General features: G+C 72.3%; 49 protein-coding genes and 1 tRNA gene (2 of these 50 cut by a window edge). 19 read left to right on the top strand and 31 right to left on the bottom strand.

The window, feature by feature from the left end; genetic code table 11:
* From F4562_RS23150 to F4562_RS23115, 8 genes are all read right to left on the bottom strand, one after another.
* A protein-coding gene (locus tag F4562_RS23150; RefSeq protein ID WP_221206789.1) for a M14 family metallopeptidase crosses the window boundary here: on the bottom strand, positions 1-816 show its 5' portion. It extends 2,163 nt beyond the left edge of the window; 816 of the gene's 2,979 nt are visible here — the first part of the coding sequence; the start codon lies at positions 814-816; its stop codon lies beyond the left edge, outside the window.
* Between the two features lie 378 nt (positions 817-1,194).
* Positions 1,195-2,400 carry a hypothetical protein gene (locus F4562_RS23145; protein ID WP_184541179.1) on the bottom strand — a complete coding sequence of 402 codons (1,206 nt, stop codon included), beginning with the start codon at positions 2,398-2,400 and terminating at the stop codon, positions 1,195-1,197.
* A gap of 142 nt (positions 2,401-2,542) precedes the next feature.
* Entirely contained in the window at positions 2,543-3,775 is a 1,233-nt protein-coding gene (locus tag F4562_RS23140) for a hypothetical protein (protein ID WP_184541180.1), read from the bottom strand.
* 49 nt (positions 3,776-3,824) lie between these two features.
* Positions 3,825-5,072, bottom strand: a complete 1,248-nt coding sequence (locus F4562_RS23135; RefSeq protein WP_184541181.1) for a glucarate dehydratase family protein — start codon at positions 5,070-5,072, stop codon at positions 3,825-3,827.
* Positions 5,069-5,974, bottom strand: a complete 906-nt coding sequence (locus F4562_RS23130) for a 5-dehydro-4-deoxyglucarate dehydratase (RefSeq protein ID WP_184541182.1) — start codon at positions 5,972-5,974, stop codon at positions 5,069-5,071. The genes F4562_RS23135 and F4562_RS23130 overlap by 4 nt, the downstream gene beginning before the upstream one ends.
* A gap of 71 nt (positions 5,975-6,045) precedes the next feature.
* A complete protein-coding gene (locus F4562_RS23125; protein WP_184541183.1) occupies positions 6,046-7,341 on the bottom strand; it encodes an ABC transporter substrate-binding protein in 1,296 nt (431 codons plus the stop codon).
* 55 nt (positions 7,342-7,396) lie between these two features.
* A complete protein-coding gene (locus F4562_RS23120; protein WP_184541184.1) occupies positions 7,397-8,221 on the bottom strand; it encodes a carbohydrate ABC transporter permease in 825 nt (274 codons plus the stop codon).
* Positions 8,221-9,189, bottom strand: coding sequence for a carbohydrate ABC transporter permease (locus tag F4562_RS23115; protein ID WP_221206790.1), 969 nt, complete (start codon positions 9,187-9,189; stop codon positions 8,221-8,223). The genes F4562_RS23120 and F4562_RS23115 overlap by 1 nt, the downstream gene beginning before the upstream one ends.
* 253 nt (positions 9,190-9,442) lie before the next feature.
* Here F4562_RS23115 and F4562_RS23110 point away from each other — a divergent pair, with 253 nt between their 5' ends.
* Positions 9,443-10,249: an NAD-dependent epimerase/dehydratase family protein gene (locus tag F4562_RS23110; protein WP_184541186.1), complete on the top strand. Its 807-nt coding sequence runs from the start codon at positions 9,443-9,445 to the stop codon at positions 10,247-10,249.
* A gap of 280 nt (positions 10,250-10,529) precedes the next feature.
* A complete protein-coding gene (locus tag F4562_RS23105; RefSeq protein WP_246473521.1) occupies positions 10,530-11,351 on the top strand; it encodes an IclR family transcriptional regulator in 822 nt (273 codons plus the stop codon).
* Positions 11,352-11,411: 60 nt separating this feature from the next.
* Here the strand turns inward: F4562_RS23105 and F4562_RS23100 are convergent, their stop codons facing one another.
* Positions 11,412-12,122: a GntR family transcriptional regulator gene (locus tag F4562_RS23100; protein ID WP_184541187.1), complete on the bottom strand. Its 711-nt coding sequence runs from the start codon at positions 12,120-12,122 to the stop codon at positions 11,412-11,414.
* Between the two features lie 128 nt (positions 12,123-12,250).
* On the opposite strand from F4562_RS23100, the gene F4562_RS23095 reads away from it, so the two are divergent.
* Genes F4562_RS23095 through F4562_RS23080 form a run of 4 tightly spaced genes read left to right on the top strand, consistent with a single transcriptional unit; the run spans position 12,251 to position 18,006 of the window.
* On the top strand, positions 12,251-13,051 hold the full coding sequence (locus F4562_RS23095) for an N-acyl homoserine lactonase family protein (protein ID WP_184541188.1): 801 nt from the start codon (positions 12,251-12,253) through the stop codon (positions 13,049-13,051).
* Between the two features lie 32 nt (positions 13,052-13,083).
* Entirely contained in the window at positions 13,084-14,373 is a 1,290-nt protein-coding gene (locus F4562_RS23090) for a hydroxyacid-oxoacid transhydrogenase (protein ID WP_184541189.1), read from the top strand.
* 4 nt (positions 14,374-14,377) lie between these two features.
* Positions 14,378-14,860: an FmdB family zinc ribbon protein gene (locus F4562_RS23085; RefSeq protein ID WP_184541190.1), complete on the top strand. Its 483-nt coding sequence runs from the start codon at positions 14,378-14,380 to the stop codon at positions 14,858-14,860.
* Entirely contained in the window at positions 14,857-18,006 is a 3,150-nt protein-coding gene (locus tag F4562_RS23080) for an FAD-binding and (Fe-S)-binding domain-containing protein (protein WP_184541295.1), read from the top strand. Before F4562_RS23085 ends, F4562_RS23080 begins: the two co-directional genes overlap by 4 nt.
* An 11-nt stretch (positions 18,007-18,017) precedes the next feature.
* Here F4562_RS23080 and F4562_RS23075 read toward each other — a convergent pair whose 3' ends face one another.
* The 4 genes from F4562_RS23075 to F4562_RS23060 all read right to left on the bottom strand — a co-directional run bounded on the left by F4562_RS23075 (position 18,018) and on the right by F4562_RS23060 (position 21,606).
* Positions 18,018-18,833, bottom strand: coding sequence for a class II fructose-bisphosphate aldolase (locus F4562_RS23075; RefSeq protein WP_184541191.1), 816 nt, complete (start codon positions 18,831-18,833; stop codon positions 18,018-18,020).
* On the bottom strand, positions 18,821-19,702 hold the full coding sequence (locus F4562_RS23070; RefSeq protein WP_184541192.1) for a 1-phosphofructokinase family hexose kinase: 882 nt from the start codon (positions 19,700-19,702) through the stop codon (positions 18,821-18,823). The genes F4562_RS23075 and F4562_RS23070 overlap by 13 nt, the downstream gene beginning before the upstream one ends.
* 40 nt (positions 19,703-19,742) lie before the next feature.
* The gene (locus tag F4562_RS23065; protein ID WP_184541193.1) at positions 19,743-20,627 is read right to left on the bottom strand and encodes an SIS domain-containing protein; all 885 of its coding nucleotides are present in this window, start codon (positions 20,625-20,627) and stop codon (positions 19,743-19,745) included.
* 220 nt (positions 20,628-20,847) lie between these two features.
* Positions 20,848-21,606 (bottom strand): DeoR/GlpR family DNA-binding transcription regulator, encoded by a 759-nt coding sequence (locus F4562_RS23060; protein ID WP_184541194.1) that lies wholly within the window; start codon positions 21,604-21,606, stop codon positions 20,848-20,850.
* Between the two features lie 632 nt (positions 21,607-22,238).
* On the opposite strand from F4562_RS23060, the gene F4562_RS23055 reads away from it, so the two are divergent.
* From F4562_RS23055 to F4562_RS23030, 6 genes are all read left to right on the top strand, one after another.
* The gene (locus tag F4562_RS23055; RefSeq protein WP_184541195.1) at positions 22,239-23,567 is read left to right on the top strand and encodes an ABC transporter substrate-binding protein; all 1,329 of its coding nucleotides are present in this window, start codon (positions 22,239-22,241) and stop codon (positions 23,565-23,567) included.
* 16 nt (positions 23,568-23,583) lie between these two features.
* Entirely contained in the window at positions 23,584-24,597 is a 1,014-nt protein-coding gene (locus F4562_RS23050; protein WP_184541196.1) for a carbohydrate ABC transporter permease, read from the top strand.
* The gene (locus F4562_RS23045; protein WP_184541197.1) at positions 24,594-25,475 is read left to right on the top strand and encodes a carbohydrate ABC transporter permease; all 882 of its coding nucleotides are present in this window, start codon (positions 24,594-24,596) and stop codon (positions 25,473-25,475) included. The genes F4562_RS23050 and F4562_RS23045 overlap by 4 nt, the downstream gene beginning before the upstream one ends.
* 38 nt (positions 25,476-25,513) lie before the next feature.
* On the top strand, positions 25,514-26,554 hold the full coding sequence (locus F4562_RS23040) for a carbohydrate kinase family protein (RefSeq protein ID WP_184541198.1): 1,041 nt from the start codon (positions 25,514-25,516) through the stop codon (positions 26,552-26,554).
* Positions 26,551-27,861 carry an alpha-glucosidase/alpha-galactosidase gene (locus tag F4562_RS23035; protein ID WP_184541199.1) on the top strand — a complete coding sequence of 437 codons (1,311 nt, stop codon included), beginning with the start codon at positions 26,551-26,553 and terminating at the stop codon, positions 27,859-27,861. The genes F4562_RS23040 and F4562_RS23035 overlap by 4 nt, the downstream gene beginning before the upstream one ends.
* Before the next feature lie 235 nt (positions 27,862-28,096).
* Complete coding sequence (locus F4562_RS23030) at positions 28,097-28,789, top strand: formylglycine-generating enzyme family protein (RefSeq protein ID WP_246473520.1); 693 nt, start codon at positions 28,097-28,099, stop codon at positions 28,787-28,789.
* 350 nt (positions 28,790-29,139) lie between these two features.
* Here F4562_RS23030 and F4562_RS23025 read toward each other — a convergent pair.
* The 4 genes from F4562_RS23025 to F4562_RS23010 all read right to left on the bottom strand — a co-directional run bounded on the left by F4562_RS23025 (position 29,140) and on the right by F4562_RS23010 (position 31,969).
* A tRNA-Lys gene (locus F4562_RS23025) sits at positions 29,140-29,213 on the bottom strand.
* A gap of 726 nt (positions 29,214-29,939) precedes the next feature.
* On the bottom strand, positions 29,940-30,338 hold the full coding sequence (locus F4562_RS23020; RefSeq protein ID WP_184541200.1) for an OsmC family protein: 399 nt from the start codon (positions 30,336-30,338) through the stop codon (positions 29,940-29,942).
* 70 nt (positions 30,339-30,408) lie between these two features.
* On the bottom strand, positions 30,409-30,684 hold the full coding sequence (locus F4562_RS23015) for a hypothetical protein (RefSeq protein ID WP_246473519.1): 276 nt from the start codon (positions 30,682-30,684) through the stop codon (positions 30,409-30,411).
* Between the two features lie 70 nt (positions 30,685-30,754).
* Positions 30,755-31,969 (bottom strand): NADP-dependent oxidoreductase, encoded by a 1,215-nt coding sequence (locus F4562_RS23010; protein ID WP_246473518.1) that lies wholly within the window; start codon positions 31,967-31,969, stop codon positions 30,755-30,757.
* Between the two features lie 251 nt (positions 31,970-32,220).
* Here F4562_RS23010 and F4562_RS23005 point away from each other — a divergent pair, with 251 nt between their 5' ends.
* Both F4562_RS23005 and F4562_RS23000 read left to right on the top strand, forming a co-directional pair.
* On the top strand, positions 32,221-32,589 hold the full coding sequence (locus F4562_RS23005; protein ID WP_184541202.1) for a phage holin family protein: 369 nt from the start codon (positions 32,221-32,223) through the stop codon (positions 32,587-32,589).
* An 8-nt stretch (positions 32,590-32,597) separates the two neighbouring features.
* Positions 32,598-33,992: an aromatic amino acid lyase gene (locus tag F4562_RS23000; protein ID WP_311733967.1), complete on the top strand. Its 1,395-nt coding sequence runs from the start codon at positions 32,598-32,600 to the stop codon at positions 33,990-33,992.
* A 73-nt stretch (positions 33,993-34,065) separates the two neighbouring features.
* On the opposite strand, the gene F4562_RS22995 is transcribed toward F4562_RS23000, so the two are convergent.
* Positions 34,066-35,055, bottom strand: coding sequence for a LacI family DNA-binding transcriptional regulator (locus F4562_RS22995; RefSeq protein WP_184541203.1), 990 nt, complete (start codon positions 35,053-35,055; stop codon positions 34,066-34,068).
* A 190-nt stretch (positions 35,056-35,245) separates the two neighbouring features.
* Between F4562_RS22995 and F4562_RS22990 the strand changes: the two genes are divergently transcribed.
* On the top strand, positions 35,246-36,160 hold the full coding sequence (locus F4562_RS22990) for an amidohydrolase family protein (RefSeq protein WP_184541204.1): 915 nt from the start codon (positions 35,246-35,248) through the stop codon (positions 36,158-36,160).
* Between the two features lie 145 nt (positions 36,161-36,305).
* Positions 36,306-36,833: a cysteine dioxygenase gene (locus F4562_RS22985; RefSeq protein ID WP_184541205.1), complete on the top strand. Its 528-nt coding sequence runs from the start codon at positions 36,306-36,308 to the stop codon at positions 36,831-36,833.
* 183 nt (positions 36,834-37,016) lie between these two features.
* On the opposite strand, the gene F4562_RS22980 is transcribed toward F4562_RS22985, so the two are convergent.
* Positions 37,017-38,048: a glycerophosphodiester phosphodiesterase gene (locus tag F4562_RS22980; RefSeq protein ID WP_184541206.1), complete on the bottom strand. Its 1,032-nt coding sequence runs from the start codon at positions 38,046-38,048 to the stop codon at positions 37,017-37,019.
* A 225-nt stretch (positions 38,049-38,273) separates the two neighbouring features.
* Positions 38,274-39,467 (bottom strand): CynX/NimT family MFS transporter, encoded by a 1,194-nt coding sequence (locus F4562_RS22975; RefSeq protein WP_311733968.1) that lies wholly within the window; start codon positions 39,465-39,467, stop codon positions 38,274-38,276.
* Positions 39,468-39,599: 132 nt separating this feature from the next.
* Here F4562_RS22975 and F4562_RS22970 point away from each other — a divergent pair, with 132 nt between their 5' ends.
* Positions 39,600-40,589, top strand: coding sequence for a LacI family DNA-binding transcriptional regulator (locus F4562_RS22970; protein WP_375782467.1), 990 nt, complete (start codon positions 39,600-39,602; stop codon positions 40,587-40,589).
* A gap of 219 nt (positions 40,590-40,808) precedes the next feature.
* On the opposite strand, the gene F4562_RS22965 is transcribed toward F4562_RS22970, so the two are convergent.
* Both F4562_RS22965 and F4562_RS22960 read right to left on the bottom strand, forming a co-directional pair.
* The gene (locus F4562_RS22965) at positions 40,809-42,908 is read right to left on the bottom strand and encodes a hypothetical protein (RefSeq protein WP_184541208.1); all 2,100 of its coding nucleotides are present in this window, start codon (positions 42,906-42,908) and stop codon (positions 40,809-40,811) included.
* Positions 42,909-43,008: 100 nt separating this feature from the next.
* A complete protein-coding gene (locus F4562_RS22960; protein ID WP_184541209.1) occupies positions 43,009-44,220 on the bottom strand; it encodes an MFS transporter in 1,212 nt (403 codons plus the stop codon).
* A gap of 65 nt (positions 44,221-44,285) precedes the next feature.
* Here F4562_RS22960 and F4562_RS22955 point away from each other — a divergent pair, with 65 nt between their 5' ends.
* Entirely contained in the window at positions 44,286-45,278 is a 993-nt protein-coding gene (locus tag F4562_RS22955; RefSeq protein ID WP_184541210.1) for a helix-turn-helix domain-containing protein, read from the top strand.
* Between the two features lie 26 nt (positions 45,279-45,304).
* Here the strand turns inward: F4562_RS22955 and F4562_RS22950 are convergent, their stop codons facing one another.
* The 9 genes from F4562_RS22950 to F4562_RS22910 all read right to left on the bottom strand — a co-directional run bounded on the left by F4562_RS22950 (position 45,305) and on the right by F4562_RS22910 (position 56,857).
* Entirely contained in the window at positions 45,305-45,859 is a 555-nt protein-coding gene (locus F4562_RS22950) for a hypothetical protein (RefSeq protein ID WP_184541211.1), read from the bottom strand.
* Positions 45,860-46,094: 235 nt separating this feature from the next.
* On the bottom strand, positions 46,095-47,021 hold the full coding sequence (locus tag F4562_RS22945; RefSeq protein WP_184541212.1) for a carbohydrate ABC transporter permease: 927 nt from the start codon (positions 47,019-47,021) through the stop codon (positions 46,095-46,097).
* Positions 47,018-47,896: a carbohydrate ABC transporter permease gene (locus F4562_RS22940; RefSeq protein WP_184541213.1), complete on the bottom strand. Its 879-nt coding sequence runs from the start codon at positions 47,894-47,896 to the stop codon at positions 47,018-47,020. Before F4562_RS22940 ends, F4562_RS22945 begins: the two co-directional genes overlap by 4 nt.
* Positions 47,897-47,961: 65 nt before the next feature.
* Positions 47,962-49,266, bottom strand: a complete 1,305-nt coding sequence (locus tag F4562_RS22935) for an extracellular solute-binding protein (RefSeq protein WP_184541214.1) — start codon at positions 49,264-49,266, stop codon at positions 47,962-47,964.
* Positions 49,267-49,750: 484 nt separating this feature from the next.
* Positions 49,751-50,527: an AMP-binding protein gene (locus F4562_RS22930; RefSeq protein ID WP_184541215.1), complete on the bottom strand. Its 777-nt coding sequence runs from the start codon at positions 50,525-50,527 to the stop codon at positions 49,751-49,753.
* Positions 50,528-51,216: 689 nt separating this feature from the next.
* A complete protein-coding gene (locus F4562_RS22925) occupies positions 51,217-53,691 on the bottom strand; it encodes a tetratricopeptide repeat protein (RefSeq protein ID WP_184541216.1) in 2,475 nt (824 codons plus the stop codon).
* Between the two features lie 398 nt (positions 53,692-54,089).
* On the bottom strand, positions 54,090-55,553 hold the full coding sequence (locus F4562_RS22920; RefSeq protein ID WP_184541217.1) for a peptidoglycan D,D-transpeptidase FtsI family protein: 1,464 nt from the start codon (positions 55,551-55,553) through the stop codon (positions 54,090-54,092).
* 165 nt (positions 55,554-55,718) lie between these two features.
* The gene (locus tag F4562_RS22915; RefSeq protein WP_184541218.1) at positions 55,719-56,123 is read right to left on the bottom strand and encodes a MerR family transcriptional regulator; all 405 of its coding nucleotides are present in this window, start codon (positions 56,121-56,123) and stop codon (positions 55,719-55,721) included.
* 77 nt (positions 56,124-56,200) lie between these two features.
* Positions 56,201-56,857, bottom strand: a complete 657-nt coding sequence (locus F4562_RS22910; protein ID WP_184541219.1) for a TetR/AcrR family transcriptional regulator — start codon at positions 56,855-56,857, stop codon at positions 56,201-56,203.
* 79 nt (positions 56,858-56,936) lie between these two features.
* Between F4562_RS22910 and F4562_RS22905 the strand changes: the two genes are divergently transcribed.
* Positions 56,937-57,671, top strand: partial view of a GH1 family beta-glucosidase gene (locus F4562_RS22905; RefSeq protein ID WP_246473517.1) — the 5' portion only. Its footprint extends 582 nt past the window's final position; only the first 735 of its 1,317 coding nucleotides appear in the window; its start codon is at positions 56,937-56,939; its stop codon lies off the right edge, out of view.

The raw sequence follows: 57,671 nt of genomic DNA, 5'->3' as shown, positions 1-57,671 counted from the left end.
CTGCCAGCCGATCCCGTACAGCAGCAGCTGGGCGGCCGAGTGGTAGTTGAGCATGTAGGTGAAGCGGACCCTCTTGGTGAGGTCGTCCATGGCCCGGGTCTCCGGCTCCGACTGCGGACGCGCGCCGCGGTAGGTCTGGCTGGCCGGGTTGGCGGAGGAACCCTCGTTGTCGTAGCCCCACTTGTAGGCGAAGTTGCGGTTGAGGTCGACGCCGTCGGCCGTGGTGAGCCGCCCGTCACCGTCGTTGTCGCGCAGGTTCTTGCGCCAGAGCCGGTTGCCCTCGGTGAAGGTGTGGTCGTAGCCGTCGGGGTTGGCCACCGGGACGAACCACAGCTCGGTGGTGTCGACCAGCCTGGTGAGCTCGGGGTCGGTGCCGTAGCCGTTGAGGAAGTGGAGCAGGAGCCTGCGGGTCATCTCCGGGGTGATCCACTCGCGGGCGTGCTGGGCGGAGGCGTAGAGCACGGCCTTGCGGGTGCCGTCCCTGAGCTGCCGCGCGTTCTTGGTGACCTTGATCGCGGTGAGGGGCTGTCCCTTGAGCGTGGTGCCGAAGTCGACGACCTTCGCGATGCCGGGCCTGGCGTTCGCGGCGGCGACGATCTGCTCGCGGATGCCCCCGGCGCCGCCGTACGGCTTGAAGACGCCGTCGCCCTTGGCGGCCCTCCGGTCGGCCGCGGGCTGTTGTGCCCGCAGGTCGAGACCGTCGCCGCGGAGCTGTTCCGCCTGGACGGCGCCGAGAATCGCCTGGACGGCGACTTTCTTACCGTCGGCGGACCTGGTGATCCGCAGTTCTTCCCGGTCGACGCCGGATTTCAGCAATATGCCGAGTTGTTCGGGTGTTATTTCTCCGGTGTATACGTGTATTCCCTCTTCGCCGGCCGGTGGGCTCGGCGTCGCCACGGCGGGTGAGCCCACCACCATGGACAACAGGAGGGATCCGGTGGCGAGAATGGAAAGTCCCGCGATTTTCATAAGACCTCCGACCATCCCGTGGAAACGGGGATGGGGGAAATCTGCGCGGTGATCGGAGCAGAGTCAACGACGACTCTCGCCATTTTTGCATTTCTCGCCGCACGTGACCGGCGAAGAAATAGGCTTTTCCCCAACGCAAGGGACATGCCGTGGTGCATCCGCCCGGCCCGGCACCGGCCCGGTGCCCCCGCGGGCCTCCGGTCCGGTGCCGGGCCGGTCCCGGCGTCAGTCGGCCGCCCGCACCACGGCGAGGGTCTCGGCCAGCGGAGCCTGCGGGACGAAGTGACCGAAGGTGTCGTTGGCGAAGAAGGAGACACCGTCGACGTATGCGGCCTCGGCGGCGAGCGTCTCGCGCTGGAACAGGTAGGTGCGGCGGTCGTCCAGGTGGGTGCGGTACCAGTACCAGGGGTCGACGAAGTCCAGTCCGAACAGCACGCGCGGCCCGTCCAGCGCCGCCTTGCTGCGCACGTTGGGCACGATCTCGGTGCGCTCGACGAGCACGGCGAAGGTGGAGACGAGGATCGCGTCGAGCGTGGCGTAGCAGGCGTCCGACATGCCCCAGGCCTCCCGCTCGACGTCGGCCCGCCAGTAGGTGTCCATCCAGTAGACGAGGCGGTCCCCCATGGCCGCGCGCAGGCGGGTGAAGAACCGCTCGATCCCGGCGCGGCGCCCGGCCGTGGGCTCGGGGGCGTTGCGCGGGTTCCAGAAACCGACCAGGCCGAACTGGTTGCCGAGCAGGATGCCGTCGAGGTCGAAGTCCGCGACGAACGCGGCCGTCTGGGCGGCCACGAAGTCCCCGGCCGCCAGCCCCGCGGCGAAGCCCTGCGGATAGGCCGCGTAGGCGCGGGGGTCGGCGGCGAGCGGGAGGGTCACGTCGACGACACCGGGCACCACGTGCCCGCCGGCGTCGGCGGCGGCCGCGGAGACCTCGGGGTGGCGCAGCGTCTTCCACTCGCTGCGGCAGAACTCCGGCCCCGGCTCCAGGTACTCCAGCAGTCGCACCTCCAGCCCCCGCCGGGCGGCGACCCGGCGGATCGCCGTGTAGACGCCCGCCAGGACGTGATAGTCCATCGGCTGCTCCGACAGGGTGAACATCGGCCCGGCCGAGTACGGGTTGGACGAGCGCTCCCCGCCCTCGCGCACCCGGACCAGCCAGTCGAGGTTGTGCGCGCGGGCTGGCGCCGCCGGCCCGCCCTCACCTGGCGCGAAACAGTTGTAGCGGGCCCAGTCGAAACGAGCCGAACGGTCGCCGCTGTAGTTGAGCACATGGTCGCCGTTGGAGGCGCAGAAGACGACGGTCACCGGACGGCCGTCGGTCCAGGCGGCATGGTGGTCGAAGAACGCCTCGATCCCGGGGACGGGGTCGGTGAGGTCGTCGAAGATCTTGGGGGTGATCCACAGGCACGCCTCAAGGGGCTGCGAACGCGTCATGGTTCCTTCCAGGGTCGTCGTGGGAGCCGGCCGCCGGGTCCGCCGCGGAACCGCCGCGTGCGGGGCCGCACGGAGCCGGATGCGGCCACATTGAGCCGTACGGCCCCGCCTGGAGCCGGGTGGGGGTGGGCCCGCCTGGCGCTCATCCGGCGCGGAGCGCGGCCAGCGCGCCGGCGGCGGCGGTCAGTCGGGAGGTGGAGGCGAACCCCGCGTGATAGAGGTGAAGCTCGTCCGCCCCGGCGGACAGCAGACGGCCCCAGTCGCGGGCGAACGCCGCGGCGTCGGGCGGGTGCGGCGGCAGGATGGTGACGTACGCACCCAGGCGCGGACCGGGCCCCGCGGCCTCACGTCCACCCCCCGGGGCAGCCGCCCGCCCGGCCTCCGGCACGGTCGCCGGCACGGCCTCGCGCATGGCCTCGCGCATGGTCTCGCGCATGGCGGCCAGGGTGGCGGCTCCGGTCTCAGCGGTTCCCCAGCAGCCGGCCACGTAGGTGTCGATCCGCCTCCCGGCGTCGAGGACCACCGCGCCGGGCGCGGTGGCCCACGGGTCGGCGGAGGCGTGGAAGACGAGCCGGGCGACCCCGGCCCGCCGGACCAGCCGGATCACCTCCTCCCGCAGCGATCCCGTCGCGGCCCGCCGGACCCGCAGGACCGGCTCGGCCAGGGGGCCGAGCGCCTCGGCGACGGAGCCGTGCCCGGCGCCGACGGCTGCGCGCACCACCGCGCCGAGCCGGTCGGGCTCCACCCCCTCCGCGGTCAGGGAACGCCGGCACGCGCGGCACAGGCAGATCGACAGCAGCGCCTCGTCCGTACCGGTCCAGTCGGCGCCCGCCGTCTTCTCGTGGTGGCCCTGGTGCCCGATCCCGAGCGGGCCGCACGCCTCGACCACGAGCCCGTCGGGGGCACCCTGCGCCAGCACCTCCGCCACGACCAGTCCGCAGTAGCCGCGGACGTCCGGATCGGACGGGCACAGGGCGTAGGGGTAGCGGTCGCCGAAGGCGTTGCGCACGGTGAGCTCGGGATGGCGCTCGCCGAGGATCGTGCTGTGCGTCAGCACGACCCAGGCGTCGACGGCGAGCCCGTGGCCGCCCAGCGCCTCGCGCGCGCGGCCGAACGCGTCCTCGCCGCCCGCCCAGGCCGCGCCGCTCTCCGGGACGAGCCTGCTACCCGCCCAGACGCCGGCCCTGACGGGCACGTACAGGGCCGCGTGCCGGGCGTCCACCACGCGCCGCCGCGGGTGGTGCGGGGTGCAGGCCCGCACCGAGTGGTAGGCCGCGGCGAGGGCGACGGACCCGGCCCCGAGCCGGGCCACCCGCTCGGGGGCGGCCGGATCTCCCACGACGTCCCACGGATGCAGGTAGACGGTGCTCCTCACGTGGCCCCCCTCGGCGTCCCGCGTGCGGGGCGCCGGGCCGTTCCCGGGCTCACCAGCGCGGCAGGGCGGGGTCGTAGCCGGGCTCGATCCGGCGCATGTAGCCGGTGTCGTCGCGGCGTTCGCGGCCGGACGCGATGTACGCCCCGTGCAGCCGGTCCAGCACCGCGTGGTCGAGCTCCACCCCGAGGCCGGGCCCGCGGGGGACCGGCACCGCGCCGTCCACGAAGCGCAGCGGCCCGCCGGCCACCACGTCGTCGGCGGCGTTCCACGGGTAGTGGGTGTCGCACGCGTAGGTGAGGTTCGGCGTCGCCGCCGCGACGTGCGTCATCGCCGCGAGGCTGATGCCCAGGTGGGAGTTGGAGTGCATCGACATGCCCAGCCCGAGCGTCTCGCAGACCGCGGCCAGCTCGCGGGTGCGGCGCAGCCCTCCCCAGTAGTGGTGGTCGGAGAGCACGACCTGGACGGCGTCGCGCTCCACCGCGGGCCGGACCTCCTCGAATGAGACCACGCACATGTTGGTCGCCAGCGGCATCGTCGCGGTGGCGGACACGGCCGCCATCCCCTCGACCCCGGCGGTCGGGTCCTCCAGGTACTCCAGCACCCCCTTGAGCTCGTCCGCCACGTATCGTGACGTCTCGACCGTCCACGCGCAGTTGGGGTCGATCCGCAGCGGGTGGTCGGGGAACGCCTCCCGGAGGGCACGGATCGCCGCGATCTCCTGGTCGGGCGGGAAGACGCCGCCCTTGAGCTTGATGGAGCGGAACCCGTACCGGTCGATCATCCGGCGGGCCTGGTCGACCACCCCCGCCGGGTCGAGCGCGGCACCCCACTCGTCGCCGACGGCCGCGCCGCCGTCGAGCGCCGGGTGCTCGGCCCACTTGTAGAACAGGTAGGCGCTGTAGGGCACCGCGTCGCGGACGGCCCCGCCCAGCAGGTCGCTGACCGGCAGGCCGGTGAGCCTGCCCTGGGCGTCCAGGCAGGCGACCTCGATCGCGGAGAAGGCCGCGACGCGGTCGATCTTCCGCAGCGGGCCGCCGGGCCCGCCGAGCGCCTCGTCGACGGCCCGCTCGATCGCGCCGGTGGCGAAGACGCTCATGCCGCGGATCCGTTCGCCCGCCGCGACGAGCCGCTCGACGTGCGCGCGTTCGCCGGGGCATTCGCCGAGGCCGACGACGCCGCCCTCGACGACGAGTTGCAGCACGCAGCGGAGCACCAGGGGCTCGTGCACCCCGCTCGCGTTCAGCAGGGGCGGGTCGCGGAAGGCGACGGGGGTGACGACCAGGTCGAGGATCCTCATCGGCCGACCAGCTCCAGGCCGCGGCCGATGAGGGCGTCCAGCCGTTCCAGGTGCTCGGGGGTGGGGTCCACCAGCGGCGGACGCACCCCTCCGACGTCGAGGCCGCGCAGCCGCACGCCCGCCTTGACCAGGGAGACGGGGTAGCCGCTCACCTCCTCGCGCAGCGCGACCAGCGGCTCGTAGAACTCCTCCAGCAGGGTCCGGGCGGTCGTGTCGTCACCGGTGCCGACCGCCCGGTGGAAGCGGAGCGCTACCTCGGGGGCGAAGCCGAAGACCGCCGAGGAGTACAGCGGCACGCCGATCGTGCGGTACGCCTGCGCGGTCATCTCGGCGGTCGGCAGGCCGTTGAAGAACTGGAATCCCTCCCCGGCCTCGCGGCGCACGGCGAGCACCGTGCGCTGCATCAGCTCGATGCTGCCGACGCCGTCCTTGATCCCGACGACGTTGGGCACGGCGGCCATCTCGGCGGCCGTACCCGGGGTGGGGACGGCGGCGCCGCGCTGGTAGAAGATGATCCGCAGCGAGGTGGCGGCCGAGACCGCCCGGACGTACTCCAGCAAGCCCCGCTGGGGGCCGGTCACCAGGTAGGGCGGCATGAGCAGGACGCCGTCGGCGCCCGCGCGCTCGATCCGGCGCACCTGCTCCAGCGCGACCGGCAGCGGGCCGCCGGCGGCGGCGAAGACCGGCACCCGGCCGGCCGTGACCGCGGCGGCGACCCGCGCGCAGGTCTCGATCTCCGCCGGCGAGAGGGCGTGGAACTCCCCCGTGCCGCAGGCGACGAACACGCCGCCGGCACCCGCCCCGACGCCGTTCTCGATGTGCTCGGCCAAGGCGTCCTCGTCCACACCCCCGTCGCCACCGAACGGTGTCACCGGGAAGAACAGGATTCCTTCGAAGGTCATAACTTCCTCACTGTCGTTGCGGATGAGCCGGTGACGGCGGGCGGCGTCGTCCCCCCGGCCGGAGCCCGTCCTCACTTCTCGGACGCGAACGCCTTGTCCATGCGGCTGAGCACGGTGGGGACGTCGATCGTCCCGTTGAACAGCTCCTGGATGGACGTCAGGTGCTCCTGCTGCACCTTGGGGCCGGGCCAGGCCTGGTCGGGGTAGACCGTCGCCCTGCCCGCCTTGACCGCGTCGAGCACCGGCTGCTGCAGGGCGTCGGCCTTGAACGTCGTGGTCGGCAGCGCGGGGCTGCTCCCCGAGGCGGTCGCGTAGAGCGCCTGCGCCTCCTCCGAGGCCAGGAACTGCATGAACTTCCTGGCGAGCTCGGGGTTCTTCGCCTTGGCGTTGACGCCGTACTCGATGCCGACCGCGACGGGGACGTGGACGCCGTCCGCGCTGTCGGTCGCCGGGAACGGGCTCAACGAGAACGTGGTGCCCTCGGGGGCGTACTTGCGGGCCGACTGGACGGCCGAGATGACGTGCACCGCCCCCAGGGCCTTGCCCTGCCCGAGCATCTGCATTTGCTCGTCGTAGCCGACCCCGTTGGGGCTGTCGTTGAAGCAGCCGGAGTCCCGCATCTGCAGGTACTTCTCCATCGCCTGCTTCCACTCGGACTTGGCGAAGCTGGCCTTGCCGTCCTTCTGCTGCTGGGCGAAGTCCGGGTTCGGCCCGTACACCAGCGACGCCGTCAGCGCGTACGGCACCAACTGGGTGACCCAGGACGACTTCAGGCCGAGGGAGAAGGCGATCACGCCCTTCTCTTTCGCGGCCTTGCAGAAGCTCAGCACCTCCGACCAGGTGGCGGGCTTGCTCAGCCCGCTCTTGCTCAGGGCCTGGTCGTTCCAGACGGCGCCGATCGCGCCGATCGTCACCGGGATGGCGACGATCTTGCCGTTCGGGTCGGAGGAGACGGCCTTCTGGGCCTCGCTCAACTTGGCGGCCCAGCTTTCGCCGGACAGGTCCATGAGCATGCCGTCGGCGCCAAGGTCCCGGACCGCCATCGTGTTGCCGCCGCCGGGCCACATCCGGAACACGTCGGGGGCGGTGCCGGAGGAGAGCTGGGTGCGCAACTGCTGCTGGTAGGAGGCGTCGTCCTCGGTGTAGGTGGCCTTGACGGTGACGCCGGGGTTGGCCTTCTGGAACGCCTCGACCACGGCCTGCGCCGGGCCCTGGCCCGCCGCGGCGAAGGTCAGCACCTGGGAGGCGTCGCCGCCGGTGGCGCCGCCGGCGGATCCTCCGGATGTGGAGCAGGCGCCGAGGGCCGCGACCGTGACGGTGAGGCAGCACAGTGCGGTGAGCGGCCGGGTGGGGCGGGTGGACTTCATGGCTCCTCCGAGTCGGAGAGGTGGGGCGGGGGGTGAGGTGGGGCGGGGGCGGGCGTCAGCCTTTGAGGCCGCCCGCGAAGCCCTTGATGATGTGCTTCTGGAGCGCGAAGTAGACGACCAGGATCGGGATGACGCTGATGACGAGCCCGGCGAAGATCAGCGGCCACTGTGACACGTACTGGCTCACGAAGCCGTAGATGGCGACCGGTGCGGTGGTGTTGTCGCTGCCGCCGAGGTAGAGCAGCGGGGTGAAGAACTCGTTCCAGATGCCCACCGCGTTGAGGATGACCACGGTGCCGGTCACCGGCCGCAGCAGCGGGAAGACCACCGTCAGGAACGACCTCGTCGGGCCGCATCCGTCCAGCAGCGCGGCCTCCTCGTAGTCCGGCGGCAGCTCGCGCAGGAACATCGTGTACAGGAAGACCGAGAAGGGCATCTGCTGCCCGACGTTGATGAGGACGACCGACCAGAGCGAGCCGAGCAGGCCGGCGTCCCGCATGGTCGCGTACAGCGGGAGCAGGGCCAGCTGCCCCGGGACGAGCAGGCCGCCGATCAGGAAGTAGAAGGTGTACCGGGACCACCCGCGGGTGACGCGGGCGAGCGGGTAGGCGGCCGGCGCCGAGCAGGCGACGATCAGGATGACGCTGAGCGCGGTGATGGCGAAGCTGTTGGCCAGCGCCGCACCCAGGCTGGCCTGGTTCCACGCCTGCACGTAGTTGTCGAGCGTCGGCGGGAACTCGAACGCCAGCGCGCTCGTCTGGCTGCTCTGCGGTTTCAGCGAGACGTTGAGCAGCCCGACGAGGGGCACGAGGAACACGAGCGCGACGAGGATGAGGGTGACTTCCCGCGTCAGCGTCCGCCAGGTGTAGCGCGCGTGCATCAGTGACTCTTCCTGAGCGTGAGGCGGTACTGGACGGCCGCGAGGATCGCGATGACCAGGGTCATGACGACGGCGAGGGCGATGGAGAGGGGGTAGTCGCCCAGTGTGAAGGCGCTCTTGTAGATGACCGTGGAGGTCGTCTCCGTCGCGGTGCCGGGGCCTCCGCCTGTCATGGCCATGACCTGGTCGAACTGTTTCAGGCCGCCGATGAGGCAGAGCATCACGTTGATGACGACCGCCCCGTTGAGCAGGGGGAGGACGACGTTGCGGAACTTGCTCCACGGGCCGGCGCCGTCGATCGTCGCCGCCTCCAGCACCTCCCTCGGGATGGCCTGCAACCCGGCCAGGTAGATCACCATCGAGTAGCCGGAGAACTGCCAGACGATCTCGGCGGCGATGGCGTAGAGCGCGGTGTCGGGGTCGCCCAGCCAGTCGTGGGCCAGCGACCCCAGCCCCAGGCCGGTGAGCGCGTCGTTGACCGCGCCGTTCGGGGAGAGCAGGTAGCTCCACACGAAGCCGGCCACGAGCGGGGTGAGCACGACGGGTGCGAAGAAGATCACGCGGAGCACGTAACGGCTCTTCACCACGGTGTTGACGCCGAGCGCCAGCAACAGCCCCGCGGCGTTCTGCAGGACGGTCACCACGGCGGCCAGGATCAGCGTGTTGACCAGGGCGTCCTGCGCCGCCCGGTCGGCGAGGACCGCGCTGAAGTTGTCCAGGCCGACGAAGGACCAGTCGGGTCTCAGCCCGTTCCAGTCGGTGAAGGAGAAGAACGCGCCGTTGACGCTGGGGACGACGACGATGAAGAGGTAGACGGCGATCGCCGGCACGACGAACCACCACGGTGCCCGGACTCCCACCCGGTGGGGCTCGCGGCCGGGTCGCCCGGAACGGCCGCCCGTGTCGGGGAGAGGCCGGTCCCGGGTCGCGGCCCCCGAAGCAGTGTTCGTCACGTGGGGTGCAGCCACTGTGTGACTCCTCTCCGTGGGTGTTCTCGTGGGCGGGTTCTCGGCGTCGTCCGAGCGTCCGGCGTTCTCCGGGAGATCTCCGGCTCGGGAGCGTGCACGCCGGGCGGTGTTCCATGGCCACCTTCTGTTCACATATGTGAAACAGTTCATGTCAGTGGACGTATGCGGTACGGTATGAATCGCACCAATGAGATGTCAAGACTGTTAATCATTCGCCTCATATGCGTGCCGACACCACGGCGAGGGAGAACACGTGACCCGACGACTACTCGTGACCGGGGCCTCGGGCCGGGTCGGCTCGCTGATCCGGCCCCTTCTCACCGGGCCCGACCGGGAGATCCGCCTCCTGGACGTCCGGCCGCCGGCGGACGGGCTCCTGCCCGGCGAGACGTTCCTGGCGGCCTCCATCACCGACCCGGAGGCCATGGAGTCGGCCTGCGCGGGCGTCGACCTGCTCGTGCACCTGGGCGGCCACAGCCACGAACGCGCCTGGGCGGAGATCCTCCAGACCAACATCCACGGCACGTACGTCGTGCTGGAGGCCGCCCGCAGGGCCGGCGTGCGGCGGGTCCTGCTCGCCGGCTCCGCGCACGCCGTCGGCATGGTCCCCGCCGCCCAGGCCGGCGGCGACGCGGTGCTCCCGCCGCGGCCGGACACCTTCTACGGCGTGAGCAAGGCGACCGCCGAGGCCCTGGGCAGCCTCTACGCCGACGCCTACGGCATGTCGGTCGTCTCGGCCCGCATCGGCACGGTCGAGGCCGTCCCGGGCGGCGTCCGCTCCCTGTCCACCTGGTTCTCCCCCGGCGACGCGGCACGCCTGGTCGAGGCGTGCCTGGCCAGGGACGAACCCGGGCACCACATCGTCTGGGGCGTCTCCCGCAACCGGCGCCGCTGGGTCTCGCCGGCGGCGGGCGAGGCGATCGGATTCGTCCCGGTCGACGACGCCGAGCACTTCGCCGCGGCCGTCGAAGGCGCCGGACCGCCCGCGCCGCCGGACCCCGGCGTCCGCCTGGGCGGCCCGTGGAGCGAGCCCGGCCGGGAGCGGGGACAGCGGTGGTGACACGCCGGCCACGAAGGTCCCCGGTGACGCCCGCCGCCACCACGCGGGCGGGGACACCGGCGGCATCCGCCACCACACGACCGAAAACACCGGCACCCGCCGCCGCCACGCGATCGGAAACACCGGCGGGGACACGCCGGTGTCGGCCACGCGCGACATCCGCGGCGGCGCGGCCACACCGCGCCGCCTCGCACCGGCTTGATTTTTCGTACGCTACCGGCGTCGAAGCTTCCGTACGCTACCGACGTCAGAGCCGCATCCCTCGCGAGGAGACCCGCCGATGACGCACGATCCGTCCAGCAGCCTCCCGATGGACGGGCAGATCGACCCGTCGGCCGAGACCAAACTGGTGAAGTCGGCGGAGCGCACGATCCTCATCATGGAGATGCTCGGCACCGCCCGCGACCCGGTGACGGTCGCGGAGCTGCGGCGACGCACCGGATACCCCCGCTCCAGCCTCCACCAGCTGCTGCACACGCTCATCGCCATGCGCTGGATCGAACCGACCCCCGACGGCTCGGCGGTCGGCGTCGGGCCGCACGCGCTGCTGTGCGGCACCGCCTACCTCGACCGCGACCGGGCGCTGCCGTACGCGACCCGCACGCTGGAGCTCATCGGCGAGGCGACCGGCTACACCACCCACTACGCCCGCCTCGACGGCGCGAACGTCATCTACCTGGCCACCCGCGAGACCATCGAGCCGCGCCGGGCGACGTCACGGGTGGGGCGGCAACTGCCCGCGCACGCCACCGCGCTCGGCAAGGCGCTGCTCGCCGAGCGGGCCGCCGACGAGCTCGCCCAGCTGCTGCCCGGTGCCCCGCTCGCGCGGCTCACCGAGCACACCATCACCGGTTACGACGGGCTCATGGCCGACCTGGAGGAGACCCGGGCACGCGGCTACTCCCTCGAACGGGAGGAGAACACCCCCTCCATCGGGTGCGTGGCGGTCACGGTGGCGTACCGCATCCCGGCCACCGACGCCATCAGCTGCTCCCTGCCGATCGGCGCCGCGACCGACGAGGAGACGGAGCGCGTCGCCCGGATCATGCGCGAGCACGCCGAGGAGCTCGCCGCGCGGCTCCGCGCCGAGGGCATCCGCTGACCGGGACCGCCGGGCGGGGCGGGCCGGGACCGCCGGGCGGGGCGGGCGGGGGCGGGCCGCCTACGGGGCGGTGCCGAGGATGAGGTCGATGTCCTCGGGGTCGGCGGCGACGCCGTTCTCGGCGGCGACCTGGGCGAGCAGGAGCTCTCCCGTGTGGGCCACGTGGGAGCGCATGGCCTCGGCCGCCGCGTCCGCGTCGCCCGCCTCCAGCGCGGCGAGGATGGGCTCGTGCTCCTCGGCGATGTCCGCCAGCGACCGGGAGCGGTCGACGGTGGAGGCGCCCAGCGTGATCGTCGCGTCGCGGAGGTTGCCGACGACGCCGACGAGCTTGCGGTTGGCGCCCGCGACGAGCAGCAGCTCGTGGAAGGCGCGGTCGTGCCGCATGAAGCGCGGCTCGTCGTGGTCGCCGGCGGCGGCGCGCATCGCCTCCAGCTCGCCGCGCATCGCCTCGACGAGGCCGGGTCCGGCCCGGCGCACGGCGAGCCGGGTGGCGGGCACCTCCAGCAGCAGCCGGAGGTGGAAGACCTCCGCGATCTCCTTGGGGTCTCGCCCGAGCACGCGGAAGCCCCGGCTGCGCTCGAACCGCACCATGCCGGCCTCGGCCAGCCGGAGCATCGCCTCGCGGACCGGGGTGCGTGACACGTTGAGCTCCTCGGCCAGCCGGTACACGGAGTAGAGCTCTCCCGGACGCAGCTCACCGGAGTGGATGGCCGCGCGGACGGCCTCGAAGACCTGTTCCGTGAGGCTGGACGTGCCGTCGACAGCTTGCACCTGTGGCGACCTTTCCGGATCCGACGCGACTTTGTGGAGCCTACCGAAAGCGCGACTTTCCACAGTTGACATGCAGCATGCTACATGCCACCTTCGGAAACCTGGCGTTAACACATGGAGGAACGGCCATGAAGTTGCACGTACTCGACTGCGGTGCGATGAGCTGTGATCTGACCTGGTTGCTGCTCAAGCCGGGCCGGAGCATCAGGCCGAGGGCGGAGCGGGACAAGCCCGTCGAGTGGTACCCCTGCACGACCCACGCGGTCCTCGTGGAAACCGACGAGGGCACCCTCCTGTGGGACACGAGCTGCCCCCGCGACTGGGAGACCCGCTGGGTGCCGACCGGGCTCCAGGAATTCTTCCCCTACGACCAGGTCTCCGAGGAGCAGTACCTCGACGCGCAGCTCGGGCGGCTCGGCGTGAGCCCGGAGAACCTCGACTACGTGGTGCTCTCGCACCTGCACTTCGACCACGCCGGCAACGTGCGGACATTCGCCGGCACCGGCGCCCGCCTGGTCTGCAACGACAAGGAGAAGGACTTCGCCTTCGGCTTCGACGGCGCGTTCACCGGGGCCCACCTGAAGGCCGACTACGAGGGCCTGGACTTCGATACGGTCTCCGGCGACACCGAGATCCTGCCGGGGGTCACCCTCATCGAGGCACCCGGCCACACCCCGGGCACCATGGCCATGCGGGTCGACCTGCCCGAGTCCGGAACCATGATCTTCACCTCCGACGCCGTCTACATGGGCGACTCCTACGGCCCGCCCGCCACCCCGGCCGCGATCGTCAACGACCTGGGCGCCTGGTACGCCTCCGTCGAGAAGATCCGCTCGATCGCGGAGCGCTCCGCCGCGAACGTGGTCTTCGGCCACGACGCCGCGCAGCTGCGCTCGATGCGCACGGCTCCGCACGGCTTCTACGAGTGAGAGGGCTTCCCCGCGTGAGAGAGGAACGAGAGATGTTCACCGCTCCGGGCGACCCCGAGTCCGTCTTCACCTACGGCGCTCCCGCCCTGAAGTTCGGCCCCGGCGCCAGCGCCGAGATCGGCTTCGATCTCGGGCAGTACGGCGCCCGCCGCGTCCTGGTCGTCACCGACCCCGGGGTGGCCGCGACCGGCACGCCGCAGCGGATCGCCGACCAGCTCGCGGGCTACGGCATGGAGGCGCACGTGTACGACGGCGTGCACGTCGAGCCGACCGACCGGAGCATGCTCGCGGCCGTCGACCACGCGCGCGCCTCCGGCCCGTGGGACGCCTTCGTCGCCGTCGGCGGCGGGTCGAGCATCGACACGGCCAAGGCGGTCAACCTGCTCACCACCAACCCGGGCGAGCTGACCGACTACCTCAACGCCCCGGTGGGCGGCGGCCGGGCCCCGTCCCAGCCGCTCAAGCCGCTGGTCGCGGTGCCCACGACCACCGGCACCGGGTCGGAGAGCACCACGATCTGCGTGCTCGACGTGCTCGACCTGAAGGTCAAGACCGGGATCAGCCACGGGCGGCTCCGCCCGGTCCTGGCGGTCGTCGACCCCGACCTGACGCTGACCCAGCCCGCCGGGGTCACCGCCGCCGCCGGAATGGACATCCTCTGCCACGCCCTGGAGAGCTACACCGCCCGGCCGTACACCTCCTACGAGCGCAAACGTCCCGAGGAGCGCGTGCCGTACTGCGGCTCGAACCCGGTGGCCGACATGTGGTCCGAGCGCGCTCTGCAGCTGCTCGCGCACTCCTTCCGCGCCGCCGTACGGCACGGGGACGACGCCGGGGCCAGGGCTCAGATGGCGCTGGCGGCGACGTTCGCCGGACTCGGGTTCGGCAACGCGGGCGTGCACATCCCACACGCCAACGCCTACCCGATCGCCGGGCGTGTCAAGGACTTCCGTCCCGAGGGTTACCCGCAGGACGAGCCGATGGTGCCGCACGGCATGGCCGTCGCGCTGACCGCCCCCGAGGCGTTCCGGTTCACCTTCGAGGCGCGGCCCGAGCGGCACCTGCGGGCGGCCGAACTGCTCGACCCGGCCGCGGACAGGCCCGATGACCTCGCGGAGTTCCTGCCCGGCGTGCTGACGAACCTGATGCGGGACATCGGCCTCCCCGACGGCATCGGTGGCGTCGGCTACACCGAGGCGGACGTCCCGGCGCTCACGGAGGGGGCGATGAAGCAGCAGCGGCTGCTCGCCACCGCCCCGCGTCCGGTCGGCGAGAACGACGTCGCCGGTATCCTGACCCGATCCATCACCCTGTGGAGTTGACGACGTGGCCATCTACGAGCTCCGCTGCCACCGGGGGCACCGGTTCGAGGTCATCCAGTCCTTCACCGCCCCCCTGCCCGGCTGTCCCGACTGCGGCGCGGCCACCAGCAAGATCCCGAGTGCGTTCGGGCTGGGCGGGCGGGCGGCCACGCCGCCGCCGGCCGAGATGATGCCGCAGACGTGGCGGGGCACCTACGGCGCCGACCGCGAGTACGTCGCCGGGCTCAGGAGGACCGCCGAGGCCCGCCGCGCCTTGGAGGAGCGGCACCCCGAGCTGGCGGGTGACCGGCGGCCGATCATCGCGCACGAGGGCCGCTACGAGCACGCACCGCTGCGCGCCGGGGACCGGGTCCTCCCCGCGGGCGGTCCGGATCCCGGTCACGGGCACAGTCACGGGCACAGTCACGGGCACGGGCACAGTCATGGCCACGGCCACGGGCCGGCCGGGTCGGGGAACCCGGGGACCGGCGGGGAGGGAACGTCCTGAAGCCGTCCGATCTCGCCGGGGCCCTCCGCCGGGCCGGCGTCCGCGACGTCGACGTCTCGTCGCGGCGCCGGGCGGAGTACTCCTCCGACGCCTCGCTCTACCGGGTGCCGCCGGCGGCGGTGGTCTTCCCCCGCGACCCGGACGAGGTCGCCGCCGTCCTCGCGGTCTGCCGCGCCGAAGGGGTGCCGTTGACCGCCAGGGGCGCCGGGACGTCGATCGCGGGCAACGCGGTCGGGCCCGGGGTGGTCCTCGACTTCACCCGGCACCTCGGGCGGGTGAGGTCGCTCGACCCCGAGGCCCGCACCGCGACCGTCGAACCGGGCACCGTGCTCGACACGCTCCAGATCCGGGCCGCCCGATACGGCCTGCGCTTCGGTCCCGACCCCTCCACGCACAGCAGGTGCACGATCGGCGGGATGATCGGCAACAACGCGTGCGGGTCCCGCGCGCTCGCCTACGGCCGCACCGCCGACAACGTCCTGACACTCGACGTGCTCACCGGCGGCGGGGAACGGCTGACGGCCGGCCGCGACGCGACCGGCGCACCGGCAGCGGGGACAGGCCAAGGCACGACCGGCGCACCCGCACCCGGGGCCGGGGGGAACACGACCGGCTCCCCCACCCTGGACGCCCTGCGGCGGGTGGTCCGGGACAACCTGGCGGTGATCCGCACCGAGCTGGGCCGGTTCCCCCGGCAGATCTCCGGTTACTCACTGGAGCACCTGCTTCCCGAGCGCGGCTTCGACGTGGCCAGGGCCATGGTCGGCACCGAGGGCACCTGGGGCGTGGTGCTCGGAGCCGAGGTACGGCTGGTCGAGGCGCCCGCGCGCACCGCGCTGGTCGTCCTCGGCTACCCGGACATGGCCGCGGCCGCGGACGCCGTACCGGGCCTGCTCCCGCACCGGCCCGTCGCCTTGGAGGGTATCGACGCGCGCATCGTCGACGTGGTGCGGACGCGGCGCGGCGCGGGGCGGGTCCCACCGCTTCCCCGGGGGAACGGCTGGCTCCTGTGCGAGCTCGGCGGCGGTTCGACCGCCGAGCTGCGTTCGGCCGCCGCCGCGCTGGTGGCCGACGCGGACGCCCTCGACAGCCTCGTGATCACCGACCCGGCCCGGGGGGCGGCCGTGTGGCGGATCCGCGAGGACGGCGCGGGCCTGGCCGGACGCACGCCCGCCGGGGCCCCCGCGCACGCCGGCTGGGAGGACGCCGCCGTACCTCCCGAGCGCCTCGGCGCCTACCTGCGGGACTTCGACGCGCTCATGACGGGTCACGGGCTGACCGGCCTGCCCTACGGGCACTTCGGGGACGGCTGCCTGCACATCCGCATCGACTTCCCCTTCGGCCGCCCGGACGGCGCGCGGGCGTTCCGCGCCTTCCTGCTCGACGCCGCCCGCCTGGTCGCCTCACACGGAGGCTCGATGTCCGGGGAGCACGGCGACGGCCGGGCACGCGGCGAACTGCTGCCGCTGATGTACTCCCCCGCCGCGCTGTCCGCCTTCGCCGCCGCCAAGGCCGTGTTCGACCCCGGCGACGTGCTCAACCCGGGCGTGATCGTACGGCCCGCCGCGCTCGACGCGGACCTGCGGCTCCAGCCTCCGCCCCCGCCCGCCCTCGGGACGGCCTTCCGCTACCCCGGCGACGGGGGCGACCTCACCGCCGCCGTGCACCGGTGCACCGGGGTCGGCAAGTGCCGGTCGGAGACCACGGGCGCCGGTGCCGTGATGTGCCCGTCCTACCTGGCCACGCGCGACGAGAAGGACTCGACGCGGGGCCGGGCACGGGTCCTGCAGGAGGCGGTGGGCGGTTTCCTGCCCGGCGGCCTGCGGGCACCGGAGGTGCGCGAGGTGCTCGACCTCTGCCTGGCCTGCAAGGGGTGCCTGTCCGACTGCCCCACCGGGATCGACATGGCCACCTACAAGGCCGAGGTGCTGCACCAGACCTACCGGGGACGGCCGCGTCCCGCCGTCCACTACTCCCTGGGCTGGCTGCCGAGGTGGGCACGGGCGGCCGGCCTCGCGCCGCGCGCCGTCAACGCGGCGCTGCGGGTCCGGCCGGTGGCCGCGCTCGTGAAGCTGCTCGGCGGGATCGACCCCCGGCGTCCGCTGCCCTCGTTCGCCGAGCGGCGGTTCCGCCGCGAACGCCCGCCACGCGGAGCGGCCCCACTCTCCTCGCGCGGCGCGGTTCCCTTCCCCCCGCGCGAGGTGACCGGGACAGTACGACCCGGGACAGTACAGCCCGGGACAGCGCGGCCCAGGACAGCACGCCCCGGGACCGCCGCGGAGGCGGGCCCGACCGTGCTGCTCTGGGTGGACACCTTCACCGACCACTTCTCCCCCGCAGTCGCGCGGGCCGCCATCGAGGTGCTGAACCGGGCGGGCTTCTCCGTGGCCGTCCCGCGCGCTTCCCTGTGCTGCGGCCTCACCTGGATCTCCACCGGGCAGCTCGACGCCGCGCGGCGCAGGCTCCGCCGCACCGTCGACGCCCTGGCCCGGCACGCCGAGGCGGGGACGCCGATCGTCGCCCTCGAACCGTCCTGCACCGCGGTGCTCCGCTCGGACGCCCTCAACCTGCTCGGTCCCGGAGACCGGGCCGCGAAGGCCGTCGCCGCGTCCGTCAGGACCCTCGCCGAGTTCCTCGGCGGCCTGCCCGGCTGGACCCCGCCCGATCTCGGCGGTGTGAACATCCTCGCCCAGCCGCACTGTCACCACCACGCGGTGATGGGCTGGGAGACCGACCGCGACCTGCTCACCCGGGCCGGCGCGTCGGTCGGCTCGGTCGGCGGCTGCTGCGGTCTGGCGGGCGACTTCGGGGCCGAGCGCGGCCACTACGAGGTGTCGGTCGCGGTCGCCGAGACCCAGCTGCTGCCCGCGGTGCGCAAGGCCATGGAGAACACGGAAGGCATGGGAGGCACGGGAGGCACGGGAGGCACGGGAGGCACGGGAGGCACGGGAGGCACGGGAGGCACGGGAGGCACGGTGCTGCTCGCCGACGGTTTCTCCTGCCGCACCCAGCTCGACCAGCTCGCCCATGTCAGGGCCTACCACCTGGCCGAACTGCTGGCCGGTCGGGTCGGCGCCGCCGACCGGCTCGGGACCACCGGCCGGGCGGCTCCCCCGCAGGACGCTCCGCCGACGGAACCGCCGTAACCGGACCGGGCCTAGCCCGCGACGACCTTGAGCAGGTGGGACACGACCTCGGCCATGGCGGTGCGGGCCGGGGCGAGATATTTGCGGGGGTCCACCTGGCCGGGCAGGGCGTCGCGGACGGCGCCGGTGAAGGCGATGTTCAGCGCGGTGCCGATATTGATCTTCACCATGCCCTCCCGCACGGCCTGCCGGAGCTCGTCGTCGGGGACCCCGGAGGAGCCGTGCAGGACCAGCGGCACGGGTACGGCGTCGCGCAGCCTCCGGATCAGGGCGTGGTCGAGCGCGGCGGTGCGGTCGGTCATCGCGTGGGAGCTGCCCACCGCGACGGCCAGGGCGTCCACGCCGGTGGCCGCGACGAAGGACACCGCCTCGTCCGGATCGGTGCGCACACCCGGGGCGTGGGCGCCGTCCTTGCCGCCGACCTCGCCCAGCTCGGCCTCCAGCCACAGGCCGTGGGAGTGTGCCCAGGACGCGGCCTCCGCGGTGTGGGCGACGTTGCGCGCGTAGTCGTGACGCGCGCCGTCGTACATCACGGAGCCGAAACCGTGGTCGGCCGCCTGGCGCAGCAGGTCCAGGTCCGTCACGTGGTCGAGGTGGAGGGCGACCGGCACGGAGGACGCCTCGGCGACGGCGGCGGTGGCGGCGGCGATCGGGGCGAGACGGCCGTGGTGGAACCTGACCGCGTTCTCACTGATCTGGCAGATGACCGGGGCTCCGGCCTCCTCCGCTCCGGCGACGACGGCCTCGGCGTGCTCCACGGTGATCACGTTGAAGGCGGCGACGCCGCGGCCGGGGACGACGATGTCGGCGGTCTTCACCAGGGGCATGGGATCTCCCTCACGGTCACGTGTTCTCTCAGGCGGTGGTAGGTGGCCAGGTCGACGTCTCCGGCGACGGGTGTGACGACCGCGGAGGCGGACAGGGCCACGGCGTCGGCCAGGGCCTGCGGCCAGGGGGTGTCGTCCCGCAGCGCGAGGGCCAGGGCGGCGGCGGCCGCGTCGCCCGCACCGGTCGGGTTGCCGGGCAGGATCTCCGGGGGGAGCGCCTCCCAGTGGCCCTGCGGGGTTCCGGCGAGCATGCCGTCCGGGCCGCGCGAGACGACGAGCGGCAGCGTGCGGGGGTCGAGACCCGCCTCCGCCAGCTCGGCGGCGTTCGGCTTGATCAGGTCGGGCCCCGCGGCGGCCCCCGCCCGCAGGGCCGGGCCGCCGCTGTCGAGGAGCACCTTCGCACCGGCCCGGCGGGCCAGCCGGGTGAGCACGGCGTAGGCGTCGGAGGGCAGGCCCCGCGGCAGGCTGCCGGACAGGACCACGACCCGGGCCCGGGCGGCGCGGGCGGCGAAGCGGTCCTGGAAGTGCTCCCACTCCTGCGGCGCGACGATCGGGCCGGGCTCGGCGAAGACGGTGGCGTCGGCGTCGGTGACCGTCACCACCCGCCGGGTGTCGCCGGCGACGGGGACGAGGTCGTGCGGCACGGACGAGTCCGTCAGCTCCTGCGTGATCAGCGCGCCCGTGGGACCGCCGCACAGTCCGGTGGCGACGGTCTCCTGGCCGAGCGTGTGGAGCACGCGGGCCACGTTGACGCCCTTGCCGCCCGCCCGGTGGCGGACCGCCCGGACCCGGTGGGTGGTGTGCGGAACCAGGGCCGCGACGTCGTAGGTGACGTCGAGCGCCAGGTTGAGCGTGACGGTGAGGATCATCGGGCGGCCGACCGGATGATCGTTCGGGTCCTCACCGCGATCAGGCCAGGATGACCGAACGGGTCAGGTTGCGCGGCTCGTCCGGGTTGACGCCCTTGGCCTCCGCGAGCGCCACCGCCAGCCGCTGCGCGCGGATCAGGTCGGCGACGGGGTCGAGGGCCGACACCGACACGATCGCGCCGGTCCGCTCCACCTCCGCGACCAGGCCGTCCGGCGCGGGGCCGAAGAACCAGACGACGCTGTCGGAGTCCGTCACGCTGATCGGCCCGTGCCGGTACTCCATCGCGGGGTACGACTCGGTCCACGACCCGGACGCCTCGCGCAGCTTCAGCGCCGCCTCGTGCGCGATTCCGTTCGTCCACCCGCCGCCGAGGAAGGTGAACTGCGTACGGCCGACGGCGCCGGGCGGCAGCGGCGCGTCCACCGCCGCCGCGGCCTGGGCGGACAGGTCCGCGGGCAGCAGCGAGGGCACGCTCCGCGCCAGGTGGGCACGGAGCAGGGTCAGCGCCGTGGTCGCGAACCTCGTCTGCACGACCGACTTCTCATCGGCGAAGTCCAGGACGATCCGCACGTCCGCCAGCTCCACGATCGGGGTGGCCGGGTCGCCGATCACCGCGACGGTGGGCAGCGAGGTGGCCCGCAACAGTTCCAGCACCTCGGTCGTGGTGCCGGAGCGGCAGATCGCCACGACCTTGTCGTACGCCCGCCCGTGCGGGAACTCCGAGGCGGCGAACGCGTCGGTCTCCCCGAGCCCGGCGGACTCGCGCAGCGCCGCGTAGGACTGGGCGATGAACAGGGACGTGCCGCAGCCGACGACGGCGACCCGCTCCCCCGGCTCGGGCAGCCCGGGGGCACTGCCCGACAGCTCGATCGCGCGCTCCCAGCAGGACGGCTGGCTGGCGATCTCGTTCGCGACGAACGTCATCTCACACTCCTGACGCGCAAGTCTGCTCGATTTACGCACCAAACGTACAAGAGTGAGCAGCCTTCAGCAAGAATGCGCATTTGCTCCGTTCCGCGCAGGCAGGACCGGCGTCAGACCACGGTGACGGTGACGCCGGTACCGGACGCGACTCCGGGCAGGTGGCGGACCAGCACCGGACCGCGACCCCGGGCAGACGTCAGACCGCGACCCCGGGCAGGCGTCAGACCGCGGTGACGGTGACGCCGGCGTCGGCGATGGCCGCGAGCTGGTCGCCCGGAGCGCCGGCGTCGGTGATGAGGTGCTGGATGTCGCGCAGGGGGCAGATCTTGGCGAAGGTGACCTTGCCGATCTTGGACTGGTCCGCCACGACGACGATGCCGCCGCTGCTCCTGACGAACGCGCGGTCGGTGGCCGCCTCCAGCTGGTCGTGGGTCGTGCACCCGTGCGTGGCGCTGATCCCGTCGACCCCGAGGAAGGTGATGTCGGTGTGGTAGTCGGCCAGCGTCTTCTCGGCGATCGGGCCGACGAGCTCGTAGCTCTCGCTGCGCGCGTCGCCGCCGATGACGACCAGGGTGACCCCCTTGTGCAGCACGACCTCGGCGGCGATGTTGACGGCGTTGGTCACGATGGTCACCGGGCCTCGCCCGACGAGCAGCCGGGCCACCTCGGTGGTGGTGGTGCCGCCGGTCAGCCCCACGACCGCGCCGGGCGGGACCAGCTCGGCGGCGGCCCTGGCGATGGCCTGCTTCTCGGGTCTGCGGCGTTCCATCCGGCGCTGGATCGGCACCTCGATGCTGATGCCGCCGATGACCGCGCCGCCGTGCGTGCGCTGGAGCAGCTTGCGGTCACTGAGGTACTGGAGGTCGCGCCGGACCGTGGCCCCCGAGACGGCCAGCAACCGGGCCAGCTCGTTGACGTCGACGCTGCCCTTGGCTGAGACATGCTCAAGAATCCGGGCATGACGCTCAGTTCGTAACATCCCATGAGCATATCCGTCGACCGGTCCACGGGAACCGTCGATCGTGCAAGAAGCGGTGATCTCTCTTCCGGCCGCTCCGCGTGCCGCGCGGAAGCCGCTGAACACGGCGGATTCCGGTACCCGGCCCGGCGCGAGGCGCCTCGGGGCCGCAGCGGGAAGCCGTTCGCATGAGCAAGATCTGCGCATAGACGCACTCTTGACATGACCACTTCTGCTCGATTTACTCCGATGAACGCCGGAGTCGAGTACTCGGCGCCGAAGGGTACGCCCAGCCGGTATGCGGCATGTTCCGCGAGTCCGGCCCAAGTCGCCAGGGCCGCTGTCAGCACCCGAGGCGGGGCGTGTCCACGAGGCCTGGAGCACGATCATGAGCACCACTCGTGACCCCGCCCGTCCACAGTCCGGCGGTGCGATCGCGGCCGTCTCAGCCGGGTCCACCGATCACAGGTACTCTGCGCACCAAAAGCATTAAATGTCTGAAATACCCGGTTGTGGGTGGGCCGGACGGCCCGACCACCCCCGATCGCACCGGCGATGACAGGGAGACCCACCACGAGTCCCACCGCCGGGGCCCCGGAGCCCGGCACGCCGGCGCCGGTTCCCTCGCGTCTGATTCTGTTCTTGGAGTAAAGATGGGTGCAGTCCACCGCATCACCTCATCCCCCTCGCGACGCGAGGTCCTGCGTGGCGGCGCGCTGGCGTTCGCGGCGATGGCCGGCGCGACGGTGTCCGGGTGCGCCTCGGGCACCGACGACGGCGCGGCCGCCGGCGGGCCGGTCACCATCGAGCTGTGGCACGGGCAGACCGACACCGGACGCGACGCCATCGAACGGCTGGTGGCGGACTTCCAGCGTGCCCACCCCGACATCAAGATCAACGCGGGCGGCGGAGTGCTCGCCGACGCGATGCTGCAGAAGGTGACCGCCGCACTCGCCGCCGACTCCTACCCCGACATCGCCTACGTCTTCGGCTCGGACCTGGCCAACGTCGCCCGCAGCCCGCAGGTGGCGGACCTGACCGACATGGTGAACTCCGCTCCCACCCCGTGGACGGAGTACTGGGCGCCGACACGGGCCGCCGTCACCATCGACGGCAAGGTCAAGGCGGCCCCCGCCCTGATCGACTCGCTCGCCGTGGTCTGCAACAAGAAGGTGTTCGAAAAGGCCGGGGTCGACCTGCCCGAGGAGGGCTGGACCTGGCAGGAGTTCACCGAGACGGCCAAACGGCTGACCGACAAGGACAACGGCACGTTCGGCACCGGCTGGCCGGGGACGGGCGACGAGGACACCGTCTGGCGGATGTGGCCGCTGATCTGGGACCTGGGCGGCGACGTGATCGCCCCGGGCGGACGCGAGATCGGGTTCGCGTCCACCGGCGAGCGGGCACTGGAGGTGCTGCGGACCCTCGCCGCCGACGCGAGCGTCTACGTCGACCCCAAGCCCGGCAGCGAGCAGATGTACAAGGTGTTCCTCGCCGGCCGGATGGGGATGGTGGTCACCGGCCCCTGGCAGCTGCCGGACATCGTCGGCGCCGACATCGACTACCAGGTGGTCCCGCTGCCCAGCTTCAGCGGCAAGCCGATCACCATCTCCGGCCCCGACACCTGGACCGTGTTCGACAACGGCGAGGCGCGGCTGAAGGCGGCCCGCACCTTCATCACCTGGCTGATGCAGCCCGAGCAGGACGTGCGCTGGGACGTGGAGGCCGGCAGCCTGCCGCTGAGCAAGCGCACCCAGAACCTGCCCGCCTGGAGCGAGCAGGTCAAGAAGACCGAGGGCCTGTCGGTGTTCGTCAAGACACTGGAGACGGCGCGCGTGCGGCCCAACGATCCGGCGTACCCGCACGTCTCCAAGGCGCTCGGCGAGGCCGTCGTCGCCGTGCTGATCGGCAAGAGCACCCCGGCGGACGCGCTCCGCGACTGCGCCGCCAAGGCCAACACCGCGCTGCGCGTGCCGCGTTAGGACGGTGAGCACCCGTATGTCACGCCTGCCCACCCCGATCACCGTCGCCGACCGCGCTTCGGAACGAACCGGGAAACGAACCGGGAAACGGCCCGGGGAACCGTCCGCCCACCGGCCGGACGGCCAGCCCCGCCGCGCATCCGCGCTGCGCCGCCACGAGGCGGCGACCGCCTGGGCGTTCGTCTCCCCCGCCGTCCTGATCATCATCGGGCTCAGTGTCGTCCCCGTGGTGTGGTCGCTGCTGCTGTCCTTCCAGGCCGACGACCTGGTCACGCCCAGCGTCTGGGTCGGGCTGGACAACTACCGCGCGCTGGCCGAGGACCCCGGCTTCGGCCAGGCCGTGCGCAACACCCTCCTCTACACCGTGCTGTACGTCCCGCTCAGCGTCGGCCTGGGACTGGCGCTCGCCCTCGTCCTGAACCGGCGGATCCGGCTGGTCGGCCTCTACCGGACGCTGTTCTTCGTGCCGTTCATCATCTCCGCCACGGTCCAGGGCACCCTGTTCTCCTTCATCCTCGACCCGGAGTTCGGCGCGGCGAACTCGGTGCTGCACGCCCTCGGCGTCTCCCCGCAGGGATTCCTGTCCGACCCCGCCCAGGCCCTGTTCGTCCTGGTCGGCATCACCCTGTGGAGCGGCACCGGGTTCTGCGTGGTCGTCTACCTCGCGGCCCTCCAAGACGTGCCGCCGTCGCTGATCGAGGCGGCGCGCCTGGACGGGGCCGGCCGGTGGCACCTGCTGCGTCACATCACCCTGCCCACGATCGCGCCGATCAGCGTCTTCCTGCTGCTGTGGCAGACCATCAGCGCGCTGCAGGTCTTCGACCTGGTGTACGTGACCACCAAGGGCGGGCCGCTCGGCGCCACCACCGTGATCGTCTACTTCATCTGGGAGCAGGCGTTCAAGAACTTCGCCGCCGGCTACGGCGCCGCCGCGGCCTACGTCCTCGCGCTGGCCCTGCTCGTGGTCGGCGTCGGCCTGCGCGCGGTCCGGAGCCGGGAGCGCCGCCGTCTCGAAGGAGCGACGTCTTGACCGCGACGACCGGCCAGAGTGCCCTCCGCCCCGGCACGCGGCCCGCACACCGGCCCCGCCGGAGCCCGCTGCCGTTCAGCGCCTGGCACCTGCTCCTCGCCCCGCTCGCCCTGCTGTTCGCGGTTCCGCTGATCTGGCTGCTGCTCAGCTCCGTGATGAGCGACGCGGAGATCAACAAGTTCCCGCCGGCCCTGTGGCCCTCCGGCATAGACCTGGAGGGGTACCGGTACGTGCTGAGCAACGCGGGGTTCCCCCGCTGGTTCGCCAACTCGCTGATCGTCTCCGTCACCGCCGTCGTGGCCAACCTCGTGTTCGGCGCGCTCGGAGGCTACGCGTTCGCGCGCATGCGCTTCGCCGGCTCGCGCGTGCTGATGGTGCTGATCCTGGCCACGATGGTCATCCCCTTCCAGCTGACCATGATCCCGACGTTCCTGGTGATGAAGCGCCTCGGGCTCATCGACACGCTGGGTGCGCTGATCGTCCCGTCGCTGGTCACCCCGTTCGCCGTGTTCCTACTGCGGCAGTTCTTCCTCTCCCTGCCCAGGGAACTGGAGGAGGCCGCCTGGATCGACGGCTGCTCACGCCTGAGGGTGCTGGTCAGCGTCGTGCTGCCGCTGTCACGCCCGGCGCTGACCACGGTGGCCGTCCTGACGTTCCTCACCACCTGGAACGACCTGACCTGGCCGCTGATCGCCATCAACCACGACAGCCAGTACACCCTCCAGCTCGGGCTGGCGACCTTCCAGGGCAAGCACCACACCAGATGGGCCGCCGTCATGGCCGGCAACGTGATCACGGTGCTGCCGGTGCTGCTCGCCTTCCTCGGCGCGCAGCGGTCGTTCATCCAGTCCATCACCTCCAGCGGCCTCAAGGGCTGACCTCTCCCTTCCTTCTCCGACGATCCACAGGAAACCTGATGCCGCCCACCTTCGACCTGCTCGTCATCGGCGACGCCAACCCCGACGTGATACTCGGCCCCCTGGACGCCCCGCTCGCCTTCGAGCAGCGGGAACAGCTCGTCGGCGCCGGCGTGCTCACCCTCGGCGGCTCCGCCGCGATCATGGCCTGCGGAGCCGCGCGCCTCGGCCTGAGGGTCGCCTTCGCCGGACGCGTCGGCGACGACGACGCCGGCCGCTACGTGCGCGACACGCTCGCCGCGCGCGGCGTCGACGTCGGCGCGCTGCGCCTGGACCCGGACTCGGCCACCCCGCTCACCGCGGTCCTGACGCGCGGGGCCGACCGCGCCATCCTCACCTCACCCGGCAGCCTCGCCACCACGACCGGCGACGACGTGCCCGAGGCGCTGCTGGCGGGCAGCACGCACGTACACGCCGCCTCCTACTTCCTGATGCCCCGGCTCGCCATGGCACTGCCGGGCCTGCTGCGCACCGCGCGGGCACACGGCGCGACGACCTCGCTGGACACCAACGACGACCCCGCCGGCCGGTGGGACCCCGCCGGCATCGCCGCCGTGCTCGCCGAGATCGACATCCTGCTGCCCAACGCCCACGAGGCGCGGCACCTGGCCGGCTCCGCCACCGCCTCGGCGGCGGAGTCCGCCGCCGTGCTGGCCGCGCGCGGGCCGCTGACCGTCGTCAAGGACGGTGCCGACGGGGCCGTCTGCCATGACGGGCGACTCCTCGTCACGACGGCGGGCATCGCCGTGACGCCGGTGGACAGCGTCGGCGCCGGCGACAGCTTCGACGCCGGCTTCGTCGCCGCCACCCTGGCCGGCATGCTCCCCGCCGACGCCCTGGAGTTCGCCGCCGTCTGCGGTGCCCTGTCCACCCGTGCCCACGGCGGCACCACGGCCCAGCCCACCTGGGACGAAGCCCTCGCCGCTCTCGCCGCCCTCCCCCGCCGCACCACCGGTGACGGCATCCCGGCCCGGCCCGCCCGGGACGGGATCCTCGCCGTCCCCGCCCACCGCACCATCAACGGAGACAACCGGTCATGACCACGCCCAAGATCACGTTCGTCGGCGCCGGGAGCGTCGTCTTCACCCAGGGCCTCCTCGCGGACCTGTTCGCCTTCCCCGAGCTGCGCGGCGCCCACATCGCCCTGCACGACATCGACGCCGAGCGGCTGGCCACCGCCGAGGCCGCCGCCCGGTACATCGCCGGCAGCCTCGGGGCGAGCCCGCGCATCACGGCCCACGCCGACAGGCGCGAGGCGCTGGCCGGCGCCGACTTCGTCATCAACATCGTCCAGGTCGGCATGCGCGAGGCGACCCGCGTCGACTTCGAGATCCCGGCCCGCCACGGCCTGCGCCAGACCATCGGCGACACCCTCGGCATCGGCGGCATCTTCCGTGCCCTGCGCACCTTCCCGCTGCTCAAGGCGCTCGGGGAGGACATCGCCGAGGTCTGCCCCGACGCCTGGCTGCTCAACTACACCAACCCGATGGCGATGAACGTCCAGTACCTCACGCAGGCCACCGGCCTGACGCGCGTGGTGGGCCTGTGCCACTCGGTGTACTGGACCGCGCGGGGCCTGGCCGATCTCCTCGGAGTCCCGTACGAGGAGGTGAGCTACCGCGCCGCGGGGGTGAACCACCAGGCGTGGCTGCTGCGCTTCGAACACGGCGGCGCCGACCTGTACCCGCGGCTGGACGCCATGATCGAGGCCGACGAGCAGCTGCGCCGCCGGGTCCGCGTCGACATGTACCGGCGCCTGGGCTTCTACCCGACCGAGACCAGCGAGCACTCCTCCGAGTACGTGCCCTGGTACCTGCACCACGACAGCGAGGTCGAGCGGCTGCGGCTGCCCGTCGGCGCCTACCTCGACATCGTCGACGAGAACGTCCGCGAGTACGAGAAGAGCCGCGACGCGCTCGCCGCCGGGGCTCCGCTGCACGTCGAGGGCACCCAGGAGTACGCACCCCAGATCATCCACAGCGTCGTGACCGGCACCCCCCGCACCGTCTACGGGAACGTCCCCAACCACGGGCTGATCGACAACCTCCCCGCGGACGGCGTGGTCGAGGTGCCCTGCCTGGTGGACTCGCTGGGTGTGCAGCCCACCCGCGTCGGCTCCCTGCCCCCGCAGCTGGCCGCGCTCAACCGGGCCTACCTGAGCGTGAACGACCTGGTGGTGCGGGCCGCGCTGGAGGACGAGCCGCGCCACATCCGCCACGCCGCGATGGCCGACCCGGCGACCGCCGCCACCCTGCCGGTCGAACGGATCTGGGAGCTCTGCGACGACATGGTGCGGGCCCACGCCGAACGCCTGCAGCCGTCCCTGCGCCGCACCCTCGGCACCTGACGCCCCGCCCCGGTTCCGTGTCCCGGTTCCGTGTCCCGGTTCTGTCGTGGTTCCGTCCCGGACGACTCGCTCGGAGCCGGGCGGAACCGGCGGGGAGCCGGGGCGGAACCATGGCAGAACCGGCGGGGAGCCGGGGCGGAACCATGGCAGAACCGGGACACGGAACCGGTGGGGACGATCACGGCCATCTCCCAGGTCGCCGCCGCGAACCGATCGGGTAGGTTCAGGACCCACGATGAACCTTGAACCGACACCGCACCAGAAGATCACCCAGCACATGATCGAGATCCCCGCCGGGAAGATCTTCCTGCGTGACGAGGGCACGAAGAGAGTGTGGAAGGTCGAGGTCGGAGCCTTCCGCCTGGCGCCGCACCCCGTGACCCGCGAACTGTACGCCGCCGTCCTGGGCCAGGCGCCCGCCGGGTCGGCGGGGCCGCTGACACCGGTGACCGAGGTCTCCTGGAACGACGCCGTCCGCTTCTGCAACCTGCTCTCACAGGCGGCGGGGCTCACCCCCTGCTACTCGGCGGGCGACGACCCCGACGGCCAGGACGTGGTCTGCGACTGGGAGGCCGACGGCTACCGCCTCCCGTCCGAGGCCGAGTGGGAGTACGCCTGCCGGGCCGGAGACTCCGGTGTCCGCTACGGGGAACTGGACGAGATCGCCTGGCACGGCGGCAATTCCGGCGGCGAGGTGCACGACGTCGCGACCAGGACACCGAACGCGTGGGGCCTGCACGACATGATCGGCAACGTGTGGGAGTGGTGCTGGGACGTCTACGACCCCGCCGTCTACGGCCCGTACCGCGTGTTCCGAGGCGGAGGCGCGCACGACGGACCCCGGGGATGCCGGGCGTCGTGCCGCCGCAAGAGCCACCCGACCTTCCGCGTCGACGACCTCGGGTTCCGCCTCGCCCGGTCGCTCTGAGCAAAGGACAATCCGACCGCTCTGAGCGGGGGGCAACCTGGTCGCTCTGAGCGGAGGACAGCCCGACCGCTCTGAGCGGAGGACACCGGCCGCACGGGCGGGAAGTCGTACGGCGCCGTTTCCCTGGCGGCCTTATGGCCGGAGGCGGTGGCCCTATGGCCGGCAGGCGGTGGCCCTGTGGTCGGCAGGCGGTGGCCCTGTGGTCGGCAGGCGGTGGCCCTGTGATCGTGACCAGAAGGGCGGCGGTGACTTCGGGGCCGGGCTGGGAGGGCGGCGCGATGCTTCCCGGGGCTCGGGCGGAAACGACAAGGGCGTCCTCCGGAACTCCGGAGAACGCCCTGTGCATCGGGTGCGCCGCCAGGGACTCGAACCCCGGACCCGCTGATTAAGAGTCAGCTGCTCTAACCAACTGAGCTAGCGGCGCCTGCGACGGAGGTAACTCTAGCAGCAGCCCCGGCACGCTCGCACCCCGCGCGGGCCCAGCCCCGGCCCCGCACATCACTCTGGACCCGCACCTCGCTCCACTCCAGACCTGCACCTCACCCGGCCCCGCGTCGGCACCTTGCCCGGCCCCGCACCTCGCTCCACTCCAGGCCCGCATCCCGCCCGGTGCCTGCATCTCGCCCGGCCCCGCGCTGACACCTCGCCCGGCCCTGCACTCAGGCCCGCGCTTCGCCAACCCCCAGAAAAGACTCAGGGCCGGACAGTCCCCCAACTGTCCGGCCCCGGTCTCCGGGCGGGCCTTCCCCTCGTCTCCCCCAAGACTCAGGCGGCTCCCACTCCGGGGACGCGATCCCCCTCGCGCCCTTTATCCGGTGAAAAGTCTCTGCAACGCTCCCCCCGGGCCTCGCAGACTCCCTTGACCTGCAACAACAGTACCGAGCCAAATGTAACGCGGACGTCATCCGAGAGTTGTTTTTACGCCTACACCCAGGCTTGACCTGGTATCGCCAAGCCCGCCAAGGCCGCCGCACCCGGGCCGGCAGGACCTCTCCCGCCCGCGTTCGACAGGACGATCACACCCGCGTTCGACAGGGCGGCCCCGCCCGCGTCCGGCAAAGTCTCTCCCGCCCGCGTCCACCCAGGTGTTCCGGCATCAGGGGCCGGGAACACCTCGGGCGAGGAGACGGGCATCCGCCCGCCTCGGAGGTCACTCGGGGAGTTCGAGGCGGACCTCGGTGTCCTCCCGCAGGGCACGGCTCACCGTGCAGTACTTCTCCTCGACCCGGTGGGCAACCGCGCGGAAGACCTCGTCCGCCTTCTCGTCGCCCTCGGGCAGCTCCACGTCGTAGGTGATCGTGATCGGTCCGAGCCTGGTCTGCTCGACCTTCTCGGCATGGACGGTCATGGCCAGGCGCACCAGGCGGTGACCCCGCTGGGCCGTCAACGGCTCCACGGTGACGATGTTGCAGCCGCCGAGCGCCGCGAGGAGCAGCTCGACGGGGGTGAAGACCCCCTGCTCGTCGCCGCCGCCCATGGCGACCTCGGCTCCCCTGTCGTTACGCGCCACGAACCCGTCGGCGGTCCGTTCCACCCTCACCTGCGCCATGGCGTTCCTCCCCAGCTCTGCCGATCACCCTACCGAGGGGACGGAACGCCGTGGCGGCGGGTGGACGCGTTCAGGCTTCGGGGTGTTTGGAGAGGTAGTCGATGTAGAACGGACGCAGTGCCTCGCCCAGCTCCCCGTGACCCGAGGCCACCGCGTCGCTGAGCAGCGCCGAGATCCGGCTGAGGTCGTTGGCGGTCCGGTCGTCGTTCCCGGTGGCCGCCTCCGCCGCCGGTATCACCTTCAGCAGTTCCCACAGGAAACCGAAGTCCCCGTGGTGCACGGCGTAGTGGACTGCACGATCATGCAGTTCGCGGGCCGGCAACGCCTCCAGCTCGTCCGTCTCCAAGGTAACCCACCTCCTCTCGCCCCTTCTGCCCCAAGATGAGGGGATCATGCATGATCGGCGGGACGCACCGTCAGGGGGCCAGCCGGACGACCATCTTGCCGGTGTTGGCACCGCGCAACATGTCGATGAACGCCCGGGGAGCGTTCTCCAGGCCGTCGACGACGGTCTCGGTGAAGGTGAGCCGGCCCTCCTGGAGCCAGGCACCGACCTCAGCGATCATGTCGGGCAGGCGGTCGTAGTGGTCGCCCACGATGAAGCCGCGCAGGGTGAGGCGTTTGCCGACGGCCAGACCGAGATTGCGCGGGCCGGGCACGGGCTCGGTGGCGTTGTAGACGGAGATCGCCCCGCACATCGCGACCCTGCCGTACGGCTTGAGCTGGCCGATGGCCGCCTCCAGGTGGTCGCCGCCGACGTTGTCGAAGTAGACGTCGATGCCGTCCGGTGCCGCCTCGGCGAGCTGTTCGCGGACCCGGCCGTCGCGGTAGTTGAAGGCGGCGTCGAAGCCGAGCTCGTCCACCAGGTAGGCGACCTTCTCGGCCGATCCGGCGCTGCCCACGACCCGGGAGGCACCCCTGAGCCGGGCGATCTGCCCGACCAGACCGCCCACCGCCCCGGCCGCGCCCGACACGAACACCGCGTCGCCCTCCTGGAACCCCGCGATGTCGAGCAGACCCACGTACGCGGTGAGGGCGGGCATGCCCAGCACGCCGAGGTAGGCCGACAGCGGCACACCGGGCAGCTCCTCCACCTTCGTCGCCCGGTCCGCGCCGAGGACGGTGTACTCGCGCCAGCCGAGCCCGTGCAGGACGAAGTCGCCGGCGGCGAACCCGGACGCGCGGGAGGCGACGACCTCGCCGACCGCGCCGCCGTCGAGCGGCTTGCCGATCGCGAACGGCGGCACGTAGGACTTGACGTCGTTCATGCGTCCCCGCATGTAGGGGTCCACGCTCATGAAGAGGTTGCGGACGAGGACCTGCCCCTCTCCTGGCGCCGGAACCTCCGTCTCGGCCAGTGTGAAGTTCTCCGGGATCGGCCAGCCGGAGGGGCGTGAGGCGAGCCGGATCTCCCGGGACGCCGTACGATCTCCGGCTCCGGCCTCCGCCCGGCCCCCGCCCGTGCTCGTGGCCGTGCCGTCGCCCGTGCTCATGGCCTTGCCTTCGGCCGTGCTCCCAGCCGTGCCGTCGCCCGTGCTTGTGGCCGTGTTCTCCGCCGTGTTCTCCACCGGGGTCGCGGCCGGGATCGCGGTCTCGCCGCCGGCCGGTTCCACGGATCGATCCTTGGACATGGTGCGCTCTCCCAACGTGTTCGGCTCTTCTCCCGGGACCTTCCCACCGGGCGGGAGACCACCCCGGCCCGTGCAGGATGCCACCCTCAGCGTGGGCCGGACGACCACGGAAGGTCACCTGTGGAAAACTCTCCGCCGGAACCCGATCACCGGCCGCTCATCCGGCGGCGAAAGTGTCTAGTGTCCAGGTGTATCCGCCCGCACGACGCGGATCCGCCCCGGCCCACCCACCCCTGTGAGGACGCCCCAACGTGAAGATCATTGTAAAGATCCTGGCTGTGGCGGCCGCCCTGTGGGCGGCCACCAAGCTGGTGGACGGCATCATCGTGTCCGCGGACACCCCGGCGAAGGAGATCGGCACGCTCCTGGCGGTCGCCCTGGTCTTCGGCGTCGTCAACGCCGTGCTCAAGCCGATCATCAAGACGCTCGGCTGCGCCTTCTACATCCTCACGCTCGGCCTGTTCGCCCTGGTCGTCAACGCCGGCCTGCTCCTGCTGACCAGCTGGATCGCCGGCCAGCTCGACCTGGCGTTCCACGTGGCGGGCTTCTGGGCCGCGCTCTGGGGTGCGATCGTCATCGGCGTGATCAGCTGGCTGCTCGACCTGGTCCTGGGCGACTGAGGCCCGACGTGACCGAGGCGCCCGGCCGGATGCCCGTCGTCCTCGACGGAACCCGCCTGACCTGTGCGCAGGTCAGGCGGGCGGCGTCCGGGTCGGGGGTCCTGCTGGGGCCCACCGGACGCGCGGAGACGGCCTGGCGGGTGGCGGGTGCCCTCGCCGGGCCGGTGTACGGCCGGACCACCGGAGTGGGTGCCAACAAGGACGTCCAGGCCGAGGCCGGCGGTCTCGACCTGCTCCGCAGCCACGCGGGCGGCGCCGGGCCGTTGATCGGCGAAGAGCGGGCCCGCGCCACCCTCGTCGTACGGATCAACCAGTTGCTCACCGGCGGATCGGGGGTCGACCCCGCCGTGCTGCCGGTCCTCGCCGCCGCCGTCAACCGGGGCTTCACCCCGCCGATCCGCACCTACGGCGCCGTCGGCACCGGCGACCTCACCGCCCTGGCCACCACCGCCCTGTGCCTGCTCGGTGAGATCCCCTGGGCCCCGCCCGCCACCCCCGACCCGGCCGCGCCGACCGGCGGCCCGCCGCGGTTCGCGCTGGCGGCCCGCGACGCGCTGCCCTTCATCAGCTCCGGCGCGGCGACCCTGGCGGACGCCGCCCTGGCCTGCCACGACCTGCGGATCCTGCTGTCGGCCGCCACGGCGGTCGCGGCCCTCTCCTTCCGGGCGGTCGACGCCTCGCCCGAACCGCTCGCACCCGCCGTGCAACGCGGTCCGGGGCAGTCGTCGGTCGCGGCGAGGCTGCGTGCCCTGACGGGCCCGACCGACCCGCGACGGGTGCAGGACCCCTACGGATACCGTGCCTTCCCCCAGGTGCACGGTGCCGCGCTGGACGCGCTCGACGGCGCGGAGCAGGCGGTCACCCTGGAGCTGAACGCGTCCCCGGAGAATCCGCTGATCGCGGAGGGGCGGGCCTGGCACAACGGCAACTTCCACGCGGCGCGGGTCGCGCTGGCGCTGGACACCCTGCGGGCGGCGCTGGTGCAGACGGCGACCCTGAGCGCCGCGCGGCTGGCCACCCTGGCCGATCCCGCGCACACGGGCCTGCTCCCCTTCCTCGCCGAACGGCCCGGGTCGTCCGGGGTGATGATCCTGGAGTACGTCGCCCACTCCGCCCTGGCCGAGCTGCGCCAGCTCGCCACCCCGGTGACCCTCGCCGGCGCCGTGCTCTCCCTGGGCACCGAGGACCACGCGAGTTTCGCCCCGCAGGCGGCCCGCTCCGCGCTGGCCGCCGCGGAGCCGCTGGAGATCGTGCTGGCCTGCGAGCTGGTGGCCGCGGCCCGGGCGCTACGCGGACGCGGCCTGCCCTGCGACGTCCCGCTCGACCCCCGGGCGGCCGACCGTGCCCTGGACGCCGACCTCGACGCCGCCCGCGCTCTCCTTCCCGGACTCGCCCGCGATTAGGGATCCGCCTCCCCTGCGCACGAGTGCGCTCCGTGCCGCCCCGCGTCCTCGCTGTCCGATCCGGCCCGGCCGGTCAGCCGACCGAGCCGCGCTCGCGAAGCTCCGGTGCCTGCACGATGCGGCGGCGCCGGGCGGTGCCGTCGACGGCGGCCACGACCATCCGGACGGCGGCCCTCACGATGCCGTCGATGTCCCAGTCGACGCTGGTCAGCCCCGGGGTGAGCAGGCCGGACATGGGATGGTCGTCGTAGCCCATCACCGAGACGTCGGACGGGATCCGCAGCCCGCGCTCGGCCGAGGCGGCGTAGACCCCGTAGGCGATGGAGTCGGCGAAGCAGAAGAACGCGCGGTGCCCGGCGTCGAGCACCCGGCGGGCGACCTCCGTCGCGGCGGCCGGTGACTGCGGCGCGGTGATCACGTCGATGTCCAGTTCCAGCCGCCCCGCCTCCGCCAGGACGTGCACGTCCGCGGGCCGGTCGGGGGTGCTGGCCCGGGTCGAGGTGAGCACCGCCAGGCGGCGGTGACCGCGGCGGCGGAGATGCTCCAGGGCGAGGGTCACGCCGGTCCGGTTGTCGAAGACGACCTCGCCCGCCGTGCGGGCACCGGCCAGTGAGTCTCCGATCGACACCACCGGAAGGCTCTGGCAGAGCTCGGCCCACAGTGACGCCGCCGGGTCGACCGGCTGGACGATCAGCGCGTCCACCCGCTGGTCGCGGAGCTGCCTGGCCAGCGCGCTCTCCCGGGCCGGGTCTCCGGCGGCGTCCAGGATGAGCGCGTAGCGGTCGTTGTCCTTCAGCGCGCGGGCGACCCCGACGGCCAGTGACTGCTGCCAGAGGTCTTCCAGCGAACCGCAGAGCAGGCCGATCATGCCGGTCCGGCCGCTGGCGAGCGCTCGCGCGATGGGGTCGGCCTCGTATCCCAGCTCGGCCGCGGCCCGCCGCACCCGTTCGATGGTCTCCTCGGAGACCTGGAGGCCGCGCAGCGCGTACGACACGGCGGCGGGCGAGAGGCCGGTGGCCTTCGCCACCTCACGGATCGTCGCTCGTTTCCTGGGCTGGGGCATCCGACCAGCCTATTGGGCGGGGCCGTCGGCGGGGTGTCATCCCGGTGTCCACGCTTCGGGACGGGATTGACACCCTTCTGGTGAAACGGTTCACTGAAACGGTTCACTGAACCGCATCACCATTGGGCGTGCCGAGGCGGGCGGATATACCTATATTGTTAGTAGGGAATAGCCGAAAGGAGGGCCGGCGGTGGTCGTCGACGTGCACCAGCACCTGTGGACACCCGCGTTCGTCGACGCGTTGCGCCGCCGCACGGCCCCGCCGTTCCTCGACGGCTGGACGCTTCACCTGGCCGGTGAACCGCCGTACGAGGCCGACCCGGCCGACCACGACCTCGCCGCGCGCCTGGAGCTGAACGCCGGGCTCGACCTGGCCCTGGTGTCGCTGTCCAGCCCGCTGGGCGTCGAGACGCTGCCTCCCGAGGAGGCGTGGCCCCTCATCGACGCCTACCACGAGGACGCCCTCGCCCTGCCCGCCCCGTTCGGGGTCTGGGCGGCCGCCTGCCTCGGCGACATCGACCCGGACAGGCTCGCCGCGACACTCGACGGGCGTCGCCACGCGGGCACGGGAGCGAACCCGGTCGGGTTGCAGCTGCCCGCCGGCGCGCTGGGCGACGCCGCCGGCCTGGCACGGGTCGCCCCGCTGCTCGACGTGCTCGCCGAACGTGATCTGCCGCTCTTCGTGCACCCCGGCCCCGCCACCCGGCCCGAGAGCCCCGGCTGGTGGCCCGCCGTGGTGCCGTACGTCCAGCAGATGCACGCCGCCTGGTACGCGTTCGCCGCCTTCGGGCGGGCCCGGCACCCCCGGCTGCGGGTCTGCTTCGCGCTGCTGGCCGGGCTCGCCCCGCTCCACTCCGAGCGGCTGACCAGCCGGGGCGGTGACGGCCGGGGGCGGGTCGACCCCGGGATGTTCGTGGAGACCTCCTCCTACGGCCCGCGCGCCATCGACGCGACGGTCCGCGAACTGGGCGTCGACGTCGTGGTCAACGGCTCCGACCAGCCCTACGCGACCGCCCCCGACCCCGGGCTCGGCGACGCCGCCCGGCACGCCATCACGGTGACCAACCCCAACCGCCTGCTGAACAGGAAGGAGTCGCGCAAGTGAACCAGTACCAGGACCGCGGGAGCTGTGAGATCCCCGGCGCACCGGCGACCGGCGGGCGGGCACGGGGCCGCGGGTTCACCGGCCCCGGCGGGCGTCCGTCCGCGGCCCCCGGAACGTCCTCCGGCAACCCCGGCGGAGCGACCGCATGAGCTACGAGGCCCTGCCCGCCCGTGCCCTCGACCGGCGCGAACTGCTCGACCTGGTCAACGAACTGGCCGCCGACCCGTCCCGCTGGCAGCACGAGGTCGCCTTCCCCGAGGAGGGCGGGCGCCACTACGCCTCCCTCTACCGCGACTCGCACGTGGACATCTGGCTGCTGTGCTGGCGTCCCGAGGACGACACCGGCTGGCACGACCACGACATCTCCTCCGGCGCGGTCCGCGTGGTGGCCGGCGCGCTCCTGGAGTGCAACCCCCGCATCGGCGGCGAGCACCTGGAGACCGTGGTCTCCGCGGGTGAGTCCTTCTCCTTCGGCCCCGACCACATCCACCGGCTGACCGGCGCCGTACACGGCAGCGTCTCGATCCACGCCTACTCGCCGCCGTTGTGGCGCCTGGGCCAGTACTCCATCAGCGACAGCGGCGTGATGCGCCGCGTCTCGGTCAGCTACGCCGACGAGCTACGCCCGCTGGACGACATGGAGCCGGCCGGGCGGATGGCGGAGGTCGCCTGACCCCGCGACTCCGGCACCGCTCCCCCTCCACCCGTGTCCGGCGAGAACCCACGGCCGGGGTGGAGGGGGAAAGCCGGTCGCGGACGGAGGAGGAGGGCGGCCGGCCCGACCGCGGGCGGAGAGAGCGGAGGCTGACCGCGGGCGGAGGGAGCGGAGGCCGACCGCGGGCGGAGGGAGCGGTGGTCAGCCGACCCGGTCGCGGACGACCCGCGCCATGCCCGGATCGTCGGCGAAGACGCCGTCCAGGCCGAGCCGGTAGAGCTTCTCCAGCCAGCCCATCACATCCCCCGTGGCGCGTGGGAACGCCGGGCTGGCCGGGTCACCGAGCCGGAAGTCCACCGGAAGCTGGGAGTTCTCGTTCCTGATGGTCCAGGCGTGGACCATCAGCCCCGCCCGGTGCGCGTCCCGGATGAGCGTGGTGGGCGGCAGCAGGCTCCCGTCGGGGCCGGTCGGCACGACGCGGCGGGTGTCGACGCCGATGCCGTCCGCGTACTCCGCCACCTCGCGCAACCCCTCGGGGGTGACCATGGTGTCGTAGGTACGCGGGTCCCCGGCGGCCGTCCAGTCGTGGGGTGCTCCGGCGGCGGCGACCAGCTGGATCAGCGGCAGCTCGGTCCTCTTCCGCAGCTCGCGCAGGTTGGCGGTCTCGAACGACTGGATGAAGACCGGGTCGTGGTGCCCGCTCCAGCCGTGCCGGGCGAGCACCTCCAGCAGCGGTTCCTCCAGGGGGAGCCCGGCGGAGCGGAAGTAGCCGGGATGCTTGGTCTCCGGGTAGACCCCCACGCCGTGCCGCCGGGCCAGCCGCACGACCTCGTCGAAGGTGGGGATCTCCGCCAGCCCGTCGAAGGCCGTGTTGCCCGGACGCAGGCCGGGAACCCGCTCGCGGGCCCTGAGCGTCTTCAGCTCGGCGAGCGTGAAATCCTCGGTGAACCAGCCGGTGACCGGGCGGCCGTCAACGGTCTTGGTCGTGCGGCGGCCGGCGAACTCGGGACGGCTCGCGACGTCGGTGGTGTCGGAGATCTCGTTCTCGTGCCTGGCGACCAGCACGTGGTCCCCGGTTGCGACCAGGTCGGGCTCGATGTAGTCGGCGCCGAGCGCGATGGCGGCCTCGTACGAGAGCAGGGTGTGCTCGGGCCGGTGCGCGCTGGCGCCGCGGTGGCCGATCACGATGGGGACGCGGGGTCCGGTGGCCTCGGATTCGGGTTGGTGCAGCACAACGGTGACGGTACCGGTCGCCGCCGGTCATGGGCATCGCAGGGATCGCGGGCATCGCGGGCATCAGAGGCATCGCGGGCATCACAAGCATCAGAGGCATCGCGGGCGTCACCACCGGAAGGCCGTCCACACCCGGCGGGCCACCGGAAGCCTGCCCACGCCCGGCGGCCCGGTGGGAGTCCGTGTGCCATCGGAAGGCCGTCCGTGCCCCGCGGGCCGGCGCGCTCAGCGTGACGGCAGCGGGTCCTCCGCGGGACGCGTCACACCGACGGCGAGCCCGGGGCGGCCGGCGAGGAACCCGGCGACCAGCTGGAGCCCGCACGCCCCGAGGGCGACCAGCAGCGGGAGCGTCCAGTCGCCCGAGAGCTCGTGGAGCGCGCCGATCAGGAACGGGCCGAGCGCGGCCAGCACGTACCCGACGGACTGCGCGACGGCCGACAACGCGGTCACCGAGACCGGGTCCGGGGCCCGGAGCGTGATGATGAGCAGGGCCAGCGCGATCGAGGCGCCCTGGCCCAGCCCGAGCACGACCATCCACAGCCAGGGGAGGGTCGCCGGGGCGACGAGGACCCCGGCGTACCCGGCGGCGGTGAGCACGGTCGCGGCCGTGACGTACGACACCTGCGACCGCGACCGGCCGGCGAGCACCGGAACGGTGAGGGTCGCGGCCACCTGGGACAGGTTGGTCAGGCTCAGCAGGTAACCGGCCTGGTCCGCCGGGAGCCCGGCGTCCCTGAAGATCGTCGGCAGCCAGGCCAGCACGATGTAGAAGGTCAGCGACTGCAACCCCATGAAAACGGTGACGTACCAGGTGACGCGGCTGCGCAGCAGCGCCGCGAACGGCCGCGGCGCGTCCTGCGGTCGTTCCGGACGGCGCAGGGCCTGGGGCAGCCAGAGCGCCGCCGCCGCCAGCGCCGGGATCGCGGCCATCGCGGTCACCTCACGCCAGCCGTACCCGGTGGCACGCTCCAGCGGGACCATCAGCCCGGACGCCGCGGCGGCACCCACCACGAGCCCGGAGACGTACACCGCGGTGAAGAACCCGACCCGGGCGGGGAAGTGCTGTTTCACCACCCCGGGCATCACCACGTTCATGACGGCGATGGCCGCACCGGCGACGGCGGCGCCCGCGTACAGGGCGGGCACACCGCCCGCACTGCGCAGCGCCACCCCGGCGGCCAGGAGGATCAACCCCGCCAGAAGCGTGCGGTCCAGGCCGAAACGGCGCGCCAGCAGCGGGGCGAGCGGGCCGAGCACCCCCAGGCAGACCACCATGACCGTGGTGATCGCTCCTCCACCGGCGGCGCTCAGCCCGAGGTCCTCCATGATCTCGCCGAGCACGGGAGAGACGCCGGCCAGCGCGGGCCGCAGGTTGAGCGCGGCGAGCACGAACCCCGCGACGAGCAGAACACGTGACACCCTGGGTCCCCGATCAGACATTGCCCAACCCTCCCATATCCCGCCCCGGGCTCCTCGACGAGACCGCCGGAAACAGCCCTCCACCCGGATGACAACGTTGTCGGCGAGCCGGACTTGGGCCATCATCGGGCCGTGACAGACAGCGGGCGGGGACGCCCCACCATGAAGGACGTCGCGGCCGAGGCCGGGGTGGCGCTCAAGACCGTCTCCCGGGTCGTGAACGGTGAGGCGGGAGTCGCCCCGGCCATGGCCGAGCGGGTCGAGGCCGTCATCGAGCGGCTGGGCTACCGGCGCAACGAGAGCGCCCGGGTGCTCCGCCGCGGCCGGACCGCGAGCATCGGCCTGGTGATCGAGGACGTGGCCGACCCGTTCTACTCCGGGCTCAACCGGGCCGTCGAGGACGTGGCACTCCGGCACGGCTCGCTGGTGCTGAGCGGGTCCTCGGGTGAGGACCCGCGGCGCGAACGGGAGTTGGTCCTCACCTTCTGTGCCCGCCGGGTCGACGGGCTGATCATCGTGCCCGCCGGGTCCGACCACTCCTACCTGAGGTCCGAGCTGGACGCGGGCATCGCCGCCGTCTTCGCCGACCGGCCGGGTGGCCTGGACGTCGACACCGTGCTCTGCGACAACTCCGGCGGGGCCCGCGCGGGCGTGGCCCACCTCGTCGGGCACGGCCACCGCCGCATCGCCTTCATCGGCGACGACCCGTCCATCTACACCGCCGCCGAGCGGCTGGCCGGCTACCGCCGTGCCCTGGGGGAGGCCGGCCTGCCCTACGACGGATCGCTGGTCGCCACCGGCCCCGCCGCGCAGGCGGGGCCGGTGCTGACCCGGATGCTCTCCGGGGACGACCCGCCCACGGCGGTGTTCGCCGGCAACGGCCGGATCACCGTGGCCGTGTTGCGCACCGGGCACCGCCCGGCCCTGGTGGGTTTCGACGACTTCGAACTGGCCGACCTGCTGGTACCCGGGGTGACCGTGGTCGCCCAGGACCCGGTCCGGCTCGGCGCGACGGCGGCCGAACTGTTGTTCCGCCGCCTCGCGGGCGACCGGGGCACGCCGGAGCGGGTCGAGCTGCCCACCCGCCTCATCCCCCGCGGTTCCGGCGAACTCCCCCCGTGACCGCCCCGCCGGATCGAGGTGGGGCACCGCGCCATGAGATACCGCACCGTGTGGCGGATCCCGCCCGGTCAGGTGGACCGGGCGGGATCCGGCGTCCTGCTTCACACCTGCTCGGGCCGTTCTGTGGGAAGCGGCCCGAGCAGGGGCCCCGGTCGGAGATGCCCGATCAAAGGCACCCGATCAAAGGCCCTCGGTGGGAGATACCCGATCGGAGACGCCTCAGGTGCAGGTGACGCTGTAGGAGACGCGCTCCGACACCGCTGTGTTGGGGGTGAGGACCTGCAGGTAACCGGTCACCTTCCCGCTGGTCTTGACCGCCCGCCAGTCCTTCCACTCCACCGTCTTGGTGAGCGGCCCCCCCGAGGGGAAGGTGACCTTCTGGGTCGGGCTGGAGGTGGCGTCGTCGAACCGCCAGACGTACTCGACCGGCTCGGAGATCGGCGCCGACACCGTGATCGTCGCGGTGGCCTTCAGGTCCACCGGGCACTGGCCGGTGTAGTCGGCCGGCGTGATCGCGGGGTTCGTCACCGACAGGATCCTGCCACCGGGGTTCGGCACTGGCGGCTTCCCGTCGCAGGTCAGTGAGTACTCACCCGGCTCCCCCTTCACCTGCGCCGGAGAGTCGACCTCCAGCCACAGCTTGGCGGACTTGCTCCGGGAGGCACTCCACTGGTGGGAGGCCTGCTGGGTTCCCGGCCCGCTGAACGTCAGCTTCTCCTCGTGCCAGTAACCGCCGTCGTCCCACCGCCACCGGTAGGACACGGTGAGCGGGTAGGTCATGCCCTTCGGTGCGGTGACCATCGCCCGGGCGGTGAGCCAGTAGGGGTTCTGGGCGGTGCACGGGCCCGGCTTGTCGCCCTCCATGGTGATCTCCGCCTGTGACACGGCGATCCGGTCGGGCTCGGCCGCCTTGCAGGTGATCGACCAGTCGATCGGCGCCGACTCCTTCCAGTGGCCGTAGTCACCGGCCGCCACCGCGGAGAAGGCGGTCGTGCCGGTGGAGGTCGCGGTCACCGGCCAGTCCCTGGTGAAGGTCTTGCTTCCCGAGATCACCTCAGACTGGGTGGACGCATCGGGAGACTTCCACTTGTAATAGACCAGCGCGGAACCACCGGTCACGGTGATCGTGGCCGTGGTCCGCACGGTCACGGGGCAGGGCCCGGTGTACGGCTGGGCGGGCGAGGCCACCTTCGCCTCGGAGAAGGTGATCTTCACGCACGTGATCGCGAACTTTGCCGGCTTGCTCTTCACGCTTCCCGGTGAGGTGATCTGGACCTGCGCCGATCCGCCGGTGACCTTCGCGGGGTCGGCGACCGGCCAGGTGAGCGTGATGTTCCGCGTGAGGTCGCCGTCCTTGAGGTCCACCTCGCCGGGGACCACCGTGCCGTCGCTGCGGATCCACCGGTAGGCGACCTTCGTCGCCTTGGACGCCGAGACGGTCGCGGTGAAGGCGAACTCCAGCGGCCTGGCGCACTCTCCTTGGTATTCCGCCTGGTTCACCCAGGGGTCCGACACCGTCGCGGTGGCCGGAGGAGGCGTCGGGGTGGTCGGCGGCGCGCAGGTCACCCGGTAGGGGGCCTTGCCCGAGGTGCTCAGGACCTTGCCGTCCGGGCCCAGGATCTCGATCCACCGCGTGCCCGACTGGCCGGCCAGGAAGGTACGGCTCGACGTGACCGTACGCCGGGTGGCGTCCTTGGCCGAGAACCAGAGCCGTTCGGTGCCGAGCGCGCCGCCGTCGCTGTCCACCCAGCGGTAGGAGACGGCCGCGGGGACCCGCGACACCCGGATCGTCCCGGTGAACTTCAGACTCTGGCCCGAGACCGGGCAGGTCCCGGAGAAGTCGCTCGCCGCCACCTCCGCCGAGGCCTTCGGGGGCGCCGGTTCCGGCTTGGGCCGCACGACGACGCCACCATCACCCGGGGCACCGTCACAGGTGACCGAGAAGTAGGCGCGCTTGGAGGTCAGCTTCCTGGGGCTGAGCACCTGCACCGCCTGCCAGCCCCGCGCGCTGCCGGCGAGGGTCCTGCGCTCCCGCACCGTGACGTTCGCCCCGGCCCGGACGGTCTTGACCGCCCCCTTGGTGCCGTCGCTGCGGATCCACCGGTAGGTCAGCCGGGTCGCACCCTTGACCGAGACGCTCGCGGAGAACGTCGTGGAGGCCGGGCACGACCCCGTGTAGCGGGCGGGTGACGCCTTGACGGCGGCGACCCTGACCACGGGGGCCGCCGCCTGCGCAGGACCGACGAGCACACCCGCCGAAAGGGAGAGGGTGGCGGCCGCCGTCAGCGCGGCCCTCCACCACGGTTTCGATATCTTCACGCCATACTCCGGTTAATCGAGTTATAAGCGTGCATATTGTGTCTTGAGCAACTTGGGGATAACTTGAAAATTTTTGGGGCGCTCTGGTCGACGCCCCGCCTCATCCCCGCAGATGGCCGCGGAGGGCCAGGGAGCACGCGACGGCCGCGACGCCCGCGAGGGCGACGGCGGTGTGCGGGGCGGTCAGCTCGGCGGCACCGCCCACCAGCGCGGCGCCCAGTCCCTGCGCGGTCATGCTTCCCGCCCCCAGCAGGCCGAAGCCCTGGCCCGCCACCCGCTCGGGCACCGCCTCGACGAACCGGCGCTGCAGGCCGAGCGCGTAGCAGCCGCCCGCCGCCGCGGCGAGCAGAATGATCAGCGAGGCCCCCCACACCCCGGGCCGCAGGACGAACGCCGGCAGCGGGACGCCCGCCAGGACGGCGAGCGGTGCGGCCAGCCGCTCCCGCAGCGCGGGCCGGGCGAACCGGCCGAGGGCGAAGTTGCCGGCCGCCATGCCCGCGGACGCGGCGGCGAGCGCGATCCCGGCGGCGCCGCCGAGGTAGGGGATGAGCATCGCCTCGGCGCCGGTGACGAACGAGATCGGCAGCCACTGGGCGAGCAGCAGGCCGCGCACCCTCGGATCCGCCAGCAGGAGCCGGTTGACCCGCAGCGTCTCCCGCACGGCCCCGCGTGGCCCCCCGGTGGCGCCGGGAACCGTGCCCACGCTCCGGAGGGACCGGAGAGAGAGGTCGGGCAGCCCGAGACGGAGCAGCGCGGCGGACATCGCGGCCAGCGCGGCGGTGGCGGCCAGCGCCCCGGCCGGGCCCACGACGGCGATGACGCCCGCCCCCGCCGCCAGCCCGGCGACCTGCGCACCGGCCGACGTGACCGACATCGCCGACCTGGCCAGCACGAACGCGTCCCCCGGCAGCAGGCCGGGCAGCAGGGCGGTGCGCGCCGCTCCGAAGACGGGGGAGAGCAGTCCGGTGCCGAGGACCAGCACGAGCATCGCCCAGAGCGGCAGCCCGGTGAAGGCCATCAGCAGGCAGGTCACCACCCTGAGCAGCTCTCCGGCGATCATCAACGCGCGGGGCCGGACCCGGTCCGCCAGCGAGAGCAGGAACGTCCCGCCGACGATGTACGGCACGAAGCCCAGTGTGTAGGTCGCCGCGGACAGCCCCGGCGACCCGGTTCGCGCGTACACCAGGGCCGACAGGGCCAGCATCTTGACCTGGTCACCGCTCACCAGGAGCGTGAAGCTCCCGAACAGCACCCGGAACTCCCGGCTGGCGAAGACCTCCGCGTAGGTCGCGCCGCGCTCTTGCGTCGTCATGGAGACGATGGTCGGGAGGCCGGGAAACGGCGTCTAATCTTTCGGACATATCCGAAAGGCAGCTGATGGTGTATCGCATCGAGGTCAGCCCGCAGGACATCGTGGCCAGCAGGTTCGCCATCTCCCCGCTCATCGTGACCCATCACGCACTGTGGATCCTGTCCGGCCGCAAGAACGCGGGGGTCTGGCGTTCCTGGGTGGAGCGGATGCGCAAGCCGTACCTGAACCTGCTGGCCCGTCACCCGGGGCTGGTCGCCACGGTGGCGCTGTTCCGCGAGAGGCACTACAACGTCGACTTCTGTGCCCCGCCGCCGAACGGGGTGAACACACCGTTCGAGGCGGAGCTGGCGGTGGTGCGGGCCACCCCGGCGGAGCAGGCGCACGAGGAGATCACCCGGAACCTGGCCGGCATCACGCCCCGGCCCCCGGCGGCCGTCATGGAGGTGCTCTTCTCCCCCGGCGTGGTGGCGTCGTTCGCCGACGCGCTCCAGGCGACCTGGGACGAGATCGTCGCCCCCGCCTGGCCGCACTTCCACGCGCTCCTAGAGCGGGACGTGGTCCAGCGGGCGGGCCGGCTGGCCACCTACGGCTGGGCCGCGGCGCTCGACGACCTCGACCCGAAGGTCCGGTGGGATCCGGACGGCACCATCGAGGTGGAGGGCTCCGGCCCCGACCGGACGCACCGGCTCGGCGGACGGGGCCTGCTCTTCGTGCCGACCGTGTTCCCCACCGGGCTCGGCTCCCATCTGGAGGAGCGCTGGCCTTACGCGATCAGTTACCCGGCGCGAGGCACCGGGGTCCCGTACCGGGCACCGGACGGCCTGGCGGGGCTGATCGGACGCACCCGGGCCCGTCTCCTGCTCGAACTGGCGGTTCCCGCGACGACCACGCAACTCGCCGCGCTGCTCGGCCTGGGCCTGGGCACGGTCGGCGGCCACCTCGGCGCCCTGCGCCGGGCGGGCCTGGTGACCGGCGACCGCACCGGCCGGAGCGTCCTCTACCACCGCACCGCGCTGGGCGACTCCCTGGCCGGAGCGTCGGGCACCGGCGGCCCCTGACGAACACCGGCGACCGGGGACACCGTTCAGGAGGCGCCGCGGTATCCGGCGGCGCGCAGCCGGGCGGCGATGCCGTTCAGGCCGCACGGGTCGTTCCAGCGGGAGGCGGGGTTGATCTCCTCCTGGCCACCGATCACCTTCAGGCCCGTGCCGAGGAGCACGCCCTGCGGGTGGGGCTCGTAGAGCGGCGTCCCGGACGGGAGGCGGGCCCGGTCCCTGACGACGGGCCATCGGGAGGAGTCGGGGGAGACGAACAGCAGGACCCGCGTGCCCGCGGGTATCGCCCGCCGGAAGTCGGCCACCGTGGTGAACGGGGTCTGGTTCTTCCACACCCCGCCCTGGAAGAACTTCACGTGGACCGGCCCGGCGGCGTGCCGCCCCTTGAACCGCTCGGTGACCCGCACCGGCATCAGCACGTAGTGCGTGCGGTCGCCGGGAACGCCCTCCTCCAGAACCGGCCCCGCCCTGAAGTCCTCGACGGTTCCGGCGACGACCAGCGGGGTCTTCGCCGCGAGCTCCTCCGGCGAGTCGAGGGGGTCGTAGTCGAAGCCGCCCTGGATGAGGGTGCGGTCCGGCCTCACGTCCGGGACCGGCGCACACCCCGGCCCCGGACCCGGACCCGCCCCTGCCGGGGAGGGAACCGGGGCCGGGGCCGCCGGCACGGACACCGGCGACGGGGACGCCGGGGTCCGCGCCTTCTCCGGTGCGTCCGCGACGCCGCCCGTGGTCGCGGACGCACCGCAGGCGGTCAGCGTGAGCAGGAGCGGGGGGACGAGTAATCGCATGATCGTCGGACGCGGCCGGGTCCTCCGCGGTTCACCCCTTGAGCGCTCCGGCCATGAGACCGCGCATGAAGAACCGGCCGAGCAGGACATAGATGATCATCGTGGGGATGGAGGCGAGCAGCGCCGCGGCCATCTGCTGGCTGTACGGGACGGTCTGCGCTCCGGCGATGTTGTTGAGCATGACCGTGGTGGGCCAGCTTTGCGGACCGGTGAGGAAGACGGCGAAGAGGAAGTCGTTCCAGAGTGAGGTGAACTGCCAGATGACCACCACCGCGAAGGCGGGCCCGGAGACCGGCAGGACCACCGACCGGTAGGTCCGCAGCATCCCCGCGCCGTCCACCCTGGCGGCCTCGATGAGCTCGTCCGGGATGGTGACGTAGTAGTTACGGAAGATCAGTGTGCAGATCGGGATGCCGTAGACCACATGGGCGAGGAGCAGCCCGGGGATCGCGCCGTAGAAGACCCCCGACGCCCCGGTGAGGTCGCGGGTGATCTCGTTGAGCTCCACCAGGAGCTGCACCAGCGGGATCATCACCCCCTGGTACGGGATGAACATGCCGAACAGGAACAGCGTGAACAGCACGTCCGCCCCGGGGAAGCGCCACTTCGACAGCACGTAGCCGTTCATCGAACCCAGCGCCGCCGAGATCAGCGATCCGGGCACGGCCAGCAGCACGCTGTTCCAGATGCCCGGCGCGAGTTTCTCCCAGGCCACCCGCCACGGCTCGAACGTCCAGACCTCCGGCAGCGCCCAGGCCCGGCTCGGGTCGGCCTCGGTCAGCGGCTTGAAGCTGGTGACCAGGAGAACGTAGATCGGGATGAGGAAGACCACCAGGAAGACGAGCAGCACCGTCAGCCGCAGACCGCGCGACAGGCGGGCCCGCCGCCTGGCGCGCGCGCCGGGGTCGGCGGCCCGGACGGGACCGGGTGCCGGCGGAGTCTTCGTGGCCGTCGTCATGAGCGCCTCTCCCTGCGAAGGGTCCACACCAGGTAGGGGATGACGAACACGCTGACCGCGAGCACGATGTAGGAGGCGATGGTGGCTCCCTTGGCCGGGTCGTGCGAGTCGAAGACCGCGACCCACATGAACACGGCGGGCACGTCAGTGATGATCTGCTTGCCGGAGACGGCGACGATCAGGTCGAACACCTTCAGCGAGATGTGACCGAGGATGATCAGCGCGGACAGGGTCACCGGACGCAGCAGCGGGAGCACGATGTGCCGGTAGACCCCCCACTCGGTGCAGCCGTCGACCCGCGCCGCCTCACGGAGCTCCTCCGGGACCCCGCGGAAGCCCGCCAGGAACAGCGCCATCACATACCCCGACATCTGCCATATGGCCGGGACGGCCATGGCCGCCATCCCCCAGTCGGGGTCGCGGAACCACCCCCACTGGAACGACCCCAGCCCGAGACCGTCGAGGAGCCGGTTCAGCCCGACCGCCCGCTCCCCCTGGGCGGAGTTCATCAGCCACCGCCAGACGACCCCGGTCGCCACGAAGGAGATCGCCATCGGGAACAGGTAGATCGCCCGGAAGGTCCCCTCGCCCCTGATCCCCTTCTCCATCAGCAGCGCCAGCAGCCAGCCCAGCAGCAGCGCGCCGAAGACGAAGACGACGGTGAAGACGATCGCGTGGTCGACGGAGATGCCCCAGCGTTTCTGGTCCCACAGCGTGACGAAGTTCTCCAGGCCCACGAAGCTTCCCTCGGACACCTCGTCGTGTTTGTCGGTCATGGCCAGCCGGAAGTTCCAGCCGAGCATGCCGTACACGAAGACCGCGATCGCGATGATCGACGGTGTGACCAGCAGCAGCCCCGGCAGCCATCTGCGCATCCGTGTCACGGACACCCCTTCTTCTGCTGGTACGGCCCGCGGATGGCGCGGGCCGTACCGAAAGGTCACTGTCCGGAGCTCTTGGCGGCCTCGGCCAGCGACGACTGGAGCGCGGCCACGTCCTTGTCCGCGTGGAAGATGCCGACCGCCTCGTTGATCGCGGCGCGCCAGGCGTCGTTCGCGACCACGCCGTGCTGGATGGACCCGGCGAGCTTGTCACTGCCCCAGTCCTTCAGGGCGTCGGCGAGGTAGTCGGTGTAGAGGCCGCTGTCGGCGTCCTTGCGAGCCGGGATGGAGCCCTTCTTCGGGTTGAAGGCGTCCTGGCCCTCCTTGCTGGCGGCCACCTTCAGCCAGGCCACCGCCCCGTCACGGTTCGGCGCACCCTTGGGCAGGGTGAAGCTGTCCGACAGCCACATGAAGGTGCCGCCGGTGCCGGGCGAAGGCGCCCAGTCGAAGTCGGTCTTGGACGTCTTGCCCAGGCCGCCGTCCGGGGGGTTGTGGAAGTAGCCGTAGGCCCAGTCGCCCATGATGTTGAACGCCGCCTGGCCGTCGGCCACCTGCTTGGCCGCGGGCTGCCAGTCGTCGGCCGGGTCTCCGGCGTAGGACAGGATGGTCTTGAAGTCGTTGAGCGCCTTGGTCATCGCCGGGCCCGACCAGTCGGAGCCGGCGGTCCACAGCCGGTTGTAGGCGTCGGTGCCGAGCGAGCCGAGCAGCACGCTCTCCAGCAGGTGGACCATGGTCCACTCGGAGCCGATGGAGAGCGGGATCTTTCCGGCCTTCTTCACCTTCTCCAGCGCGGCGACGAACTCCTCGATCGTCGCGGGCACCTCGGTGACGCCCGCCTCCTTGAGCACGGCGGGGTTGAACCACATGACGTTGGAGCGGTGGATGTTGACCGGGACGGAGTAGATCTGACCCTGCACGCTGATCTGGTCGATCAGCTGCTGCGGGAAGACGTCCCTCAGTTTGAGCTCGTCGTAGAGGAAGTTGACCGGCTCCAGGTCACCCGCCTTGATGTATCCCTGCAACTCGGCACCGGCGTGGCCCTGGAAGGTGTCCGGCGGCGTGTCGGCCTGGAGCTTGGTGGCGAGCAGGGCACGCGCCTTGTCACCGGATCCGCCCGCCACGGCCGCGTCGAAGAACTCAAGCCCGGTGTTCTGCTTCTCGAAGATCTCTCTCATGGCCTTGAGCCCGTCGGCCTCACCCGGGCCGGTCCACCAGGAGAAGACCTCGACCTTCTTCCGCGCGTCCGCCTGCGGGCTCTGCGGGGCACCGCCACCGCCGCCGTCACCGCCACCACCACCGCAGGCGCTCAGCGTGAGCAGGCCCGCCATGGTGACCGCGACGGCCGCCATCCACTGTCGTCGCATAGCTTCCCGTCCCTTCAGGATCGAGGTTGCCCAGATCTCCCCCGGGAAATGACAACGTTGTCAAGAGGTAATAAAGCCACTTCACACTAATCATCGTCAAGATTGCCCGGATAACGTCTCCGTATCCTAAAATTTTCCTACTTAAATGCTATTTTCATTGCGTCCGATAATGAGGCCGTCCGACCTGCGGAAAAGAGGCGCCGCCCGCCCGGCGTGACGAGAGAATGCGCGTTTTCACCATCATCGTCACCCCGGCACCGCGTGGCCGTGGGTTCTGCCACCGCGCGACCATGCCCCTGCCACCGCATGACCGTGACCCCGTCACCGCGCGGTCGTGGTCCCATCACCACGGTCGTGGTCCCGTCACCGCGTAGCCGTGGGTCCTGCCACGGCGCGGTCGTGGTCCCATCACCACGGTCGTGGTCCCGTAGCCGTGCCATCCTCGTCACCCGGCCGCGGCGCCCCGTGGCGGGCGGGGGGACGGCTACAGGCGCTGGACGGCTCCGTCCGGCAGGGCCACGACGGTCACACCGAAGTCGCGGATGGTCGCCGACAGCTCGGTGGGTGAGGGATCGGAGGCGGAGACGACCATGGAACCGCGCATCAACGCCAGCCCGACGAGGGTCGTCACGGCCAGGCTGCGTCCCAGCGGCCAGGTCACCAGCAGGACGTCGGACCTCCCCAGCTCGGCGGTCCGGTCGAGCTCGTGCATCCGGGCGAGCAGGTCCTGGTGGGTGAGCACGCTCCCGTCCTCGGTCAGCAGGGCGGGCTGGACCGTCGGGTCGAGGAAGGGCAGCGGGACGGGTTCGAGCAGCAGCAGGTCGGCGAAGTCGACGGTGTCGCGGGCCGGGCCGAGCGCGATCACCTGTCGCACCCGGGAGTCTTCCACCGCCCGCAGCGACGCCTCCGCCAGGCGGGGGGTGGTGATGAGCAACCGGGCGTCCCACTCCTTGAGCAGGTCGGTCATCTCGTCGCTGCCGGAGGTGATCGGCGCCGCCACCCCACCGGCCGCGATGACGGTGTGCACGGCCAGCGTCTGCGGCGCGGCGCCGTCGACGTGGATACCCGCCACCTGCCGCCGTCTGGCGCCCCGTCTGACCAGGCCCGAGGCTCCCCGCATCACCTCGCCCGCCAGCCGGCGGTAACCGTACGCCACTCCGGCACCGAGGTCGATCAGAGCGGGCCGGTCACCTCGCCCGTGCGCGCAACCGAACACAGCCTCGGTGAGCGTGCAACTGGTGGACGGGGAGATCTGTCTCATTCCGCCGAGGCTACGGCCGGCCCATCGGGCCCGGCATCGTCAGATGTATGTAGACGACTATGTATTCGGCGCGTTCGATTCGGAGACCGGCCCGCCGTACCCGGACCGGCCCACGACGGATCGCGGGCTCGGGCGTGTGACCGCCCGCACGACCGGGACGGAGGCTGACCGGGCAGGCGGCCCGGGTGAGGGGGAGGACCAGCCAGGCCGGGGGGTGGAGCAGGACTGAGGAAGCGGGGCCGCGTCACGGATCGGCTTGTCCGGTTCCGTGTCCCCCGGGCGAGGAGGGTGCCCGGGGGACGGCCGCGAGGGGGAGCCCCGGGCGGCGGCGGCCCGGGGTGGGAGGGGTGGGGCGGCGGAGGGGCGGGCCCGGGCCCTGCGCGACCCGAGCCCGCTGCCGCGTGACCCCGGTCCCAGTCCCCACCCCTCCGAGGAGACTCTGACCGTCGAGAGGGCCACACGACGTCCGCGAGGTGCTCGACCGTGACGCCTGGGATGGTGTGGGCCTGCCATACCGGGCCGGCCGGGTGGCCGGGACGGTGCGGAAGGCAGGACGTCATCGGTCGAACACCGGGAAAACGTACGGCGCGGGGCCCGCCCCGCACATCCGCCGGACTGAGTATCCCGAGGTGTATCTGGCCGATCGCCCATGTGTAGCCGCGGTATGTAGACGTCCCCCGCGGAAGGGCTCAGGCGCGGTTGCGTTCGATGACCCAGGTGGCGACCTGGGTACGGGAGGAGAACCCGAGCTTGGCCAGGATGTTGGCGACGTGCCGGGCGGCGGTGGCCGGGCTGATGACCAGCTCGTCGGCGATGGCCTTGTTGCTCATGCCCCGGGCGACCAGCTGGGCGATCTCCCACTCCCGGCAGGTGAGCGTGGTCGTCGGGGCGACGGCCGGGTGCCCGCCGGGCAACACGGGCGGTTCACACGACTCGCCCGACTGGAGCGCGTATCGGACCGCCTGTTCCCGGGACATCTCCTGACCGTGTGCCCACAACTGGGCGACCAGCGCGTCGCCCAGCCGCATGCGAGCGGGCTGGAGCAGCTCCTCCATCCGGGCGCCGAACCCCGGCGGCAGCACGGCGCCGCCCATCGCGCTGCGGATCGCGGTGGCGGCACCGGCCAGGCGAACCGCCCGGCGATCGTCCTCCTCGGCGAGCGCGAGCTGGGCGAGCGTCTCGATCCGCCGGGCCACTCCGAGACGCTGACCGGTGCCGAGGCAGAGCCGCAGGCTCTCGACGAGCCTGGCGCGCGCGGTGACGAGGTCTCCCTGGGCCAGCGCGATCCGGCCGAGCCCGGACAGGCAGGTGATGGCCTGCCAGTGGGCGGTGATGTCCTGGAGCATGTCGAGAGCGCGCTCGTAGTGGGTGCGGGCCTCCGCCAGGTCCCCGCGGAGCCAGGCGACCTGGGCCAGACCGATCAGCGCGACCGGCGCGGCCCAGTGGTTGTCGAGCTCGTGCGCGATGGCGAGCGCGGCCTCGAAGGAGCGCTGGGACTCCTTGGCCCTGCCCTCCGACAGCGCGAAGGTGCCCTCCATGGAGCGGATCACCGTCTCGTGCCACGGGTCGTCGACCGTGTGCACGGCCTCCAGCGCCTGGTCGAGCAGGGACCTGGCCCGCTCGGGACGGCGCTGGTAGATCGCCACCCAGGCCAGGACGGCCAGTGCCCCGCTGAGCGGACCGTTCAGGCCTGCCTCGCGGCACAGTTCGACCGCGGTCGTGCAGGCTGCCCGCGCGCTGTCGGGGTCACCCTGCCCGAAGGCCACCTGACCGCGCAGCGCGAGCGCGTCGGCGCGCACCGACGGGGTCAGCTCGTCGGGGGCCGCGGTGAGCAGCCGGTCGAGCCACTCGTCCGCCGGGGTGAACCTGCCCCCGGCGATGATCGGCCAGCGCAGCAGGACGAGCAGACGCAGCGCGCTCTCCACCTCGCCCACCTCGGCCGAGAAGCGCACCGCCGCCCATACGTTGGCCTGCAGCTCGTCCAGCATGACCAGCATGGGGCGGATCTCGGTCCAGGCCGGACGGGGCCGGCGGACGATCGTCCGGTGGATCCGGGCGGCGACCTCGATCATGTGGTCACGGTGCCGTAGCCGGAACCCGGGCTCCTCGCCAGAGGCGGCGAGCTGCTCGGCGGCGTACTCACGGATCGTCTCCAGCATGCGGTAACGCGTCTGTCCGGCCACCTCCGCGTCGGCCAGGACGAGGGACTTGTCGACCAGGTCGCAGAGCACCCCCAGCACGTCCTCGGCCCGCAACGCGTCACCCGGACAGACCTGCTCGGCCATGTCGAGCGTCCACCCGCCGGTGAACACCGCGAGCCTGCGCAGCAGAACGCGCTCGGGCTCGTCGAGCTGCTGGTAACTCCAGTCGACGGTCGCCCTGAGCGTACGCTGCCTGGCCGGGGCGGTCCGGTCACCGGCGGACAGCAGCCGGAACCGGTCGCGGATGCGGGCGTTGATCTGCTCCACGGTCAGTACCCGGCACAGCGCCGCGGCCAGCTCGATGGCGAGGGGCATCCCGTCGAGCGCCTCGCAGAGGTCGGCGATGTCGGTGGCGTTCTGGTCGGTGACGGCGAACCCCCGCGAGGCGGCGCGGGCCCGGTCGACGAAGAGCCGCACCGCCTCGCTGGCGGTCAGGTCGTGGCCGCCGCCCCGGGGCAGGGTGAGCGGGGGCACCCGCCACACGGTCTCGCCCGCCACCCGCAGCGGCTCCCGGCTGGTGGTGAGCACGCGCACCTGCGGGCAGACGGTGAGCACGGCCCGGCAGAACCTCGCGGACTCCTCGATGAGGGACTCGCAGTTGTCGATGACCAGCAGGAGCCGCCGGTCGCCGAGCACGCCGAGCAGCGTTTCGGTCAGCGCGCGCGACGGCTCGGCCTTTACCCCGAGCACGGCGGCCACCCGGGGCTCGACCGGGTCACCCCGGACCGCGTCGGCCAGCTCGACCAGCCAGACCCCGCCGGGGAACTCCCGGGCCACCCTGGCCGCCACCCGGACCGCCAGTCTGCTCTTGCCGATCCCGCCCGCGCCGCACAGCGTCACCAGCCTGGCGACGGCCAGCAGATCGGTGAGCTCTTCCACGTCGGCCTCGCGGCCCACGAACTCGTTGGGCTCCAGGGGCAGGTTGCCCCCCGTGCGGGGGTCGTGCGCGATGTCCTGGGTCATGGGCTCTTATGGAGGTCGCGGGTACAACCGTCACGCAAAGTTTGGCATCGATTACCGGGCCGCGCCCAGCCTTAGTTCTTTTCGGACGCGTGGATTACCGTGTCCGGCCTGCCTTGTCCCGTTTTCCCGGCCCGTTCGGCCCTACCGTCTTGTTCCGTTCTGTTGCCCTTTCCGGATTCTCCCGGCACCCCCGGGATTCCGTCCCCCGGTGCCGTCCCCACGTGAGTCCCTGTGTCCCGTCTCCGCGTGGGTCCCTGTGCGCCGTCTCCGCGTGAGTCCCTGTGCGTGGCGGCGGGCGTGCTGGGCGTGCTCCACCCGATTCTGCTGCCGCTGCCACTGCCGTGGTCCGTGCCCGGCCCGGCGTGCGGATCGTGCCCGGCCCGGCGTGCGGATCGCGTTCACTCGGCGTGGCGGTCCAGTACGGCGCGGAAGACGGCGCGTGCGACGGGCGCCGCCACCCGGCCGCCGAACCCGCCGCCCTCGATCAGGACCCCCACCGCGACCCGTGGCGCGGCGACGGGTGCGAAGCCGGTGAAGACCGCGTGGTCCCGCCCGGAGGCGGTGTTCTCCGCGGTGCCGGTCTTCGCCGCCACCGTGACACCCGGCACGGCCGCGGCGGTGCCGGTGCCTCCCGGCCCGGTGACCGCGGTCATCATCTCGACGAGCCGGTCGGCCTCGGCCGGACGCAGCGCCTGGCGGTACGGCGCCGACTCGGTCTCGTCGATCACAGTGCCGTCGGGAAGGCGGACGTCCTCGACCAGGTAGGGACGCATCAGCGTGCCGTGGTTGGCGACCGCCGCCGCCATCATCGCGATCATGAGAGGGGTGGCCCGGGTGTCGAACTGTCCCAACGCCGACATCGCGGTCTGTGCCCGGTCCATCCCGGTCGGGTAGATACTCCTGGCCACCGGCATGGGAACGTCGAGGTCGGCGTCGAAGCCGAACCTCTCCGCCTGCTCGCGCAGCGCGTCCTGGCCGAGGTCGATTCCGATCTGCGCGAACGGGGTGTTGCAGGAGAGCTTGAACGCCGACAGCAGCGAGGGGGTGCCGTCACCGCAGGCGGCGCCGCCGGCGTTGCGCAGGTGGGTGGCCGTACCCGGCAGGCGGAGCACGGCCGGCGCGCTGACGGGCGTGTCGATCCCGTACCGGCCGGAGCCGAGCGCCGCACCACCGGTTACGATCTTGAAGGTGGATCCGGGCGGGTAGTTCCGCTGGATCGCCCGGTTCAGCAGCGGGTCACGGGGATCCGCCTGGAGCCGCTTGTCCACCCGGTCGAGTCTGGCCCCGTCGAAGGTCGCGTACAGGTTCGGGTCGTAGGACGGGTAGGACACCATGGCCAGGATCGCGCCGGTGCCGGGTTCTATCGCGACCACGGCACCGGGCAGGCCGACGGCGCGCAGCCCTTCGTAGGCGGCGCGCTGGGCGGCCCGGTCGATGGTGAGCCTGAGCGTGGCGCCGCCCCGGGTGCCGTCCACCAGCCCGCGCACCTTGACCCTGGGCTCACTGCCGGAGAGCACGGCGTCCTCGGCGCGCTCGATGCCGGCGGTGCCGTACATGGAGAAATGACCGGTGACGGCCGCGTAGAGCGGCCCGGTGGGGTAGACCCGGCGATACCTGAACGCGTTGTCGCCGGACCTGATACTGGTCGCGACGACCGTGCCGTCGTGGAGCAGGATGTCGCCCCGGGGGCTCCCGAAACGGGCGATCATCGTCCGCCGGTTGCGCGGATCCTCCTCGAACTGCTCCGTGCCCAGCGCCTGGAGGTAGGTCACATTGGCGAGCAGCGCGAACAGCATTCCGCCGCACATGATGGCGACATGCCGCAGTGGAATGTTGATACGCTGCGCGCGCGGTGCGATCATGGCCCCTCCCCCCGGCCCCGATACCGGTTTAACAGCCGGACCGAAAAGGGCACATCGCTCAGGGGCAAAACCGCCGTACGCTTCTTACCGCACGCTTTCCCACGCCTCGGGCAGGCGCCTTCCCCGCGCCTTCACGCGCCTCGGGCCGCACGGCCCCGTGCGCTTTCACGCGCCTCGGGCCGCGGGCCTCCCGCACTCCGTGCGGTGCTGGTCGACCGTCGAGCGATAATGATCGATCTTGTTGCGGATCGCCCGCTGCCGCTCCAGGAGGTTGTCGACCTGCCCCCGTACCCGCAGGTCGTGGGCTTCGAGCAACGCGATCCGGTCGCGGACGGTGTGGTCCCCCGCCCGGGTCAGCTCCGCGAAGCGGAGCATCTCGGCGATCGGCATGCCGGTGTCGCGCAGGCAGCGGAGCATGCCGAGCCAGCCCACGTCCTCCTGGGTGAAGCGGCGCTGACCCGCCGAGTTGCGGCCGACGCGCTCCAGCAGCCCGATGCGCTCGTAGTAGCGAAGCGTGTCGATGCTGAAGCCGGTCTCCTCCACCACCTGTCCCGGTGTGTACACACTCACGCCAGGCAGGATCGCACCTGGAGCGCGCTCCAGGTCAAGCCCGTCCTCATCCGCCGAGCTCACCGGATCCACCGGGGTCACCCCCGCGGCAGGTGCGCGGACAGGTAGCGGCGCACCAGGTGCTTGCACTCGGCGATCAGCTCGGGGTCGCCGTCGGGGGCGGCGCGGAAGGCGAGCTTGAGCACCGCGTCGGCGGCCTCGACGGAGACGATCAGCGCCCGGTCCAGTTCGGGGTCCTGCGAGGTGCCGAGCAACTCGGCGATGACGAGACGCAGCCGGTCGGCCACCACCGCGTTGTTCTCCAGCGCGGCGTCGAGCATCCGCTCGGTCCCCCTGATCGCGGGCCCGCCCGGCGTGAGGAGCACCTCCCCGAAGTCGACCACCCCGAACCCCGGCGTGGTCCGCTTCATCGCGACGAACTCGTCGATCGTGAGGTCGACCATCTCCGTCCAGTCGGTCAGCCGCGTCTCGGAGAGCCTGGCCGTGATCCGGGAGAGGAACGCCTCCAGGTTGCGTGTCGCCAGTGCCCGTACCAGGCCCTGCTTGTCGGGGAAGAACTGGTAGAAGGTGCCGATGGGCACCTCGGCGCGGCGAGCGACCTCCTTGGTGGTCAGCGCCTCGTAGCCGACTTCGTCCAGCAGCCGCGCGCACTCGTCCAGCATCCGCCCGACCCGCTCCAGGCTGCGGCGCTGTGCGGGACGTCGGCGCAGCGTTACCCCCGAGACGTTTGTCATCACTCCATCATCCCTCACCCCGGCCACCGGCACCTCCCTGCCCGACCCGCCCGGACGCTAACATGAGTCATACTCACGCATGAGGGAGACCAGCATGTTCCTGTGGGGTACGGCCACCGCGTCCTACCAGATCGAGGGTGCCGCCGGCGAGGACGGGCGCGGCACGTCCATCTGGGACACCTTCGCCCACGAGCCCGGCCGGGTGCGCGACGGCGACACAGGGGACGTGGCCTGCGACCACTACCACCGCTGGCCGGAGGACGTCGCGCTGATGGCCGGGCTCGGCGTGAACTCCTACCGCTTCTCCATCGCCTGGCCGCGCGTCCAGCCCGCCGGGAAGGGCCCGGTCAACCGGGCCGGCCTCGACTTCTACGACCGGCTGACGGACACGCTGCACGAGCGGGGCATCGTCCCCGTGGCCACGCTGTTCCACTGGGACCTTCCCCAGCCGCTGGAGGACGAGGGCGGCTGGCTGAACCGCGACACCGCCCACCGCTTCGCCGAGTACGCCGCCGCCGTGGCCGACCGGCTCGCCGACCGGATCCCCCTGTGGATCACCTTGAACGAGCCCTTCGTCCACATGGTCTACGGCTACGCCCTGGGCATCCACGCCCCCGGCAGGACCATGGTCCTGGACGCGCTGCCGGCCGCCCACCACCAGCTCCTCGGGCACGGCCTCGCCGTAGGGGAACTGCGGGCTCGGGGTGCGGAGAAGGTGATGATCACCAACAACTGCACCCCCGTCTGGCCCGCGTCCGCCGACCCCGCCGACCTCGCCGCCGCCGACGCCTACGACACCCTGCACAACCGCCTG

This window comes from Streptosporangium becharense (assembly GCF_014204985.1).
Taxonomy (GTDB): domain Bacteria; phylum Actinomycetota; class Actinomycetes; order Streptosporangiales; family Streptosporangiaceae; genus Streptosporangium; species Streptosporangium becharense.
This window is presented reverse-complemented; position numbering and strand designations above follow the sequence as displayed.

Bases quoted from the DNA above. Each gene is read 5' to 3' on its own strand.
- F4562_RS23020 (WP_184541200.1), bottom strand. From the start codon at position 30,338: ATGGCGCAGGTGAGGGTGGAACGGACCGCCGACGGGTTCGTGGCGCGT.
- F4562_RS23125 (WP_184541183.1), bottom strand. From the start codon at position 7,341: ATGAAGTCCACCCGCCCCACCCGGCCGCTCACCGCACTGTGCTGCCTC.
- F4562_RS23065 (WP_184541193.1), bottom strand. From the start codon at position 20,627: ATGACGTTCGTCGCGAACGAGATCGCCAGCCAGCCGTCCTGCTGGGAG.
- F4562_RS22920 (WP_184541217.1), bottom strand. From the start codon at position 55,553: ATGATCGCACCGCGCGCGCAGCGTATCAACATTCCACTGCGGCATGTC.
- F4562_RS23135 (WP_184541181.1), bottom strand. From the start codon at position 5,072: ATGAGGATCCTCGACCTGGTCGTCACCCCCGTCGCCTTCCGCGACCCG.
- F4562_RS23050 (WP_184541196.1), top strand. From the start codon at position 23,584: ATGTCACGCCTGCCCACCCCGATCACCGTCGCCGACCGCGCTTCGGAA.
- F4562_RS22925 (WP_184541216.1), bottom strand. From the start codon at position 53,691: ATGACCCAGGACATCGCGCACGACCCCCGCACGGGGGGCAACCTGCCC.
- F4562_RS22945 (WP_184541212.1), bottom strand. From the start codon at position 47,021: ATGACGACGGCCACGAAGACTCCGCCGGCACCCGGTCCCGTCCGGGCC.
- F4562_RS23040 (WP_184541198.1), top strand. From the start codon at position 25,514: ATGCCGCCCACCTTCGACCTGCTCGTCATCGGCGACGCCAACCCCGAC.
- F4562_RS22940 (WP_184541213.1), bottom strand. From the start codon at position 47,896: ATGCGCAGATGGCTGCCGGGGCTGCTGCTGGTCACACCGTCGATCATC.
- F4562_RS23130 (WP_184541182.1), bottom strand. From the start codon at position 5,974: ATGACCTTCGAAGGAATCCTGTTCTTCCCGGTGACACCGTTCGGTGGC.
- F4562_RS23095 (WP_184541188.1), top strand. From the start codon at position 12,251: ATGAAGTTGCACGTACTCGACTGCGGTGCGATGAGCTGTGATCTGACC.
- F4562_RS23055 (WP_184541195.1), top strand. From the start codon at position 22,239: ATGGGTGCAGTCCACCGCATCACCTCATCCCCCTCGCGACGCGAGGTC.
- F4562_RS22930 (WP_184541215.1), bottom strand. From the start codon at position 50,527: ATGAGACAGATCTCCCCGTCCACCAGTTGCACGCTCACCGAGGCTGTG.
- F4562_RS22910 (WP_184541219.1), bottom strand. From the start codon at position 56,857: ATGACAAACGTCTCGGGGGTAACGCTGCGCCGACGTCCCGCACAGCGC.
- F4562_RS22960 (WP_184541209.1), bottom strand. From the start codon at position 44,220: ATGACGACGCAAGAGCGCGGCGCGACCTACGCGGAGGTCTTCGCCAGC.
- F4562_RS22955 (WP_184541210.1), top strand. From the start codon at position 44,286: ATGGTGTATCGCATCGAGGTCAGCCCGCAGGACATCGTGGCCAGCAGG.
- F4562_RS23075 (WP_184541191.1), bottom strand. From the start codon at position 18,833: ATGCCCCTGGTGAAGACCGCCGACATCGTCGTCCCCGGCCGCGGCGTC.
- F4562_RS23105 (WP_246473521.1), top strand. From the start codon at position 10,530: ATGACGCACGATCCGTCCAGCAGCCTCCCGATGGACGGGCAGATCGAC.
- F4562_RS23010 (WP_246473518.1), bottom strand. From the start codon at position 31,969: ATGTCCAAGGATCGATCCGTGGAACCGGCCGGCGGCGAGACCGCGATC.
- F4562_RS23120 (WP_184541184.1), bottom strand. From the start codon at position 8,221: ATGCACGCGCGCTACACCTGGCGGACGCTGACGCGGGAAGTCACCCTC.
- F4562_RS23145 (WP_184541179.1), bottom strand. From the start codon at position 2,400: ATGACGCGTTCGCAGCCCCTTGAGGCGTGCCTGTGGATCACCCCCAAG.
- F4562_RS23070 (WP_184541192.1), bottom strand. From the start codon at position 19,702: ATGATCCTCACCGTCACGCTCAACCTGGCGCTCGACGTCACCTACGAC.
- F4562_RS23090 (WP_184541189.1), top strand. From the start codon at position 13,084: ATGTTCACCGCTCCGGGCGACCCCGAGTCCGTCTTCACCTACGGCGCT.
- F4562_RS22995 (WP_184541203.1), bottom strand. From the start codon at position 35,055: ATGCCCCAGCCCAGGAAACGAGCGACGATCCGTGAGGTGGCGAAGGCC.
- F4562_RS22935 (WP_184541214.1), bottom strand. From the start codon at position 49,266: ATGCGACGACAGTGGATGGCGGCCGTCGCGGTCACCATGGCGGGCCTG.
- F4562_RS23030 (WP_246473520.1), top strand. From the start codon at position 28,097: ATGAACCTTGAACCGACACCGCACCAGAAGATCACCCAGCACATGATC.
- F4562_RS22985 (WP_184541205.1), top strand. From the start codon at position 36,306: ATGAGCTACGAGGCCCTGCCCGCCCGTGCCCTCGACCGGCGCGAACTG.
- F4562_RS23060 (WP_184541194.1), bottom strand. From the start codon at position 21,606: ATGTTACGAACTGAGCGTCATGCCCGGATTCTTGAGCATGTCTCAGCC.
- F4562_RS23035 (WP_184541199.1), top strand. From the start codon at position 26,551: ATGACCACGCCCAAGATCACGTTCGTCGGCGCCGGGAGCGTCGTCTTC.